Below are 52,957 nucleotides of genomic sequence, written 5' to 3'. Positions count from 1 at the left end.
GCGGCTGCAGCGTAATGGCATCCTCGGGGCAGATATTGGCACACAGCCCGCATTGCAGGCAGGCATCCTCGGTGAACAGAAGCTGGGGCTTGTCCGGGTTGTCCGACAGCGCCCCCGACGGACACAGCGGAACGCAAGCCAGGCACAGCGTGCAGGCGTCCTGGTCCACCAGGATCGCACCATAGGGCGCATGATCTGGCAACGGCGTCAGAACCTCGTCCGACAGTGATTTTGCTGCCATTCGCGCGATCTGGCGCCGCGATCCCATGGGTAGCATGGGCTCGGGCGCGGTGTCGGGCGACGGCCCCAGCGCATCGGGCAGCATGTCGGGATCGGTCACGTCCAGAAGGCGCAGTGCGGCGGGGGTGTCGATGGCGGCGGCCAGTTCGGCCTCTTGCGCCAAGGTCGCCCGGTCGGACCGGGGCGACAGCAGAACGGACACGTCGGCGAAACCGCTGGCCCGGGCGGCCAGCGCCTCGGCATGGCCGAAGGCGGCGACGGCGGGGATCGACAGGGGAATCACATCGGCGGGCAACCCGGCGCCATGGCGGGCCAGAAGGTTGATCAGTTCGCGCCCGTGATCCTCGTCGTGGACCAGCAGCCGGGGCAGGGTGCCCCCCGCATTGCGATAGGCCGAGGCCAGCACCGAGATACGGCGCATCGTGTCCTCGACCGGCGGCGCAGCATAGCTGATCGCACCGGACGGGCACAGCGCCGAACACGCCCCGCAGCCGGCGCAGACATGGGGATCGACGGCCACGTGATCGCCGTCGGGCACGATGGCCCCGGTCGGACAGGCGTCGAGGCAGCGCGTGCAGCCGGTCTGCATGGCGCGCGAATGGGCGCAAAGCTGCGGCGCAAGCGACACGTGAACGGGCTGTTCGAAGGTCCCGACCAGCTTCGACGCCTCCAGCGTCGCATCAAAGACGGCGGCCGGACGCGCGGGATCGGCGCGCAGATAGCCTTCCCGCTTTTCGGGGGCGGGAAACAGCGGCGTGCCGGCGGTCAGGTCCAGGATGATGTCGCAAGCGCTGGTCGCGCCGTCGCGGGGGGCGCTGAACTCGAACGCGCCGCGGCCTCCGGGGATCAGCTGGCGCAATCCGTCGATCATGACCTCGAACTGGCCGAGGGCCCCTTGTGCGCGCCGTATCCGGCCCCGCACGATGTCGAAGGCCCGGGTGTCGGGAAGGGGCGCGTCATCCGTCAGAAGGCAGGTCACGGCAAGCTGCCCGGCTAGACGTTCGGCCGTGGGCAGGGCGATTTCAGCCGCGCCGATGACAAGGCAGGTGCCGCGGCTTTCCACGTCGATCACGCGGGGCGCGGGGCGCGGCATGGCGGCCAGCGTCAGAAGGGCGGCCTGCTTGGGCGTGACGTCGCGGGTGTCTTCGGTCCATCCGGCACGGTCGCGCAGGTCGACGTAAGTCGGCGACTCGACGTCCAGATCCTCGGCCAAGGAGTCGAAGGCTGCGCGTTCCTGCTCGCAGGCGACCGTCACGGGGCCATTCTGCAACGCGTCGGAAACGATCCCTAACTCTCGTCCGCACAGGAAAGTGTGGACCCGGGAACAGGGGCGGTCGGTCGCGTCGCTCAACGCCTCGCGGCCGAGCCGCTGGGAACCGAGGCAATCGCACAGAAGAACGGTATTGGACATCGTTACTCTTTCGAACAGGCGGGGGGACGCTAAGGCCACCGGACCGGAACGACCAGACCCCTCCAAGCAAATTCGCGTGTGGGTTGCCTTTTCCTCGGCGAGGTCGCACCCATCATAGGACGAAAGGGAGGCCGTTCATGCCCGACAGACCCGATTTTTGGTCCCGGCGTCGCCGCGCCGTCGCCGCCGAGGAGGCGCGCGTCAGCGAAGCCGCGCCCGAACGTCTCGCCGAGGATCCCCATGCCGGGATGGACGACGAGTCCTTGTTGAAGATGCTGGGCTTGCCGGACCCCGAAACGCTGACGCCGCATGACGCTGCGGCCTTCATGGCGCGCGAAGTTTCCGGGCAGTTGCGCAAGCGGGCCATGCGGGCGCTGTTCTCGCGTCATCCCGGTCTGTCGCTTCCCGATGGGTTGCTGGACTATGACGACGATTATACGGACGCGGCCGTGAACATGCGCCCGCCGAAGACGGTCTGGACTTCGATTCAGAAGGTCGCCGAAGCGGTGATGGAGCCCGAATCACAGCCCGAGGTTACGGATACACCCGATCCTGAAATCGAGCGCCCGGCCTTCAAGGAGGAGGAGCCTGATCTTCCGACGCCGCGGCGCATGGCGTTCAGCTTCCCGGAGGACACGGTATGACTGAAGACATGACGGCCGTGGCCCCCGAGGATCTCGCGCGGGCTGAACTCTATGGTTTCCTCGCCGCGCTGTTGTCCGCGCCGCCGTCGGACGCGTTCCTGGCCAAGCTGAGGGCGCTTTCCCCGGATGCGGGAACCGCTCCGGGCCGCGCGATCGCACGGATCTCTGAGGCTGCCGCCGAAACGGACGCGGCAGCCTGGGAACGCGAGTTCACGCGGCTTTTCATCGGCCTCGGTCGGGGGGAGCTTCTGCCCTATGCCAGCTATTACACCACCGGCCAACTGAACGACCGCCCGCTGGCGAACCTTCGCCGCGACATGAAGCCCCTGGGCATCGGGCGCGCCCAGAACGTGTCCGAGCCCGAGGACAACATCGCCTCGATCCTCGAGATGATGGCGGGTCTCATCACCGGGGTCTATGGCCGGACCTTCACCCTGGAAGCACAGCGCGGCTTCTTTCAGGCCCATCTCGGGCCGTGGGCCGGCCGGTTCTTCGATGACCTGGAGGAGGCCGAGGAAGCGCATTTGTATGTCGGCGTCGGACAGCTTGGCGCGGCGTTCATGGGGATCGAGAAGGACGCGTTCGACCTGATGTAGAAGGCTCGCAAGCGCCCTACCGCTTCGCGGCCTCGATCTCGGCCCAGACGGGAAGGTGGTCAGAGGCCCGGGACGTGGCTTTGGTGCGGTGGACGCCCATTTTGCCGATCTGCCATTTGGACCCTAGCGCGATCCGGTCGAGATTGGCGACCGGGCGCGTGGTGTGGAAACTGGGGCCGGGGGAATACAGGGCCAGCCCACTCTGGACCAGCGGTTCGACGCCGGTCCGCAGCGACCACTCGTTCATGTCCGCCAAAATCGCGACCTCCGACATGTCGGGGCCAAGGTGCTCGATCAGAAGGTTCATCTGCTTGATCCGGCTTGCACGCGCGAGACCCAGATGTGTCGCGCACAGTGTCAGGTGACCTTCGGGCGTTTCAATCCGGGCGACGAGCGCGCCGCGCGGTTCAAGCCCGAGAAGGTCGAACTGCCGCACGTCGGAGACCGTCCAGCCGGGCCGGACAAGGATCGCGTTGCCGTGCCAGCCCAGATTGGGCCCCACATCCGTTTCCACGGGGACAAGGCCGGTATGTTCCACGGCCTCGCGGGTCAGGGCGGACGCGCGCGATCCGAAGCGGCGATCGGCTTCCTGCATGGCGATGATGTCGGGCGCCACCTCGGCGATGGCACGGGCGACGCGCATGGGCCGCCTGATCCAGTCCAGCCCGACGGCTTTGCGGATGTTGTAAGACGCCAGTCGGATCATAGCTGCGGTGCCATCAGGCGGCTGATCCGGGCCAGAATTCGGCGGCCCGCGGGCTGTTCGGACAGGTCCTTTTCCAGCCGGTAGCTGTTGGAGAAATCACGATTCATCATCTCTTCGACCTCGGTAGCGGCGCTTTCGCTTTCAACGAGGACCGTCAGTTCGAAGTTCAACAGGCCCGACCGGATGTCGAGGTTCACCGACCCAACCGAGACGATGTCGTCGTCAAGCAGCGCGACCTTCTGGTGCGTGAAGGCCGGGGTATAGCGGTAAATCTGTCCGCCCGCCGTGCGCAGATCGTCAAAGTAGGAAAAGGCCGCCCAGTAGGGCAGGTGGTGGTCGACCACGTCCGGGACGAGGATTCGCAGATCGACACCGCGCAGGGCGGCCAGTTGCAGCGCGCTCATCACGTCGGCATCGGGAACGAAGTAGGGTGTCGTGATCCACAGCCTGCGCCGGGCCTGCTGCGCCAGCGCGATGAAATAGAGGCTGCCGGTGTTCAGCTCATCCGTCGGTGCGATAGGCAGGGCCAACGCCTTCGCATCGCCCGCATTGCGCGGCGCGGGGCGGAACATCGGGCGGATGTCGTCGCCCGTTGCCCAGACCCAGTCGGCGGCGAAGCTGCGCTCCAGCTGATCCGCGACGGGCCCGTTGAACTCGGCGAAGGTATCGCGCCATGGACCGATCTTCGATTCGCCTACATACATCTTCGTACAGTTCAGGCCGCCGGTGAACGCCCGGTGTCCATCGACGATTACCAGTTTGCGGTGGTTGCGATAATTCCACTGGAATGGCCCCAGCGCCCGTTTCGGCCCTTTCGGACGGGCCGTCTGCGCGCCGGCTTCCTTCAGCTTGCGCCAATAGCTGAGCGGCAGGCCGAACAGCGGCGGCTCATCATGAAGGAAATAGACCGCGACCCCCGCCCGAGCGCGATCGACAAGCGCATCCTGAATGCGGCGACCGATCCGATCGTCATCCACCTGGTAGAACTGGACGAGCACATAATGCTCGGCACTGCGGATCGCGGCGTCGAGCGCGTCGAACGTGGCATCACCGTCGATCAGCAGCGACATCGAACAGCCCCGTTGCGGGGTGTTGCCCGACAGCTTGGCGAAAACCCCCAGTCGATCATCGGGATTGGCCAAGTCCGTCTGGTGGGTGCCGTCCTCACCGACCTTCGCATCCGAAGCGCGGCGGCGTCGCGCGAACTTGGCGTAGTTGGCATAGCCAAAGATCGCATAGGCCGGGACGCCCACGAAAGGATAGGCGAGGATCAGGACGATCCACCCCACAGACCCTTGCGGCGTGCGCGATGTCTTGATCGCCAGATAGGCCGCCACGATGGCGGGCATGAGGAAGATCAGGCGCAGGACCAAATCTTCCCATTCGAAGATCGCCCCTAGGTCGAGCCCGAATCCGAAATTGACCAAATGCAATGTCCTTTGCGTGTCCCTGTCGTGACCGGATAGTAGGGCATGCCAACGGCCGGTGCACCCGGGGTGACTTGAAACCGGGCGATATGTTCCGTATCTGCCGTTCCATCGACCCGGAGGACGCCCCATGGCCGCCAAGACCAACCCGTTCCAGTTCATCCAGCAGACCCGCGCTGAAATCGCGAAGGTCGTCTGGCCGACGCGGCGCGAGGTCGTTCTGACCACGGTGATGGTGTTCATCCTTGCCTCGTTGACAGCGGTGTTCTTCTTCTTCGTGGATTTCGTCATCCGCCAGGGGCTGGAGTTCCTGCTGACCGCGGTCGGCTGACGTACGAGGCGCCCCTTGATCTTCGGCTGACGGAGGCGTATGGGGCGGGTCCAGATGTGGCGTGCAGCGATGAGTTGCGCGCCCCTTTTTTATCCGGGCGCGCCCCGGTCCAGGACGCGGAGAGAGATTTCATGGCGAAGCGGTGGTATTCGGTCAGCGTGCTGTCGAACTTCGAGAAGAAGATCGCCGAGCAGATTCGCACCGAGGTCGCCGAAAAGGGCCTCGAGGATCAGATCGACGAGGTGCTGGTGCCCACCGAAGAGGTGATCGAGGTCCGGCGCGGCAAGAAGGTCTCGACCGAGCGGCGCTTCATGCCCGGCTACGTACTGGTGCACATGGAGATGTCGGACGAGGGCTATCACCTGATAACGCAGATCAACCGGGTGACCGGTTTCCTGGGGCAACAGGGCCGTCCCATGCCCATGCGCGACGCCGAGGTGGAAGCTATCCTGGGCCGTGTTCAGGAGGGCGAGGAGACGCCGCGGATCGAGATCAGCTTTGAGAGCGGCGAGAAGGTGAAGGTCACCGACGGCCCGTTCGAAGGTTTCGACGGCACCGTTGAGGACGTTGATGAGGCGAACCAGACCCTGAAGGTTTCGGTCTCGATCTTCGGCCGGGCGACGCCGGTCGAACTGGAATACACTCAGGTTTCCAAGGAAATCTGAGCGTTCGACGCGGGAGCTTCCGGCCACGGCCGGGGCGAACCGCGGCATCTGCCCCTTCGGGGGGCGACTGTAGGGGTGGCACAAGCCGCCCGCGAACCGAAAGGAGGCCATCATGGCCAAAAAGAAGATCGGCAGCATGAAGCTGCAAGTGAAGGCGGGGCAGGCCAATCCCTCTCCGCCCGTCGGTCCTGCGCTGGGTCAGCGCGGTATCAACATCATGGAATTCTGCAAGGCGTTCAACGCCCGCACGCAGGAAATGGAGCAGGGCGCGCCCTGTCCCACCGTGATCACCTATTACCAGGACAAATCCTTCACGATGGAAATCAAGACGCCCCCCGCGTCTTATTACCTCAAGAAGGCTGCCAAGGTGACATCCGGTGCCAAGATGCCGTCGCGCGAGACCGTTGGCCAGGTGACCGCCAAGCAGGTCCGTGAGATCGCCGAGGCGAAAATGAAGGATCTGAATGCGAACTCGGTCGAGGACGCGATGCAGATCATCCTGGGCTCCGCCCGCTCCATGGGCATCGAGGTGAAGTAATGGCCAAGCTGACCAAACGCCAGAAAGAGCAGCGCGCCGCCGTCGAGGGTAAGGAAAACCTGACGGTTGAGGATGCGGTTGCGCTGATCAAGTCGAACGCCACGTCGAAATTCGACGAGACGGTCGAGATCGCGATGAACCTCGGGATCGACCCACGTCACGCCGACCAGATGGTGCGCGGCACCGTCACATTGCCTTCGGGCACCGGCAAGACCGTGCGCGTGGCCGTTTTTGCCCGTGGTGGCAAGGCCGATGAAGCTCAGGCCGCCGGGGCCGACATCGTCGGCGCCGAGGACCTGATGGAGCAGGTGCAGAACGGCGAGATCAACTTCGACCGCTGCATCGCGACGCCCGACATGATGCCGATCGTCGGCCGTCTGGGCAAGATCCTGGGCCCCCGCAACCTGATGCCGAACCCCAAGGTCGGCACGGTGACGATGGACGTGAAAGAAGCCGTCGAAGCCGCCAAGGGTGGCCAGGTCCAGTTCCGGGCCGAGAAGGCGGGCGTCGTCCACGCCGGCGTCGGCAAGGCGTCCTTCGATCAGGCCGCGCTTGTCCAGAACATCCGCGCTTTTGTCGAGGCTGTATCGAAAGCGAAACCGGCAGGCGCCAAGGGCACCTACATGAAGTCGGTTGCCCTGTCCTCGACCATGGGTCCGGGCGTCACGGTCGATGTCGTCTCGGCCACCGGCAACGAGTGATCTCGATCCAATTCTGACAACAGGGGCGGGCCTTCGGGACCGCCCCTTTTTCGTGGTGCTTTTGTGACTCTGCGGTCTGGGGCAATTGGCCTATCAGGCAATTGTTCTTGCGACATGGATCTGAATGCTCCGGTCCGTGCACCGAACTGCCGGCCGAACCGCATTGCAGTCACGAAGGCCGGGGCAGAACCGGCCGGTCCCCTTATCCGCCTCAATGAGCGCCGATTGCAGAAACAGCCGGACATCCACCTGGGTGGTCGACAACACGTCAGATCTGGGGGCCATCGCCGAAGCGGTACAAGCCGACCAATATGCAGTGACCTCTACGCGGCGCAGGCATATTTCTGCAACGTCAGTCGTCTTCAGCACTTTGACCGGGATGTAATTACCGGAAATGACGAGGTCCCCTTCGAAGCCCAGACCGCGCACAAAACCGAATGGGAATGCGAAACGATTGCTGATCCTGCGCGAAATTTTGGATGCCGAACGGTCTGAGGGTGCCCGGCAGGGGGGCGCAGTCCCCCCCCCCACCGCCGCCCGGCGGAAAAGGGAGAGCCCGCGGAGCCGACACGCGCCATGAAGCTGACGTGTTCATAGAGGATAATTGATGCCGCCCCCGGCATCCTTATCGGGCCTTAGAAAGCGGGTCGAACGGTACTCCCCCCGCTTTGCGGAGGAAGTGCTGACCGATCAGTCCTGTGCCCAGTCCCACGGGCGGGTGAAGTCGCCCAGAACCCGTGCGACAGCGTCATCTCCGACGTCTCCGGTCTTTCGGATATGCGCGACAAGCCCGCGTTTCTTGTCTTCGGTTACGGCGACGACTTCGGCGGGAATACCGGCTGACGATAGCGCGTCGTTATAGACGCGAGTGATGGCGCGTCGACGCAGATCGGGCTTGAAGACTTTGCCTACGGCGGTCTTGGGAAGCTCGTCCAGGATCTCGATCCGCTTGGGATGCGCCGCGCGTTCGTGGATGCGGGCGTTTGCATATTCCTTCAGCTCGTCCTCGGTGACGGTCGCGCCCTCACACAATTCCACATAGGCGCAAGGCAACTCGCCCGAATGGGCGTCGGGCTGGCCGATGGCACCGGCCATGGCGACGGCGTCGTGACCGGCCAACGCCTCCTCGATCTCGGCTGGATCGATGTTGTGCCCACCCCGGATGATCAGGTCCTTCGCGCGGCCCGTGATCCAGACATACCCGTCCGCGTCGATCCGGCCCAGATCGCCGGTTCGTAGATACTCACCGTGGTAGAGGTCACGGTTCTTCGTCTGGTCGGAATAGGTGTTGCCCACGTAGACGCCCGGGCTGGCGACGCAAATCTCGCCCACCACATCCGTGGGGCATTCCTTCGCGCCGTCCTCGGTGTCGTGATAGATTTTCACGTCCGTATAGGGGAACGGCAACCCGATGGAGCCGATCTTCTTCGTCCCGTCAGGCGGGTTGATCGACACCAGGCAGGTCGCTTCGGTCAGGCCGTAGCCCTCGCAGATGGTCACGCCGGCCGCCTCCTCGAACCGCTTGTAGAGCTCGACCGGCAAAGGAGAGGACCCGCAGAACGCGATCTGCAACTTCGAGATGTCGGCATCCACCTTGCGCTGCATCAGGGCCGATACGGCGGTCGGCACGGTGATCATGAAGGTGATCTTGTGGCGTTCGCACAGCTTCCAGAAATTGTCGAAGACGCCATCGCCGCGATACCCGGCAGGCGTGGGGAAGACGACATGCGCGCCGGATGCGATCGACGCGCCCATGACAACCACGGCGGCGAAAACGTGGAACATCGGCAAGGGGCAGATCAGGTTGTCCTTCTCGGTGAACAGAAGTTCACTGCCCAGCCAGCCGTTGTAGATGATGCCCGAATTCTTGTGCTGCGCGACCTTCGGCATGCCGGTTGTGCCGCCGGTATGAAAGTTGGTACATATCCGATCGACCGCGGGGTCGGCGAATTGCAGGGTGGTCGGCTGGGCTGCGACGGCCTTGGTGAAGTTCTGCACGCGGGCCTTGTGCTCGACCTTCACCTTGGGGCGGATCAGCGGAACGATCAGTTTCTTCGCCCCGGTCAGGTAGCGGTGCAGATCGACCTCGAGCACATGCTTGACGTTCGGGGCGTGGGCCGCGGCCTCGTGCGCCTTTTGCGCCACGTCGGTCTTGGGGAAGGCCCGCAGGGTCACAAGGACCTTGGCGTCGGTCTCCCGCAGGATCGACGCGATCTGCTGGGCGTCCAGCAGCGGATTGATCGGGTTCACGATGCCCGCGACCATTCCGCCAAGATACGTGACAATGGTTTCGTTCGCGTTGGGAAGGACATAGGCGATCTTGTCCTCCGGGCCGACGCCCAGCTCGCGGAAAAGGTTCGCCGCCTGCGCGACCTGGTCCTTCAACTGCTGCCATGTCAGGGTCTCGGCATGGTCCTTGGGACCGGACAGAAGTTGATAGGTCACGGCAGGGCGGTTGGCATGGGCGGCCGCCGTGCGTTCGATCTGCTGCCAGACGGTGGTAGGCAGGTCGCGGTCGTGCCAGGGGCCCTCGGCCTCGATCTGGCGACGGTCTTCGGGCGTGGCATAGCCCATGATGTGTCCTCCCTTTTCGTTGCCTGCTTTTTTGGCGCAGGTTGACTATATGGGAAAGACTGACGCTGCGGCGGGTTTGTGCAAGGCTATTCCGCAGCCAGCCCGGCGGTGAACTGCAACCGGGCCAGACGCGCGTAAAGGCCGCCCTCAGCCACCAGTTCGTCATGGGTGCCCTGCGCGACGATCCTGCCCTGGTCGAACACGAGGATCCGGTCAGCTTTCTTCACGGTCGCAAGTCGGTGTGCGACGACCAGCGTGGTGCGGCCATGGGCCAGGCGATCCACGGCCTCCTGCACCAGATGTTCGGATTCCGCGTCCAGGGCGCTTGTGGCCTCGTCCAGCAGCAGGACGGGGGCGTCGCGCAGGATGGCGCGGGCGATGGCGATACGCTGTTTCTGCCCGCCAGACAGCATCACGCCGCGTTCGCCGACATAAGTGTCGTACCCTTCGGGCAGGCGCATCAGGAATTCATGTGCAGCCGCGGCTTTTGCCGCGGCCTCGACCTCGTCATCGGTCGCGTCGGGGCGGCCGAACCGTATGTTTTCGCGGGCCGAAGCTGCGAATATAACCGGATCCTGTGGGACCAGTGCGATATGGCGGCGGAAATCGGGGCGGGCGGCCTCGGTCAGGTCGCGCCCGTCGATCTCGATGGTGCCCGATTGCGGGTCGAAGAATCGCAGCAGCAACTGGATCACCGTGGTCTTGCCTGCACCAGACGGTCCGACAAGGGCGACCGTCTCGCCCGGGCTGACGGCAAAGCTGACGCCGTCCAGCGCGGGCGTCTGGGGGCGGGCGGGATAGGCGAAGCGCACGTTCCGAAACGCAAGCGCACCGGTGGGTTGCGGCATCGGGGTGGCATCGTTGCGGTCGGAGACGGTGTCGGTTGCGGTCAGAAGCTCGACCAGGCGTTCCGTCGCACCGGCTGCGCGCTGCAGCTCGCCCCAGATTTCGGACAAGGCACCGACCGATCCCGCCACCATTACCGCGTAGATGACGAACTGGACCAGCTCACCGACGGTCATGGTGCCCGCACGTACATCGCGCGCGCCGATCCACAAGACGCCGACGATGCCGACGAAGACCAGCAGGATCACGAGGACCGTCATGACCGCGCGCACCCCGACCCGCTTCTTGGCTGCCTGGAAGCTGCGTTCGGTCACGTCTGAGAACGCGTTGCGGGACAGACGTTCGTGGGTGAAGGCCTGCACCGTCTGGACCGAGCTCAACGCCTCGGAGGCGTTGCCGGAACTGGCCGCGATCCAGTCTTGGTTCTCGCGGCTGAGGATCCGCAGGCGACGGCCCAGAATGACGATGGGCACGATCACGACGGGGACCAGCAGAAGCACCAGAAGCGACAGCTTGGGGCTGGTGAAGATCAGAAGGACCAGCCCCCCGATCAGGATGAGAACGTTCCTGAGCGCGACCGAAACCGACGACCCGATGACCGACAGAATCAGCGTTGTGTCGGTGGTGATCCGGCTGAGCACCTCGCCAGTCATGATCCGCTCGTAGAAGGCGGGGCTAAGGCCGATGACCCTGTCGAACACGGCCTTGCGGATATCGGCCACGACGCGTTCGCCCAACCGGGTCACAAGGTAGTAACGCAGGCCCGTTCCGATCGCCATCAGGGCGGCAATGGCGATGAAGGCGGTGAAATATTCGTCCAGCAGCTGTTCGGCCGACGTCTCGAACGCATCGACCACGCGACGCACCGCGATCGGCAGGATGAGGGCCACGCACGCCGTCAGGACGAGAGCGGCCAGCGCCGCCGTCAGCATGACGCGGTATCGCGCAAGGAATGGCCAGAGGGCAGCCAGAGCGCCGATTCGCCTGGATTTGTCGCGGTCTTCGGTCTGGCTTGGTGGTGGCACGGGCGCTCCTTCGATCTCCACCCGGTTTTTCATCGCCGCGCCGGACGATGCAACCCGTCAGGAGGTCGCGTATGTCGGAAGGATTGGAGCGGGCGACGGGAATCGAACCCGTATCATCAGCTTGGAAGGCTGAGGTCTTACCATTACACAACGCCCGCGTGCGATCCCGTGGATAGACCGTCGGGCCGCTGGGTGCAAGCAGTCCCTATGCCTCAAGCGCGATGGTCACGGGGCCGTCGTTGATCAGCGCGACCTGCATGTCAGCCCCGAAGCGCCCCGTCTCGACCGGAACGCCGGTATCTGCCAACGCCTTGGCATACTGCTCGTACAACGCACGGCCGTCTTCGGGCGGGGCGGCGTGCGAGAATCCCGGTCGGTTGCCACGGCTCGTGTCGGCCGCCAGCGTGAACTGGCTGACAACCAGGGCCGATCCGCCCAGATCGAGCACTGACTTGTTCATCCGGCCGTCTTCGTCGCGGAAAATTCGAAGCTTCGACGTGCGCGCAGCCAGCGCGTCGGCATTGGCGGCGGTATCGCCCTGCATGGCGCAGACCAGGATCATCAGGCCGGGGCCGGTGCGACCCAGGATCTCTCCCTCGACGCTGACCGTGGCTTCGGTGACTCGCTGCAGAAGGGCCTTCATCCGCTTATCCTTTCGTGTGTAACAGGGCGAACGTAGTGTCGGCCGCGGACGGAGGACAGGCCAGGGTTTCCGGCGCATTCCTGGTGGGGTAGGTCGAGTGCAAGGGAGGGCCGAAATGCGCGATCTGATCGACGAGGGGGCTGTAGCGGCCTGGCTGGCAAAGCAGGGCGTCACGGTGGAAGAAGACCTGACGGCCACGCGATTGACGGGTGGTCAGTCCAATCCAACCTTCCTGCTGCAAACGGGCGGGCATCGATACGTCCTTCGGCGAAAGCCGCCTGGCCAACTCTTGAAATCGGCTCATGCGGTCGACCGCGAGTTCCGGGTCATGCGGGCGCTGCGCGACACCGATGTCCCGGTGCCGGACATGATCGCGCTGTGCGAGGACGAGACGGTCACCGGTGCGATGTTCTACGTGATGGCCCATGTAGAAGGGCGCACTTTCGACGACCCCCGCGTGCCCGAAGTCGAACGGGCGGAGCGAGCGTCGATCTATACCGCCCTCAGCCGGGTCCTTGCCGCGATCCATTCGGTCGACGTCGCTTCGGTGGGGCTATCGGATTTCGGACCCGAGGGCGACTATTTCGCCCGGCAGATCGGTCGGTGGACGAAGCAGTACCGCGCGTCCGAGACCGACCCGATCCCCGAGATGGATGCGCTGATCGACTGGCTTCACGACAACACGCCGGAGGACGACGGTCGGCGCACGCTGGTCCACGGCGACTATCGGATCGACAACCTGCTGTTCGCCCCGACCGGTCCGACGCCCGTGGCGGTCCTCGATTGGGAGCTTTCGACGCTGGGCCATCCTTTCGCCGACCTTGCCGCCCTTCTGATGCAGTGGCGCATGCCGACCGGGGACGAGGGGCGCGGTCTGGCGGGCGTGGACCGCGCCGCGCTGGGTATTCCTTCGGATGCCCAGTTCGTCGCGCAATACGCTGACCGCATGGGTATTGCCGATATGCCGGCGATGAACTTCTATCTCGCCTTCGCCTTCTTCCGCATGGGGGCGATCCTGCAAGGCGTCAAGAAACGCGCGCTGGACGGCAATGCCAGCGACCCCGAACGGGGTCTGAAGCTGGGCGCCTACGTGCCGGAATTCGCCAGGCAGGGACTGGCAGCGGCGAAAGACGGGTGATCCGTCAGTTTTTCCGGATGAAGCCATCCACCGGGTAAACGCCGCCGAAGGCACCCGGAACGCTTTCGACCCGGACCCGGGACCAGTCACCCGCGTCCGACACATCGATCACCCCCATGTCGAGCGAAACCTTGTTCCGCTCCCAATTGGCGTGATGGATTCGGATTTCGCGGTCCGAAACGACCTGAGACACGACCGCAAGATGCCCGCGGCGCAGTTTGGCGGAATCACTGAACGTCATGACCGCCCCGACTGACGGGGTCTGCCCGGTGGCAAGCTGGCCTTGCGCCTGGTCCCACCACGTGTGCGCGTCGCCCCGCAAATATATCCCACTGGCGTTGCGGGCGAAGGGCACGCACCAGACGCGTTTGCCTGACAGGTCCATGTCGGTGGCCGTGTGGACGGCACGCGTGACCAGATCGTTGTTCAGCCCGGAGGGCATCGCGATTTGCGGTGCGCGGGTCCCGCAGGCCGACAGTGACAAGACTGCTCCCAGAAGCGCGACGATGGGCAGGAGACGTGACCGCATTCGGTTCCTCGACAGGGTGTTTTACAACGCGATCGTGAGAAGGCCGTGACGGTGGTGTGAAATCAAGCGATGGCGTTGGCGGGTGGCGAAAACCTGCCGGTTCCAGCCCGTCGCCGGCAGGAGTGCGCCGTCGGTCCGAACCCGCCGAAAGCCCACGTATATTGGGCGAAACGCCGCTGTCGCCGGGAACCGGCTATCGTGATTGGCTGTTGCGTGGACAAGGTCGATCGGACGGCAAACGTGCCCGCCGACACCGCCGAGAGGAGTTTACGATGTTCAGGAATTCCACCGCTATCATTCTGGCGACCACTTTGATGGCCGCCCCGCTGTCGATTTCCGCTCAGGAGGCCGAGGACGCCACCGAAGAGCAACAGATGGAGCAAACCGACGACACCGCCCAGACCGGTGAAGAGGCGGCAACCGTCGAAGGCGACGACGTGTCCTCCGACACCGAAATGACCGAAGAGCCCGCCGAAGGGGCGGCCGGCAGCAGTCAGGAAATGGCCGAGGACGCCCAGACCGCGGAAGAGAACGCCCAGCCCGTCGAGGGGCAGATCGTCATGCAAGGCGAGAACAGCATGCTCGCAGGCGACATGATGGGGGCGACGGTGTTTTCCGCAGACGGCGAGTCCGTGGGAGATATCGCGGACCTGATCATCACCATGGACGGCACTGTCGAAGGTGTCGTCATCGGGGTTGGTGGCTTCCTTGGGATCGGTCAGAAGTCCGTCGCGATCGAGATGAGCCAGCTTCAGGTCATGGAGAACGAGGACGGCACGCCGCGTCTGACCACCGATGCGACTCGCGAAGACCTCGAAGCCGCGCCGGAGTTCGTGACCGCCCAGGAGCAGCGCCAGCAGCAGGAAATGCAGGAGAGCGCCGACGCGATGCAGGAAGGCGGCGGCAATGCCACCGGCTCCGACGCTGGCCAGATGGACGGCACCGCCACCGAGGGTGCCATGGAGCCCGCCGAGGGCGAGATGGAAGCCGAGGAAAGCTCGACCGCGAACTGATCCACCGGTGTTCGACCTGGGGCCGTCCGCAGCGATGCGGGCGGCCTTCTGGTTTTGAAGGTGCCGTATTCCTGTTCGCAGTCGGCCGTTCGTTCGAACTGACCTGAATTCGGGTCTCCGGACAGCATGACGGTAAGGGCGATCTGGGACAGTCCGTGCCCCGATGGCCTATCCAATTATTCGTGAATCTGGGGCCGTGGCGGTTGGTTCTTCCCAATGCGGTCATCTCCTACTATTGTCGTCGGGAATGCCAGAGGGATTCTTCGCGATGACTCAGACCGTTCGCCGTCATGACACCGGTCCCGCCGCGGTGCCCGACACCGCGCCTCAACCTCCGCTGATCGCGTTTCTGCGCCTTGCCTCACTGGCCTGTCGCGCCGGTCCGCGTGGCTCGATTGGCGCATGTGCCTTGTTGGAACCTTCGTCCGGCCCCGAGGATTTCGCGATGGCACTTGCCCGAGCTCTGCCCGAGATGCTGTTCCGCCGCCCTGTCCTGTGGCGTCCCGGTGCGGCGGGCCAATCTTTCGACGAAGCGTGGCTGCTGGCCTTGTCCTTGGCGCGAGCCCGCAACGATCTTGGGTCCACACGCTTTCTGACTCGTCGTCGCGTCCGGCCCGAGGCAACGCCCTACCTTCTTCTTTTACTGAACGGTCTGGCCGAAAGGTTGGAATCTACCGCCGCATAGATTAGAATAGTTCTAAGGGCAGCCAGCCGACGCCAGCGACCCAAGTGTCAAACGCTATGAAAAGCAGGAGAGTCCCATGGCAGAAACCGCATCCGATCTATCGACCGACGCAAGTGCCGAAATCGCCACCGCTCTGAACCAGGCCTTGGCTGAAACCGTGGTCACCACGATGTTGGCGCAAAACTACCATTGGAACGTGACGGGCATGGCCTTTGGCCCGCTGCACGCATTGTTTCAGGAGATCTATGAGGATCATTTCACCGGTCAGGACGACCTGGCCGAGCGCGTCCGCGCCATCGGCGAGACCGCGGAAGGCAAGCTTGCCACGCATCTGGACCGTTCGAAAGTAAAGGAAGGCGACGAGCATGCCGAGGACAAGGAGATGATTCGTCACCTTGCCGAGGCGCAGGAAACCATCGGCGCCACGCTCGCCGGCCTGTCCGAGATTGCCGCCGGTCATGGTGACGTCCGGACCGAGGATCTGGCCATCGAGCGTGGTCGCATCCACGACAAGTTCGCCTGGATGCTGCGCGCCCATCTGCGCTGATCCCTCAGGACGCGTCGCGTACCATGCCGGGCACGGCGCGCCCCTTCTTCAAGCACCGCTTCAGATAGGCCGGACGCCAATGGGCGTACCGGCCCATCGCGTGTTGCTGCGCGATGACCAAGGCCAGCATCGCCTCGGCCGCCTCGGGTTTCTTCTGTTTCTTGGCGATTTTCTTTTGCGGCTTCGTCATCGAACACCCGATGCAATGATCGCCTGCGGGACCGGGGCGTTTGAACTTGCAGACGCCGATGCAGGCGGACTGGGTCTTGCTCTTGCTCATAGGGGTGGCTGGTCCTTTCACTTCGTCAGGATGAGCTTGCCGGAACGGGTCAGCCTCAGGATATAAACCGCTTCGTCGTCTAGGACGATCTCTGCCGTCCTGCCGCCCTTCAGAAGGGCGCGGGCATCGTGGACGGGGCGACGATCTCCGTCGGTGGCGTCCGTCGTATCCGAGGTCATCTTTCATCCTTCGGGCGAAGCGCCAGCCAATCCATCAAAAGCTCGACGCCCGCTTCGTCCGGGGCCCCGCCCATCAGGCACCGATGAAGCGAGGGCGGCGGTGGACTCGTGCGAAGCGCGTCCTGAGTGCGCGCGGCTGGGCCGGAAAGGCGGTCGAAGTCGGACATGGCGGACCCGGGCATTCTGTTTCCCGCCAAATCCTGATGGCTTTTGTCGGAAACGTCAAGCGACGCAATCGCCGCTTTCCCCTTGCCTCACCGCCCCGCGATGCTGTAAGTCACGCGCGTCGAAGGGGCGGGCACAGCCTCGGACGTGGGCAGGGTCGGTTCGTACACCGGCCCTTTTTCGCATCCCGGTCCCCTGACCAATCCACCCGAGACCCGCGGAGACAACCGCGCGGCCAGAATAGATGACGTAAAGGATATCAGAGACCTTATGGCTCAAAACGCATCCATGGAAGAATTCGAAGCGCTTCTGAACGAAAGCTTCGACATCGACACGCCGGACGAGGGTTCGGTGGTCAAAGGCAAGGTTCTGGCGATCGAAGCCGGCCAAGCCATCATCGACGTCGGCTACAAGATGGAAGGCCGCGTCGATCTGAAAGAATTCGCCCAGCCCGGCGAAGCCCCCGAAATCAATGTGGGCGACGAGGTCGAAGTCTACCTCCGCCAGGTCGAGAACGCCCGTGGCGAAGCCGTGATCAGCCACGAGATGGCCCGTCGCGAAGCCGCCTGGGATCGTCTTGAAAAGGCCTATGCCGACGAGAACCGCGTCGAGGGCGCGATCTTCGGCCGCGTCAAGGGCGGCTTCACCGTCGATCTCGGCGGCGCCGTTGCGTTCCTGCCCGGTTCGCAAGTTGACGTTCGCCCCGTGCGCGATGCCGGCCCGCTGATGGGTCTCAAGCAGCCGTTCCAGATCCTGAAGATGGACCGTCGCCGCGGTAACATCGTGGTTTCGCGTCGTGCGATCCTGGAAGAAAGCCGTGCCGAGCAGCGCGCCGAGGTCATCTCGAACCTGGCCGAAGGTCAGGCCGTGGACGGCGTGGTCAAGAACATCACCGAATACGGGGCCTTCGTGGACCTGGGCGGGGTCGATGGCCTGCTGCACGTCACCGACATGGCGTGGCGTCGGGTCAACCACCCGTCCGAGATCGTCAACATCGGCGAGACGATCAAGGTGCAGGTCATCAAGATCAACAAGGAAACCCACCGTATCAGCCTGGGCATGAAGCAGCTGCAGGACGATCCGTGGGATACCGTCGAAGCCAAGTTCCCGTTGGGTTCGGTCCATCAGGGCCGCGTGACGAACATCACCGACTACGGTGCTTTCGTCGAGCTGGAGCCGGGCGTCGAAGGTCTGGTCCACGTCAGCGAAATGTCCTGGACCAAGAAGAACGTCCATCCCGGAAAGATCGTGTCCACCTCGCAAGAGGTCGAGGTCATGGTGCTCGAGATCGACAGCCAGAAGCGTCGCGTGTCGCTTGGTCTCAAGCAGACGCAGCGCAACCCGTGGGAAGTCTTCGCCGAGACGCATCCCGAGGGCACGCATGTCGAGGGCGAGATCAAGAACATCACCGAATTCGGTCTGTTCGTGGGACTCGACAACGACATCGACGGTATGGTCCACCTCTCGGACATCTCGTGGGACGAACGTGGCGAAGAAGCCATCCAGCGCTTCCACAAAGGTGACACGGTGCAGGCCGTCGTGACCGAAACGGATGTCGAGAAAGAGCGTATCTCGCTGTCGATGAAGGCGATGGACGACAGCTTCTCGGACGTGGTCGGCGGGGTGTCGCGCGGCTCGATCATCACCGTGGCCGTCACGGCGATCGAGGATGGCGGCATCGAGGTCGAGTACGAGGGCATGAAATCCTTCATCCGTCGCTCGGACCTGTCGCGCGACCGCTCCGAACAGCGCCCCGAGCGTTTCGGTGTGGGCGACAAGGTGGACGTCCGCGTCACCAATGTCGATCAGAAGTCGCGCCGCCTTGGCCTGTCGATCAAGGCCCGCGAGATTGCGGAAGAGAAAGAAGCCGTGGCGCAGTACGGATCGTCCGATTCGGGCGCGTCGCTTGGCGACATTCTCGGCGCAGCACTGAACCGCGACGACGAGTGATTTCACACTCTACTTGAGTAAATTTGAGCCCCCGCAGTTCTCTGCGGGGGTTTTTTGTTGCCCCCGAAAGTGCGACAGTCTTAGTGTTCCGAGTTGCGTCCTGTTCAATCTTTCGTGTCGAAAAAGCATCGGGCGCCGGCATTGCCCGGGCCAGACAGAAGGAAGGAAGTTGATGATTCGCTCCGAACTCATCCAGAAGGTCGCCGAGGAGAACCCGCATCTTACCCAGCGCGATGTGGAGCGGATCGTGAACACGATCTTCGAGGAAATCATCTCGGCCATGTGCAGCGGCAACAGGGTCGAACTGCGCGGCTTCGGTGCGTTCTCGGTCAAGAAACGCGATGCACGAATGGGGCGGAACCCCCGAACGGGGGAAACCGTTCCCGTCGAGGAAAAGCACGTTCCGTTCTTCAAGGCGGGAAAGTTGCTGCGGGACAGGTTGAACGGGGGCTGATCGATGCGTGTGGTTAAATTCGTGGTGCTGGCCATCGTGGCGGTGCTTCTCGTCGCGGTTGCGCTGGCCAATTCGCAACCGGTGACACTGCTGCTTCTGCCAGAGACCATGGCAGCCTTCCTGGGACTGACGTGGTCGGTGACCTTGCCCATGTTCGTCGTCATCCTCGGCGCGGTCGTTATCGGCCTGCTGATTGGCTTCCTTTGGGAATTCGCGCGCGAGCATAAGCATCGTGCGGCGGCCCGAACCGAACGGCGAGAGCGTGAATCGCTTCAGCGCGAGGTGAAGAAGATGCGCGCCGAGAAGCCGGGGCAGGGGGACGAGATCCTCGCACTGCTTGAAGATGGGTCGGTGCCGCAGAAGCGGGCTTCGTGACCGATACGCGATTCAAGATCTGCGGTCTAACCGATCCCGCCGACATTCCGGCGGCGATCTTGGCTGGTGCGTCCTACCTGGGCTTCGTCTTCTTCCCGAAATCCCCCCGGCATCTGGATATCCCGTCCGCGGCAGCGATGGCGGCCACCGCTCCGCCTGGCATCATGAAGGTTGCGCTGACGGTGGATGCTGACGACGCGGCCCTCGATGCACTGACGGAGGCCGTTGCGTTGGACATGATCCAGCTTCACGGTCACGAGACGCCCGAGCGGGTGCGCGAGGTCAGGGCTCGCAGCGGTCTGCCGGTGATGAAAGCGGTGGGGGTGGCCGGTCCCGAAGATATCGCTGATATCGACCGCTATGCGGCAGCGGCCGACCAGCTTCTGATCGACGCCAAGCCCCCGCGAGAGGCCGAACTTCCTGGCGGTAACGGCTTGCCCTTCGACTGGCGTCTGATTGCGGACCGGCGCTGGAACGTGCCGTGGATGCTGGCCGGGGGCCTCACCCCCGATAATGTGGCCGAGGCCGTTCGCATGACCGGCACGCGGCAGGTCGATGTCTCCTCCGGGGTCGAAAGCGCGGCAGGGGTGAAAGACGCTGACAGGATCGCGGCTTTCGGGGCCGCGTTGCGTGCCTGACGGCTATTTGTAGTCATGCCGATTGAACAGCAGCGCGTTCATGTGCATTTGCCGGGTATGCCCGTGCGCTCCCGCTCCAAAGATCACATGGTCCGTCGCCTCGACCGCCAGTTCGAGGCCCTCGGTCGCCTTGCGCCCCCCGCGCGTTGGGCCGTGACCGGGTTGCGGCGCCGGCGGGTCGCCGTGTTCCGCATCCCCTTGGCATTGACGCTGATCGCGGGCGGGTTCCTTGCGATCCTGCCAGTGTTCGGCCTCTGGATGATCCCGGTCGGCCTGATGCTGCTGGCGGTCGATGTGCCGCTTCTGCGCCCCACCGTGACGACCTTCATCATCCGCGCCCGCCGCCGGGCCGAGCTTTGGCGGCGGCGCTTGCGGCGGCGCGGCTAGGCGGATCGCCGCAGCGGCCCGGACGTCAGGTTGCCGCCGCCCGCGCGGCGGTCTATCGCTGGTCCAGCCATAGCGAGGGGGGCGATTCCATGCCGGACGATCTGAAGAACTCCTACCGCACGGGGCCCGACGACAAGGGCCGGTTCGGCAAGTTTGGCGGGCGTTTCGTCAGCGAAACGCTGATGCCGCTTATCCTCGAGCTTGAGCAGCAGTACGAGTTCGCCAAGACCGATCAGTCCTTCTGGGACGAGATGCATGACCTCTGGACGCACTATGTCGGTCGTCCCTCGCCCCTATACTATGCGGCACGCCTGACCGAACATCTGGGCGGCGCCAAGGTGTACCTGAAGCGGGACGAGCTGAACCACACCGGCGCACACAAGATCAACAACGTGCTGGGACAGATCATTCTGGCCCGGCGCATGGGCAAGTCCCGCATCATCGCCGAGACCGGGGCCGGCCAGCACGGTGTCGCGACCGCCACGGTCTGCGCGAAGTTCGGTCTGAAATGCATCGTTTACATGGGTGCCCACGACGTCGAACGGCAACAGCCCAACGTGTTCCGCATGCGTCTTCTGGGGGCCGAGGTCATCCCGGTCACGTCGGGACGCGGCACCCTGAAGGACGCGATGAACGACGCGCTGCGCGATTGGGTGACCAACGTCCGCGACACGTTCTACTGCATCGGCACGGTTGCGGGGCCGCATCCCTATCCGGCGATGGTGCGCGACTTCCAGTCGATCATCGGGACCGAGGCCAAGGAACAGATGCACGCGGCCGAGGGGCGGCTGCCCGATACGCTGGTCGCGGCCATCGGAGGTGGATCGAATGCGATGGGCCTGTTCTACCCCTTCCTCGACGATCCATCCGTGAACATCATCGGCGTCGAAGCGGGCGGCAAGGGCGTCTCGGACGAGATGCAGCATTGCGCGTCGCTGACCGGCGGACGGCCGGGCGTGCTCCATGGCAACCGCACCTACCTGCTGCAGGACGACGACGGGCAGATCCTGGAAGGTTTCTCGATCAGCGCCGGCCTCGACTATCCCGGAATCGGCCCCGAGCATTCCTGGCTGCATGATATCGGCCGGGCCAAGTACGTCTCGATCACCGACCGCGAGGCGCTGGATGCGTTCCAGCTGTGTTGCGAGACCGAGGGCATCATCCCCGCGCTCGAGCCGTCGCATGCGCTGGCCCACGTGATGAAGATCGCGCCCGACCTGCCGAAGGATCACCTGATCTGCATGAACATGTGCGGGCGGGGCGACAAGGACATCTTCACCGTCGCCAAGGCTTTGGGCGTCGACATTTCGAAATCCAGCTGAGGGACAAATCATGAGAGTTCTGACCGCAGCCCTGATCCTGATGCCGAGCGCACTTCTGGCGCAAGACCTTGAACAGACCGTTACCGCATTCCTGGCCGAGCATGGCTTTTCCGACATCGAACTGGTCCGCCACAGCGGAACATTGACCGCCTCTGCCGAGGGCGAAGGCCGCGTGATCGAGATCGTGTATAACGCCGCCACGGGCGAGATCATCTCGCAAGAGCTTTCGATGCTAGACCCGGACGCGGTCCAGTAGGGCTTACGTCTCCGCGTGGGCTTCCAGCACCTCGAGGGGGACGACATCCAGTGCGCGGCGATGCGTCGAGGCGAGGTGGACTTTCGGGCCGGCGCCTTCTTCGACCGCCTGCAGGAACCGGGCGGCACACAGGCACCATCTGTCGCCAGCCTTCAACCCCGGAAATCCGTATTGCGGACGGGGCGTCGAAAGGTCGTTCCCAAGGTATTTCGACAGGGCCAAGAATTCTTCGGTCATGACGGCGCAGACGGTGTGACTTCCCGTATCCTCGTCACAGGTGTTACAATGCCCGTCGCGGAAGAATCCGGTGCGTGGCTCGCTCGAACACAGGTCCAATGCGCCACCCAGAACGTTTACGGGATCGTCGATATTCATGGTTCACCTCCACTGCGCTGACCTAGGGCGCGCCATGGGTCAACCAAGGGAGGTGGGGCCGAACCAGTCCAACCACCGGCCGTGAAAATCCACGCGGGCCAGGGCATGCTTGCGCCCATTCGGCCAGGTCGTCAGCGTAAGGCCGGCCCCGCGGCCGCTGTCTGCTTCCATCCCGATCCGGGCCAGGGGGCGGTCGGCCCCCACCCGGGCCATCGCCTCTTCGGCGCGCTTTTGTGAGGCGGCCGGAAAATATTGCCATGCGACCGTGTGATAGATGACGGGCAGGACATCGTCGGAACACGCGTTCAAGGCGTCATCAAGCCAGTCGCCCGCATCGCCTTCCTCGACCTCGATATCCGACAGATCAACGGCCGCCTCGGTTCGTTGGCGACGCTCCGGCTGATCTGGCCAGAGATAGGCGAATAGCCGCAGCCGATCCGCGTCGTTCGTCACGCTCAAGGGCGCAAGGTCGACCCCGCGGCGGGAGGCCACGGTCAGGGAAGCAGGCTCCGGTCTCGGGCCCTCCCAGACCGGGGCCAGGGCCACGGTCGAGTCCCCGGGGCCGAACCGGGTCGCCCCCGCCGCAAGATCGAAGCGGTCCATGGACAGGTTCAGCCCCGCACTCGCCCCAAGCTCGAACAGGGCCAGGGGCCGATCGTATTGCCGCGCCAGCATGTGTAGAACTGGGATTAGCGCTGCGGCCCGGCGAACTTCGTTCGTCTGCGGCGCGTGGGACAGCGTTTGTAAAACCTCGTCCCGGCGCCGGTCGAACGCCTCCTCCACCGCGGACCAAAGGGCGTCGTCCCCGGTCTCGTGCGGGGGCCAGTGGGGAACCAGCCCCTCGTCCTCCAGAAGAACAAGCCGGTGCAGCGCCCCGGCCAGCCGCAACGGGACGGACTGGCCATCGGACGTAACGTCGCCGTCCCACGCCAGAAGGGTCGCGCCAACATCGCTGGCATCCGTCAGGCGTCCTGCGGCGAGGTTCAGAAGGCGTGCGGTGAAAGGTGAGCCAAGGGACCGGCAATTCAGGGCCTGGTGTCGGCAGGCGTCGCGCAGGCTCATTTGAAGCGATCTACCAGCTTTTGCAGGGGGGAGCGCGCATCGCTGTCCTTGGTGGGTGCGGACGGCGCGTCGGCCCCGGGGCGGGGCATCGGCTCTGCCGGTTTGGGGCGCTGACTGCCGGTCGAGGGGCGCGGTGGATTGAGGTGCTGCGCCACGGCATTCATGAAGCGTCCCGTGTCGCCATCCGCAAGGTCCGGCGCCCCATCGGCGCACCCGCGCAGCATATCGTCCAGCCACGTGTCGTCGGCCTTGGGAAAGTCGTGCAGGACATATCCCGGCACGCGATCCTTGTGGCCCGGGTGTCCCACGCCCATCCGGACGCGCGCATATTCCGGCCCCAGATGCTGATGGATCGAGCGCAGGCCATTGTGCCCCGCATGCCCACCGCCGGTCTTGCATTTCAGCTTGCCCGGGGCGAGGTCGATCTCGTCGTGGAACACCACCACGTCCGCGGGCTCCAGCTTGAAGAAGCGGGCCGCCTCGCCCACGGACTGGCCGGAATTGTTCATGAAGGTGGTCGGCATCAGCAGGGCGACACGATCGCCGCCCAGTCGCCCTTCGCTCAGCATGCCTTGGAACTTTGCGCGGAACGGGGGGAAGCCGTGGTCCGCTGCGATAGCCTCGATCGCCATGAAGCCGATGTTATGGCGGTGGCGGGCGTATTTGGCCCCCGGATTGCCCAATCCCACGAACAGCCGCATGTCTTCCCTCCGTGCGTTCGGCACCGGACCGATTAGTTGGTGGCACGGCTCCGTGCCAATGCCAGTGCACGATCCGCGACCGTGTCGCTCGAGGCGGGCTTGGCGATGACCTCGGCCCCGATGCGGGCGATCAACTCGCCCTGCCGGATCAGGTCGCCCGAGTGCAGGATGAAGGGAATGCCGGCCTCCTGCAACGACTTCGCCACGCTTTCGCAGGTCGTGCCACGCCCGAGATTGACGTCCAGGATCGCCGCGTGCGGGGGCGTGCTCGAAATGGCCTCCATGGCCTGCTCGACCGAGTGCGTGGAAATCGGCTGTCCCCCACGGTCTTCGACTGCGAAGGCCAGTTCCATCAGGATCATAGGCTCGTCCTCAAGCACGAGAACGCGCGTCGGTTCGTTTGAACTCATGTCATACATTTTCTTTGCTCGCGCGCGGGATCCGAAGTTGAACCCGAAGTCCATTGGGATCCCAGTTCGGGGTGATCTGTCCCCCGATGGTGCCAAGAAGCGTTTCGGTGATTCCCAGGCCGGACCCCAAGCTATCGGGTTTCGTAACGCTCGGTCCGCCTCTTTCGATCCAGTCGATATCCAGATCGTGTTGCCGGGTCTTTTCCCATGTGATGGTCACCTTACCACCGTCCGGCCCCAGGGCCCCGTATTTCGTGGCGTTTACCGCAAGCTCGTGCAGGGTCAGGCCCATGGTCGAAATCAGGTTGGGATCCACCCGCAGGTCTTCCCCTTCGAACGCGATCCGATTGCCCTCGGGGTCGTAGGGGGCCAGAACCGCACGGATTGCATCCGTCAGGTTGACCGAGCCGACGGCAACGTCGTCCAACGTCGTCTCGAACGCGCGACCCAAGGCGCGAATGCGGTCATTGATTTCGGCGGCCTCGTTCTGGATGCCGCGGGTCCGCCCGGCGACCGTCACCAGCCCCCCGATGACCGAGAACATGTTCTTCATCCGATGGCTCAGCTCACGCGCCATGATGCGGGCATGCTTCTCATCGGCGCGCGCGGCGTGGACGTCGCTGACATTCCACTGGCTGCCGAAATAGTAGATGAGGTCGCCGGCCTCGTTATAGATCGGCCCCAGGTGCAGCGCGTTCCAGAACGTGCTGCCGTCCTTGCGATAGTTCAGCAGCTCGACGACGATAACGTCCTCGCGGGCCAAGGCCTCGCGCACCTTGCGCACGACGCGCATGTCTGTTTCCGGCCCCTGCAGGAACCGGCAATTCCGCCCCAGAAGTTCTTCCTCGCGGTAGCCGGTCAGATTGACGAACGCGTTGTTCACGAAGACCAGCGGCATGTCCTCGACATTGGGATCGGCGAGGGAAATGGCCATGCGGGTCTGCGCCATGGCCTGCTCAAACAGCACGCCGGACGACCCCTGAAAATGCGTGGTCGGATTGGTTTCGCGAAAGCGTTGGGGGCTGTCGTCGTACCACGACGCCTGATCCTCATCCTGAGCGTGTTCAGAGCCGTCTGACATTGGATCCTGCAATTGTTTTGATCGTCCGGAACGACGTTCCGCGGGCACGGTACGATAGCACGATGATCGGAAAGTAAAACGGCGCAGGAATGGTTCCTGCGCCGCATGTGGCTTTCGGTCGCTTCCGCGGGCGAACCCACCGGTCGTCAGGATCAGCTGTCGGCGTCGTCGTCCGGGCCGGCTTCCATCTCGATCGCGGGGACCTCGTCCGCCGCGACATCCTCGTCATCGTCTTCTTGCTGGCTGGCAAGACCCGACGGCGCCTGGATGTTGGCGATCACGAAATCGCGGTCGATGGTCGGGCGCGTGCCCTCGGGCAGGTCGACTTCGGAGATGTGGATCGTGTCCCCAATCTCCTTCCCGGCGATCGAAACGGTGATCTTCTCGGGGATGTCGCCGGCGGTGCAGCGAAGTTCGACTTCCGAGCGGACCATGGTCAGCACACCGCCCGAACGCAGGCCGGGGCAGTCTTCTTCGCCCACCACTTCCACGGGGATGTACAGCGACACGCGGCTGTTGCGGCGCAGGCGCATGAAGTCGACATGGACCGGAAGGTCCTTGACCACGTCGCGCTGGACGCTGCGGCAGATGACGCGGACGTCGTCGTGACCTTCGACCTTCAGATTGAAGAGGGTCGCAAGGAAGCGGCCCGCCTTCAGCTTCTTGATCAGCGCGTTGTAGGGCAGATTGATGGGGAGCGGATCGGATCCGCCGCCATAGACGATGCCGGGCACGAGGTTCTCGCGCCGGGCTTGACGGGCGGCCCCCTTGCCGGTCCCCGTGCGTTCCATGGCGATGATGTCGGGCGTTTCGCCAGCCATATCGGTAACTCCTGAGATTGCAGATGCCCCGCCGCCTCCAAGGGTGTCGACACGGGGATGCGGGCGTATAGGACAGGGCCGGGCGGCCTGTAAAGACCCAGCGTCACAGCCCTCAGATACGGAATTCGGCGATGACGGGGCAGTGGTCGGACGCCTTCGGACGGTCCCACCCGATCCGGGGCCATCGCGCCAGATCGTCGGTATTGGGCACACGGTAGGGCATGCCGCCCCGAATGATGCGGGGCGAACCCACCATTTTTCGGGCCAGGGCAGGCGATGCGATGAGGTAATCCAGCTGTGTCTTTTGCCGATCCCACGCGTAGTAATGCGTCCAGCGGTCCGTCTCGGGCAACGTTTCCAGCAAGTTGATCCCGAAACCGTCCTCCAGCAAGGGATCGACGCCCGACTCGTCCTGCGGGCGCACCTCTTCCGTGCCATCGGCGAAGACCTTGATCAGCTGGGTGTAATCGTTGAGGTCCCCGGCCACGCACCACAACGCCGTGGCCGGATCGTCGAATTTACGGGTGATGATCTCGCGCACGGTCGCGGCTTCGAGCTGACGCATCCCCATGGTCTTTTCACGACCCCCGCCCATCGACTTGAAATGGCAGTTGAACACCGTCACGGGGCCGCGGTCGAACTGCACTTCCAGACAGTCGCGGCGAAAGATCCGCTGGTTTCGCAACTGGCTCGCCCGGTCCCTTGCCCGCGGGTAACGTTCCAGCAGGTCGCGGCCGCTTTCGGTATCATCCAGCCACGCCGGGGTCAGGTCCTGATGGCTGCGGCTGTAGAACGGCCAGTCGTCGCGCGCGATCATCGCCACGTCGATCCCGCGCGGATCGTTCGCTTCGTGCAGCACCTGGTGGCGATAGGCGGGCTCGCCCAGCTTGGCATAATAGGCCTGCAGGAAGCGCGACAGCGCGTGGACGCCGTCGACCTCCTGCAGCGCGACCGCATGGGCGTCCGTGGCCGCAAGGCTCAGCGCGGTATGCTGGCGCTTGTCGTCGTCCTGCGCGACCGAGGCGCTTTCGACCAGCCTGCGGAACGTGTCGAACCGGCTGAGGTCACCGTCACCGTATTGCCCGAGGAACTGTACGATCGGCGGCAGATACCGCGCCTCGCGACTGTCCGGCCCGGCGAGGAAGGCGTCGAAATCGAACCGGGTGAACAGGTTCTCGATATTGAACGTGGCAAGTCGCAGGGTGAACGGCATGGCGGGACCTCCTCGATGCTATCCAACCAGGCTATCACGGATTTCACATCAGGGATGTAACAGCTACCAAAGCGCCTCGTGCAGCCATAGCGCGCCGTAGGGCGGCACGACGATCCGGTCGGCTACGCGCTCGGGCAGAAGCCCGGTCAGCATGTCTAGGGGCAGGGCATCGATGTCGAGGCCAAGACGATCCGCCTCGATCTGTTGATCCTCACCGGTGAAGTTGTAGACCCCCGTCAGCGTCCCTTCCGTACCCGGACGGCGGACGCAGAACAGCTTGTCGTGCCCGGTTTGCATGACCTTCGTCGGGACATCGCCCCGCAGCGCCTCGATCTCGGTCCGGACGGCCAGGATGTGCTTCGTGCCGCGCCAGATCCGGCCCGCGGGGGTGTCGGCCTCGGGCGCTGCCTCGGCCAGCGACCAGTCCATCTCGGGGCGCTGCATCCAGCGCCCGTCGCCCGCGCGGTCGGGATCGTCGAGGAAGCTCCAGTCGTTCAGCAGCCCCACTTCGTCGCCCATGTACAGAAGCGGCAGACCCCCGTAGCCCGCCATCAACGCGTGGCCCAGAAGGATGCGCTGTTCGGCCATGCGGATCGCTGCGGGGTCGCCGTCCAGCATCGCCGCCTCAAGCCCCGCCAGCGACGCGGTTGTCCCGTTCGTCCGCGCATCGCCCGTCTTCTCGTTTACCTGGAAATCGGCACCGCGGGCGAAGCTGCCCCCGAACCGGCCGGCATAGAAATCGCCCAGGAACTTGCGGTGCCCGGGGCCGGTGATACCCGCCGCCTCGGCGTCGTCTTCGGTGATGGCCCAACCGATATCGTCGTGGCAGCGGATATAGGTCGCCCATTCGGCGCCCTTGAAGCTGTCGGGGAAATGCGCGGTCAGGGTGTGGGTCATCAGATCCGTCTGCCCGCTGGCCAATGCCGACCAGTACTGCACCATCAGCGAGTTGTGGTAGGCAAGGTTCGACACCTTGCCCGAATGCCGCCCCTCGCCCAGATAGGGGACCAACTGATGCGGGCCGACGATCGCCTCGGCCTTGAAGATCACTGCAGGCGCCGCGACCGATGCGGCCTGGTTGATCGCCTGAAGGATGTCATGCACCTCGGGCTCGTTCTGGCAGATCGTACCCATGCGTTTCCACATGAAGGCCACCGCATCCAGCCGCAGCACCTCGGCCCCGGCATTGGCCAGATCGAGGATGATGCCGAGGATCGCCAGGAAGACCTCGGGGTTTTCCCAGTTCAGGTCCCACTGGAAGGTGTTGAACGTGGTCCAGACCCATTTGCCCAGATCGTCGTCCCAGGTGAAGTTGCCCGGCGCTTGGTTCGGGAACACCTCCAGCAACGTCTTCTCGTATTGCAGCGGGATGGTGGCGTCGTCGTAGAGGCGATAGAGCTTTTGGTAGAACGCATCGCCCTTGCGGGCGCGCGCGGCCCAATCGTGTTCCCGCGCGGTGTGGTTCAGCACCATGTCGATGCAGGGGCTGATCCCGGCCTTGCGCAGCTTCTTCGCTAGCTTCTTGAAATCGCCCATTGTACCCAGCTTCGGGTCGATCTTGCCGTAATCCATGACCGCATACCCACCATCCGAGTCGCCGGGGCGGGGCTTCAGGCAGGGCATGAAATGCGCGTATTTGATCCCCAGCGACTGCAGGTAAGGAATACGGTCCGCGACGCCCTTCATGTCACCCGCGAAGCGGTCGACATAGAAGACGTACCCTGCCATCTCCTGGCTCTGGAACCAGTCGGGTGTGATGTCGCGCGCCATGTCTAGGCTGCGCAAATCGGCCGGGCGCGCCGACCATTTCTCGGCCAGAAGCTCACGCACCCGGCGGCGCAGGGTGGTGGGCTTCATCGCCCCGCCATAGAGCCGGGTCAGCGAGGTCATCAGGTCACGCTCGGCCCTCTGCCAGCGCATGTCGAACAACGACTGATCGGTTACGGATGCGGCCGGCGCGGATTTGGCCATGGAAAACCTCCGGGGGGGATGACGGGTGGCCCCGGACCCTAGTCGGGTTCCATGCGGGTGCAAGCGCGATCACCCAACAGCATCGCTGTGCAGCCGTTCGGGGCAAAGACGGCCCGGCGGGTCAGGCTTCGGCCGGGCGGCGACGTCGCCATCACCCGGTCGCGGGGCTGACCTCGGACCGGGTGCGATATCGGTCGAACTCCGGCCCCGTCAGAAGCGCGGTTCGGTCCAGGTCCTTCACGTCCCGGTATCCGCACAGCGCCATCGAAATATCCAGTTCGCGGTGGATGATCTCCAGCGCGCGGGTCACGCCAGACTTTCCCATCGCGCCCAGCCCGTAGATATAGGCGCGACCGACATGGACACCGCGCGCCCCCATGGCGAGGGCCTTCAGGACGTCCTGTCCCGACCGGATCCCGCTGTCGAGGTGGATTTCCACGCGGTCGCCCACCGCTTCCACGATGTCGGGCAGAACCCGGATCGAGCTCAGTGCGCCGTCCAGTTGCCGTCCGCCATGGTTCGACACGATGATCGCGTCGCACCCCACATCGGCTGCACGGCGCGCATCCTCGGCGTCGAGGATGCCCTTCAGGATCAGATTGCCGCCCCACATTTCCTTGATTTTGCGAACTTTCTCCCAATCGAGGCGGGGGTCGAACTGCTCGGCCGTCCAGGCCATCAGGGATCCGGCGTTCTCGACCCCTTTCACGTGCCCGACGATGTTTCCGAAGGCGCGCCGCTTGGTGCGCAGCATGCCCATCCCCCAGGCCCACCGCCATGACAGGTCGGCCACGGTGCCCATCGTCAGTTTCGGCGGGGCTGACAGGCCGTTCTTCAGGTCCTTGTGCCGCTGACCCAGGATCTGAAGGTCCAGCGTCAGCACCAGGGCCGAGCAGCCGGCGTCCTTCGCGCGCTGGATTACCCGTTCAAGGTAGTCCTGGTCGCGCATCACGTAGAGTTGGAACCAGAACGGCCGGCTGGTGTGTTCGGCCACGTCCTCGATCGAACAGATCGACATGGTCGACAGGGTGTAGGGCACGCCGAACGCTTCGGCGGCCTGCGCGGCCAGGATCTCGCCATCGGCATGCTGCATCCCCGTCATGCCCACGGGGGCCAGCGCCACCGGCATCGACACGTCATGGCCCGCCATGGTCGAGGCGGTCGTCCGCCCGTCCATGTCCACGGCCACGCGCTGACGCAGGCGGATCAGGTCGAAATCGCTGCTGTTCTCGCGGAAGGTCTGCTCGGTCCACGATCCGCTTTCGGTATAATCGTAGAACATCTTCGGGACCCGCCGCTTGTAGAGCCGCTTCAGATCCTCGATTTCGGTAATGACTGGCATGGTATTCCTCCGGTCCCGGTGGTGTAGCAGCGCGGATCTATGCCGTCCATTCCGGTTGCCGCGTCGCACGGGCGGGCTAGGCCTTGGCCGACGCGGCTGGCAGAGGAACGCCCATGAACATCGTCCTACTCGGCATTCTCGGCAGCCTTGCCGCGGGGCTCATGACCGGGGCCGGCGCGCTTCCGGTTCTTCTGGGCCGCAACGTCTCGCCCCGCCTGTCCGACATCTTCCTGGGCTTCGCGGCGGGGGTCATGCTGTCGGCCTCGTTCTTCTCGCTGATCCTGCCGGGGATCGAGGCGGCCGGCCCACTTTACGGGGACACGGCGGCCGCCTTCGTCGCGGGCGGCGGGGTGGCGATGGGGGCGGGGTTCGTGGCGGTCCTCAACAGCGCCTTGCCCCATCAGCATTTCGAAACCGGGCGCGAAGGCGGGCCAAGTGCGGCCAAGCTGGCCAAGATCTGGCTGTTCATCATCGCGATCACGATCCACAACCTTCCTGAAGGACTGGCCGTCGGCGTGGGGTTCGGGGGTGAAGAGGTGTCGAACGGCGTCACTTTGGCCATCGGCATCGGCCTTCAGAACGCGCCCGAGGGGCTGGCCGTCGCGGTGGCGCTTCTGTCGAATGGCTACGGACGGGGGACATCGTTCCTGATCGCGCTGGCCACCGGCTTGGTCGAGCCTGTGGGCGGCGCCATCGGCGTCTTGGCCGCCACCGCGTCGGAGATCGCGTTGCCCTGGGCACTGACCTTCGCGGCGGGCGCGATGCTGTACGTCATCAGCCACGAGATCATCCCCGAGACGCATACCCGCGGCAACCAGAACTCGGCCACCACGGGCCTGCTGTTCGGGCTGATCCTGATGATGATCCTCGACGTGACGCTGGGCTAGTGCAGCTTCAGCGCTGGCCGGGTCACGCGGTTGATGGCGTTCACCGCGATCCGCACGGTGCCGCGCCACGGGCCGTGCACCGCCAGAAGATGCAGCCGGTACAGCGATTGATAGGCCAACCGCGCGACGCGCCCCTCGATCTGCATCTTGCCGCCGATCAGGTTGCCCATCAGCGATCCATGCGTGGCAAACCGCGACAAGGATACCAACGCCCCGCGGTCGCGATAGACGAAATCGCGCAGGGGCTGCCCCTTCTGCGCGCGATCCAGCTGGCCAACCATGTGATCGGCCATCTGCCCGGCGGATTGCGCGCGGGGCGGGACCGGCCGCTCCTCTCCCGGCAGGACGCAATGTGCGCAATCGCCGATGGCGAAGATGCGGGGATCGTTCTTGGAGCGCAGCGTCGGTTCCACCACGATCTGGCCACGCTTCGACAGCTCGAGGTCGGTGATCTTCGACAGCGCGTGATCGCCGCGCACGCCGGTCGCCCACAGGATCAGATCCGCCTCGATCGTGGGGCCGTCCTTCACCTCGACCGCGCGCGGCCCGACCCGCGTCACCATCGCGCCGGTGCGCACGTCCACGCCCAGCTCGGCAAGGCGTCCTTTCACCTTGTCCGAGACATCCTCGGGCAGGGCGGGCAGTAGCTTCGGTCCGGCCTCCAGCAGCGTAATCTGAAGCGTGTCCTCGTCGAACCGTTCCAGCCCGTAGGACCGCAGCGCCTTCGCGGCGTTCACCAGTTCGGCCGACAGCTCGACCCCCGTGGCCCCGCCGCCAACGATGCAGACCGAGACGCGCGCCTCTGCGCCCTCGGGCTTGCGGTCGTTGGCCCGCAGGCAGGCGTTCAGCATCTTGCGGCGGAACAGATCCGCCTGCTGCCGCGATTCCAGGAACATCGCGTGATCGCGCACTCCGGGGATGCCGAAATCGTCCGACACGCCGCCCATCGCCAAGACCAGCCAGTCATAGCGGATCTCGTGACGGTCCACGACGACCTCGCCCGCCTCGTCCAGAAGCGGCGCCGTCACGATCACCCGCCGGTCGCGGTCGATCCGTTCCAGTGCGGCGTTGAAGAACCGGTAGCCCCAGCGCGCCGCGTGACCGCCATAGCCGACCTCGTCGGAATTCGCGTCCATGGACCCCGCCGCAACCTCGTGCAGCAGGGGCTTCCAGACATGGGTGCGGTTCTTTTCGACCAATATGATGTCATGCGTGGCGCGATCGTGCTTCGCCGCCAGCTTGCGCACCAGCGCAAGCCCTGCCGCGCCGCCGCCGACCACCACGATCTGGGTTTTCCGATCTGTCATGTCGCGCCACATAGACGGCCGGGCCGCCCTGTCACGCGGACCGTCACACCTTCCCGCTGGTCGACAGCATCACCGCCAGCGGCCGGGTGCTGTTGATCTCGGCCAGGACCAGCACCAGGCTGGCGGTCATCGGTACTGCCAGGATGGCCCCCGCCAGCCCCCACAACGTGCTCCAGAACGACAGGGCCAGAAGCACCACGAAGGGCGACAGGTTGAAGGCCCGGCCCATCAGCCGCGGCTCCAGCCAGGCGCCGATGACGATCTGCGCGGCGCTCAAGGCCAGCATCACGCCGCCGGCGATCACGAAGGACCCGAATTGCGCAAGGCTCAGCAGGACCGGGAAAATCACCCCGATGATCGAGCCGAAATAGGGGATGTAGTTGAAGAACCCGATCAGCACCGCCCAGAACAGCGCGAACTCGATCCCGATAAGCAGCATCAGGATATAGGACAGCGCCCCCAGCACGATGTTCAGCACCGTCTTGACGAACAGGTATCCGCCGATCCGCTCGTTGATGCGTTGCAGCAACAACAAAGCCCGCTCGCTGTTTTCCTCGCCCCCCGTCGCAATCACCAGCTTGCGCGACAGCGTGCCCCGCTCGGCCATGAAGAACGCGGCGTATAGCACAACGACGAACAACCCCGCCCCGAACCCCTGGAGCGAGAACAGAAGCGGCGTGATCCAGGACCGCATGTCGATCTGGTCGAAGGTCGCGAGACGCACCGTCTCCCATGTCGGCTCGTCCTCGATCCCCAGGATCGCGGCGCCCCGTGTCACCAGGGCGTCCAGGTTCGATTCGTAGCGGGGCAGGGCGGTCACGACGTCCGTCAGGTTGCCGATGATCAGGACGAACAGGCCCACGACCCCTACGGTGAAGGCCAGCAGGACCAGCCCGCGCCGCGCCATGGCCGGAAAGTGACGCAACAGCGGCACCCGGGTCATGCCTTCCGCTGCGGCGGACAGGACATAGACCGAGATCAAGGCGGCGATCACGGGCACCAGGATCGGCTGGCCGATCCACAGAAGCCAACCGATCATCAGGGTCAGCGCGATGCCGTAGGTCAGGCTGCGAAGGCTCACTTCACGGGTCCGTTTGGGCTGGGATCGGGCGCCTGTCGGTTCTAGCCGCAAGAGGGCCAGGGTGCCAAGCGGTCCGGGGCCCGCGGGGCCGTCTGGTTTCACGGTCCGCTCACAGGATAGGCACCCCGGCGTCGGCTCAGGCGCGATGCGCGCCGTCGGCCAGCGATTGCACGAATTTCAGCACTTCGTCGACGGGCCGCCCACTGGCGTTTTCCGCCACGATGGCCGATCCGACGACGCAACCATCCGCGACCGACGCGATCTGCTCGGCGGCCTCGGGGGTGCGGATGCCGAAGCCCACGACGACCGGCAGGCCGCCCGCGTCGCGGATGCGCTTGACCTCGGGGCCGACATCGCCCGCCACGGCCGCCGCGGCGCCGGTGATACCGGTGACGCTGACGTAGTAGACGAAGCCGCTGGTGTTCTTCAGCACGGTCGGCAGGCGGGCGTCGTCGGTGGTCGGCGTGGCCAGGCGGATGAAGTCGACCCCCTTGCGCCCGGCGGGGACGCAAAGCTCGTCATCTTCCTCGGGTGGCAGGTCCACGACGATCAGCCCGTCGATCCCGGCCTCGACGGCGTCGTCCAGGAATCGCTCGACCCCGCGCGAATAGATCGGGTTGTAATAGCCCATCAGGACGATCGGGGTCTCTGCGTCGTCCTCGCGGAAGGCGCGGACCATATCCAGCGTCTTCTGAAGCGTCTGACCGCCTTCCAGCGACCGCTGCCCGGCCAGCTGGATCGTCGGGCCGTCCGCCATCGGGTCGGTGAAGGGCATTCCCAGTTCGACGATGTCCACGCCTGCACCCGGCAGGCCCTTCATCAGCTGAAGCGAGCGGTCATAATCCGGATCGCCCCCCATGATGTAGGCGACGAAGGCCTTGCGCCCCTCGGTGTCCAGTTTCGCGAACCGATCCGCTATCCGTCCCAATGCGCCGCTCCCTTACCCTGATGTCGGGGCTGTCCGCGTCCCCCGCCGCCTCCCGTTTCTGACGAACCGGACGGTCTTGTGCAATGCCCCTCGGGACACCACATTTCCGGCATGAACTACGTACTTGCCCTTTTCCTGCCGCCGCTGTCGATCCTTCTGATCGGCCGCGTCTTCCTGTCGATCATCGTCTTCCTGATCTGGGTCCCGGCGATCCTGATCTCAGGCGGTCTGACACACCCGATGTTCATCATATTGGCGTGGATCCTGATCTATCAGGCGCACGCGGATCGGCGCGGGGTCTAGAAGCCGCGCGTCAGCCGCAGCGACAGCATGTTCGCGCCGGGGTTGTTCTCTTCGATCCCCGCGTGCGATATGTGCGAGACCGCAAGCGACACCCGGCCGAACTGTCCGAATTCTCGTCCGATCCCCAGAAGGGAGCGGAACTCGACATCGCTGCCCAGATCGGTGCGGTCGCCATTGGCGCTGTAATAGCCCGCCATCAGGCTGCCCTCGATGAACCAGAACGTGCTCAGCCAGTTGGTTGCGGCGGCGCCGACGCCGACATAGGCCGCCCCGGCCGTGTCCACCGTCAGCCCCACCTGAGGGGCGATGTCGCTGCCCAGAACGAAGGCCACGGGCTCGCTGCGCGCCTCGATCGAGATCTGGATGTCGCCGATATCGTCGCGGTATTCCACGGCCCCCACGCCCAAGGTGAATTCGGCGGCCCCTGCCGTGCCACAGGAAAGGCCGATCGCGGCCACCACGGATAGAACGACGTGCTTCATTGACATCACCAGCGTTGTCTCAACTCTTTTCGCCCATATCCCGGTCGCCGTTCGCGAAACAGGGGCAGCGCCTATCAGGACTGCGCCTTGTTTCCTGCGTGCCACAGACTTAAGACGCGCCGGACCGGACCCCCAACCAGACGGATATGACGATATGGGCTTCAAGATGGGCATCGTGGGCCTGCCGAACGTGGGCAAGTCCACCCTCTTCAACGCGCTGACCCGCACCGCCGCCGCGCAGGCCGCCAACTTCCCCTTCTGTACGATCGAACCCAATGTGGGCGAGGTCGCCGTGCCCGACACGCGCCTTGACGCGCTGGCGGGGATCGCGAAATCCAAGGCGATCGTGCCGACGCGTATGACCTTCGTGGACATCGCGGGCCTGGTGAAGGGCGCGAGCCAGGGCGAGGGGCTGGGCAACCAGTTTCTGGCCAACATCCGCGAATGCGACGCCATCGCCCACGTGCTGCGCTGTTTCGAGGATCCGGACGTCACCCATGTCGACGGCCGCGTCGATCCCGTGGCCGACGCCCAGACCATCGAGACCGAGCTGATGCTGTCGGACCTCGACTCCATCGAACGCCGCTTGCAGAACCTGACCCGCAAAGTTCGCGGCGGCGACAAGGAGGCCGTCCAGCAGGAGCGTCTTCTGAAAGAGGCGCAGGCCGTTCTGGAACAGGGCCTGCCCGCCCGCACCGTGGACGTGTCCGAGGACGACCAGAAGGCCTGGCGCATGCTTCAGCTTCTGACCACGAAGCCCATCCTCTATGTCTGCAACGTGGCCGAGGACGAGGCCGCCACCGGCAACGCCCAGTCCGAGCGTGTCCGCGAAATGGCGGCCGAGCAGAACGCGGGCATGGTCGTCATCTCCGCCCAGATCGAGGAGGAGATCGCCCAGCTCGACGCCGAGGAAGCCGCCGAGTTCCTGTCCGAGCTTGGGCTGGAAGAAGCCGGCCTCGACCGCCTGATCAAGGCGGGCTACGACCTGCTGGGCCTGATGACCTATTTCACCGTCGGCCCCAAGGAGGCCCGCGCCTGGACCGTCAAGCGCGGCACGCTGGCCCCCCAGGCCGCCGGTGTTATCCACGGCGATTTCGAACGCGGCTTCATCCGCGCCGAGACCACGGCCTTCGACGACTATGTCGCGCTGGGCGGCGAGGCGGGCGCGAAAGAAGCCGGCAAGATGCGCGTCGAGGGCAAGTCCTACGAGGTCAAGGACGGCGACGTGATGCATTTCCTGCACAGCGGCTGACACCTAACGTTCCCCGCCAGCGCGGGGCCGCGCCGATCCCCGATCGGCCCGTGGCGGTCGCCGCCAAAAAGCCTCGCGGCCGTTGCCTTCCCCGGGGCCGACCCCGACCGCTGCCTGCGCGCACGCGTAGCACCTGTGAGACCTGTTCGCGGCCCGCATCTGCCCTAGGGTCAGTCGGGACATAGAGGTAAAGCCATGACCGACGATACCAGCGACCGTGCCCGCATTCTCCAGATGGCAACCCATATGGGCAGCCCCGACACCCCGCCAGAGAAGACCGCCCGCAATCGCGGCTGGCTGGACGAGGACGGCCTGCCCACGGACGAGGGGCGCGAAATGCTGAAGGCGATGGGCGACCAACAGGGGACCCGGACGGTGTTCCGCTGAACTGGGCCACCGGCAGGATATGCCCGGTGGATTCATAATCATGGTGCGGTGCGGAACCGGCGCCCCCGACTGCCTTTCGCCAGGTAGTACCAGTGCCGCACCTCCCCGGAGTTTTTCCCATGTTCCCTACCCCTACCGAGGCGCCTGCGCTTCCCAAGCAGCGTGCCTGCACGGAATCTTTGCGCCAGGTCAGCGAGATGCAGCAAGGCATGGTGTCGACCACGCTCGATGCCGCCATGCGCGCGACCGACATCATGGCCGACAGCGCGCAAGTAATGTTCGGCAATCTGCGCGACCTCACCGCGTTCCACGACGACGCCACCGACTACAGCCGCGCCTATGGCGACTTCTACCAGCGCCAGATGGAGCTTGCGTCGCACACCGCGCAGGCGCTGATGGATGTCTCCCGCTCGGCCGGCGCCGAGGTTTCCCAGACCACCGCAGACACGGGGGAAGAGGTGGCCCGTGACACGCCCGAGGTCGCATCGTCCGCCATAGACCGCGCCCAGAGCACGGTCGCCAGCACAGCGACCGAGATGACGACCGTCGCGTCAATCCCCATCACGCCGCGTGAAACCGGCTTCGGCAGGCCCGCCGGATCGGGCGGCACCTCCAGCTTCCAGAAAGACGCGACCAACAAGGGCTGAACCGTTTCGGCCATCTCGACACTTGAAAACGGCGCCGCCGGGCGCCGTTTCGCGTTTGTCAGCGCCGGGGGGCACGGAAAGGCGGACCGCTCACACGATCGCTTGCCCATTCCGCACCCCGGGCCATCTTGCGCCTTGTGACCTGATTGGTCACCAGCGGCCATGGCCGCATCGTGCCATGGGCAAACGAAAGGAAGAGGGACATGGAAGGTTTTCTGGAAGGGGTCGGCGTGGTGATCCTTGTGTTTCTGGCCCTGGTCGGACTGGCGGCCGGATGGATCGCGGGCAAGATCGCCGGGCGCAACATGCCCCTCTATATTGTCATCGGCGTTGTCGCCGCCGTGGCCACGCCCTTCGTCCTGGCCGCGCTGGGCGTCGGCATCCTGGCCGCCGGGGGATTGCTGGTGGTCGTGGTCGCAGGGGCCATCGGCGCGGTCATCGTACTGGCCCTTGTCCGGGCGCTGACCGGGCGACGGGGCTGACGCGGAGGCTTGCCATGAAAATCGCTCTCGTCACCGGCGCATCCCGGGGCTTAGGTGCCGTCATCGCGCGCACCTTGGCGGGGGACGGGTGGGCCGTGGCGGTGAACTATCGCAGTGACGAGGAAAGCGCCGCCGAAGTCGTGAAAGCCATCCGATCCACAGGGGCACAGGCATGCGCCGCGCAATTCGACGTAACGGATCCGGACCAGATCGCGAGCGGCCTGACGCACATCGCCGACATGCTCGGCCCCGTCGATCTGGTGGTGAACAACGCGACCGGCCCCCAGCCGATCAAGCCCATTTCAGAGCAGGACTGGGGGGATTACGAACAGCAACTTGGCTTCTTCGTCCGCGCACCGCTTGCCCTGCTTCAGGCCTGTCTTCCGGACTGGCGGTCGCGCGGCAGCGGACGGATCATCAACATCGGGTCCGAGGCAGCGCATACTGGCCCCGAAGGATCCGGTCATTATGCGGCCGCGAAAAGCGCGATGGTCGGAATGACGCGATCCTGGGCCAATGAGTTGGGGCGGGACGGCATCACCGTGAACCTCGTGGAACCCGGTTTCACGCCGGTGGAACGCCATGCCGACGTGTCCGACGCCGATCTCGACCGCTATCGCGATGGTGTTCCGTTGGGACGCATGGCACGACCCGAGGATATCGCCGGAGCCGTGGCGTTTCTGGCCTCCCAAAGGGCGGACTTCATCACCGGCCAACGGATCCCGGTGGATGGCGGGCGACGCTTCATCTGACGCGACGGGTATCTGGCGGCGGCACCTCTCAATAAGGCGCCCGCGACCCTCCATCCCCTCGACAAGCGCCCGAAACCGCCGCATATCCCTGACATGACCGAGCTCAAATATATCCGCAACTTCTCCATCGTCGCCCATATCGACCACGGGAAGTCGACCCTCGCAGACCGGCTGATCCAGCTCACCGGTACCGTCGCCGAGCGCGACATGAAGGACCAGCTTCTCGACGCGATGGATATCGAGCGCGAGCGCGGCATCACCATCAAGGCCAACACGGTGCGGATCGACTATCCCGCCAAGGACGGCTACACCTATATCCTGAACCTCATCGACACGCCGGGCCATGTCGACTTCGCCTACGAGGTCAGCCGCTCGATGCAGGCGGTCGAAGGCTCTCTGCTGGTCGTCGACGCTTCCCAGGGGGTCGAGGCGCAGACGCTCGCCAATGTCTACACGGCGATGGAGGCCGACCACGAGATCGTGCCGGTCCTCAACAAGGTCGATCTTCCCGCCGCCGACGTGGACCGCGTGAAGACCCAGATCGAGGACGTCATCGGGATCGAAGCCCACGACGCCGTGCAGATCAGCGCCAAGACCGGCCTCGGCATCCCCGACGTGCTGGAAGCCATCGTCCAGCGCCTGCCCGCGCCCACCGAAGGGAACCGCGACGCGCCCCTCAAAGCGATGCTGGTCGATTCGAAATACGACCAGTACCTTGGCGTCATCGTCATCGTGCGCATAATCGACGGCGTCCTGAAGAAGGGCGACCGCATCCGCATGATGAAGACCGGCGGCACCTACGACGTGGACGACGTGGGCATCTACCGCCCCGCCATGACGGCCGTGGACGAGCTTGGCCCGGGCGAGATCGGCTATCTCAACGCCTCGATCAAGCAGGTCCGCGACACCCGCGTCGGCGACACGATCACCCACGAAAAGAAGCAATGCGCCCAGGCGCTGCCGGGTTTCAAGCCGTCCGTGCCGGTGGTCTTCTGCGGCCTCTTTCCCGTCGATACCAACGATTTCGACGACATGCGCGACGCCATCGAAAAGCTCGCCCTGAACGACGCCTCCTTCACATATGAGATGGAGACCTCGGCCGCCCTCGGCTTCGGCTTCCGCTGCGGGTTCCTGGGGCTGCTGCACCTCGAGGTGATCCGCGACCGGCTGGAGCGCGAGTATGACATCGACCTGATCACCACCGCGCCCTCGGTCATCTACAACGTCCACATGAAGGACGGCACGATGGAGGAACTGCACAACCCCGCCGACATGCCCGACATGACCCTTGTCAGCCATATCGAGGAACCGCGGATCAAGGCCACCATCCTGGTCCCCGACGACTATCTCGGCGACGTACTCAAGCTGTGCCAGGACCGGCGCGGCATCCAGATGGACCTGACCTATGCCGGCACCCGCGCGATGGTCGTCTATGACCTGCCCCTGAACGAGGTCGTATTCGACTTCTACGACCGGCTGAAATCGGTGACCAAGGGCTATGCCAGCTTCGACTACCAGATGATCGGCTACCGCGAGGATGCGCTGGTCAAGATGCAGGTGCTGGTCAATGACGAGCCTGTGGACGCCCTGTCGATGATGGTCCACCGCGACCGGGCCGAGGGGCGGGGCCGCGCGATGTGCGAAAAGCTGAAAGAGCTGATCCCGCGCCACATGTTCAAGATCCCGATCCAGGCCGCCATCGGCGGCCGCGTCATCGCGCGCGAGACCCTGTCGGCCATGCGCAAGGACGTGACGGCCAAATGCTACGGCGGCGACGCGACCCGGAAGAAGAAGCTTTTGGAGAAGCAGAAGGCCGGCAAGAAGAAGATGCGCCAGTTCGGCAAAGTGGAGATCCCGCAGGAAGCGTTCATCAACGCGCTGAAGATGGACTCGTAGGGTGGGTAAAACCCACCCTCACCACCACCCCTGATGCCCACCGTCTTCCGCCTCGACGGCTTTCGCTTCTTCTTCTACTCGAACGAGGGCGACCCGCGCGAACCGGTGCACATCCACGTCATGCAAGGCCGCGCCGAGGCAAAGTTCTGGCTCGGCCATCCTCCCGAACTCGCCCGATCCGCAGGATTCGACGCGAAAACCTTGCGCAGACTGGCCCGTCTGGTCGAAGATAACGCCACACGGATCGAGGAGGCATGGCATGAACATTTCGGTTGAAGGCGTCCGCTTCGACGACGACTCGATGTGGGTCGCCCTCTCGGACGGCCGCACGCTCGGCGTCCCCCTCGCATGGTTCCCCCGCCTGCTGTCGGCCTCCCCGGCGGAGCGCCAATCGGTTGAGATCGGCCCGTTCGGCCTGCACTGGGACGCGCTGGACGAGGATATCTCGGTCGAGGGGCTTCTGGCGGGGCAGGGTGACCGGACGGTCCCGCGCGGGATGGTGGCTTGATTGGGCTGGGGAAGTGGAACATGCGTTGTCGCGGAGAACTCAGGAATATATCGCCTTGAGTAGCTCGGAACCAGATATTCGATTTCCCCATAATTGTAGTTTCAGGGGCATCTCAGAATTTTCGAAGCGTCTTATAGAGTTTCCTAGCAAGGATCGGTTGGTAATTGACACCGGTCCGGAAAGGTTTTTCTCTCCCACTGCAATGCTAATGCTTGCTAAGGCGTGCAGAGCGCGTGGACGCAAAAATCCGGAAGAAACTCTAGTATATCGAGGTCTTGGGCGACATTCATACGCCAACAATCTCGGTTTTTCGGAGGCCTTGAATATCAAGGATAAGCCTTATCCTAGGGGTGCGTTCGGCGGGTATACATATATCCCAATAAGCGGAATGAGCAGGGCAGAGCTATCGGAATACAGCGCAGACAATTTCGTCGAGCTTGGCGAGGCCATCGAACATAGGTGCTCCGATATCGCTCGGATCGTTTCACGAGAGGGGGAAGGTCCGCTTCATTATTTTGTTACCCGAGCGTTTCGCGAGATATTTCGTAATTGTTTTGAGCACGCGGAGGTCGATAACGTTGCATTCTGTGCGCAGTATTGGCCGAGCAAGGGAAGAGTCGAGATCTGTATAGTAGATAGGGGGATCGGTATGCTGGAATCTTTAAATGAGAGTAAGCACCATAGGCCCTTAAGTGACCGTGAAGCTTTATATTTTAGTCTTATGCCTGGCGTCTCCTCCAAGGCTTGGCGAGCGAAAAAAAGAAGGCTAGTCAGCGGTCTGAATGGGATAATTCAGGATATGGATTGTTCTTTTCCCATCAATTATTTGGTGCTATGGGGCATTTCTTTGTTGCTTCTGGATCTAACGGCCTTCTTGTAAACCGAGGGGGCGTATCCGATTACGAGTGCGCTGTTGAAGGAACTGTCGTATCGGCCAGTTTGAACTTGAGTCAGAAGCACGAATTTGAAGGCGTAATGAACGCGGTTCGCGACAAAGCTGCCAAGGTTAAAGAGCGGCTGGGCGTCAAAAGTATTGATTTCGCTAGTATTCAGGCGTTTCTCAAAAACGATGAGCGCTTTGACTGGTGAGGTAAGGAAGGCCTACCGCGTGTATGAGAGTATTTAAGCTACGCTGCGTGGCTGTATAGGCGGTATCGGGGGGCGAATGCCCCCCTGATGGCGTTACAAATCATTTTGAACTTCTTGGGCCGAGCCCTCGATGAACTCGCCGGTGTTCTCGACGTCCTGGCCGAAGCCGCCGGCGGTTTCACAAGCTGTCAGGCCCAGAAGGGCGGCGAAGGCGATAAGGGTCATACGCATGGGGTTTCTCCGTTTACTGGTCACATCTTTGCGACCAACACCGGCAACGCCCCATGCGTTCCCCTCAATAGGCCGGCGGGTCGCTGGCGGGGAAGGTTTCGTCCATCGCCTCGTCCACGCGGTCCCAGCTTTTCTGGCGTTCGCGCATCGACGCAGGGCCAGCGCCGCGGAACTGGGCGGGGTCGGTGGCGGGGCCGCCTTCGCCGGGGGCATAGGCGGTGCGGTCGTCCTCGCGTTCGGACAGCCAGCGATACAGCATGATGCCGCCCAGGATCAGGACGGGTTTCGAGGTCAGCAAACGGAACATCTGATGTCTCCGGTGGATGGGTGAAGGGTCGGGGACCCAACGCCGCGACGGGCCGTCCCGTTTCCCCGCGCCGCTGCTATTCGTCCTCCGTGCCGGTCCTGTGATGCATGAACAGGCGCAGCACCGCGTTCAGCCGCGTCTGCCAGCCCTGTCCGGTTTCGCGAAAGTAATCCAGCACGTCCCGGTCCAGCCGCAGCGTGATCTTCTCCTTGGCGGGGCGGCGTTCCAGCGGCACCATCTCCCACCCGTCGGGGATCGCCGTGCGCCGTTTTTGCCGGGCGGCCATGTCGGCGACCAGCCCGTCGATCTCGGCCAGCAGTTTCTCCATGTGGTCGGTCGCCGCCTCGGCCTGCAGGTCGGGGGCAGGCGGGCGGGGCAGCATCTTTTTCAGGTCTTCAGGGGTCATCGGCGCGGGCCCTCGGGTCGGCTTCAAGGCCGGGGCAGAGTGCGGCGGACCCGTTAAGATCGGCTGACCCCGCCGCGCGGCCCCCTGTCCCGACAGATGCCCGACGCCTGTCCGGCGTGCGCCCGGCGCATGTCCGGCGCGTGCGCGACGCAAGGACGGCGGATGCGGGACGGATGTCCGGCGGATGCGGGACGGGTTTTCAGGTCCACCATTCGTCGATGGTCGCGATGTCCCGGTCCGACCAGCCGAAGTGATGGGCCAGTTCGTGCACATAGACATGCCCCACCAGATCCCCCAGCGAGACGTCCCCCCGCTCGATCCATTCGTCCAGGATCGGGCGCCGGAACAGCCAGATCGTGTCGAGCCTAAGCGGTTGATGAGCCGACGATTTCTCGATCAACGGGATCCCTTCGTACAACCCGGTGAGCGAGAACGGATCCTCGATCTCCATCTCGTCGAGCATGTCGTCGGGGGCGAAATCCTCGACCCGCAGCGCAACCTCCATGGCCGGGCGCTTGAAGTCTGGCGGAAGCCCCTCCCGCGCTGCCTTCGCCAAGGCCTCGATATCCCCCAGATCGGGTGCGGACATGTTCGAAAAATCCATTCGGGTCATATGGTTGCGGCCCGTCCCGCGGCAAGTGCGCAACGCGCAAACCATTGGCGGCATGGGGGAATTTCGAACCACTCGACAACTGCGCCCCGACATGCGACTTGATCCGCAATCCACGAAGGCCCGCATCATGACCGTCACCCGCTTCGCCCCCTCGCCCACCGGCTACCTCCACATCGGCAACCTGCGCACAGCCCTCTTCAACTGGCTGATCGCGCAGAAGTCCGGGGGGACCTTTATCCTCCGCCTCGACGACACCGACCCGCAACGGTCGAAGCAGGAATATGTCGATGCGATTCAAGAGGATCTGGAATGGCTGGGCCTGACCTGGGACCGGGTCGAGCGTCAGTCCGAGCGTCTGGATCGCTACGCCGAAGCGGCTGACACGCTGCGCGCCGAAGGGCGGTTCTACGAGGCGTTCGAGACCCCGACCGAGCTGGACCTCAAGCGCAAGAAGCAGCTCAACATGGGCCGCCCGCCTGTGTATGACCGCGCGGCCCTTGGCCTCGACGAGGCCGAGAAGGAGCGCCTGCGCGCCGAACGCGGCGATGGGGTCTGGCGCTTCAAGCTGGATCACGAGCGGATCGAATGGGAGGACGGCATCCTCGGCCCCGTCTCCATCGACGCGGCCAGCGTGTCCGACCCGGTGCTGATCCGCGGAGATGGGCAGGTCCTTTATACCCTTGCCTCTGTCGTCGACGATACCGAGATGGGCGTGACACATGTGGTGCGGGGATCCGACCACGTCACCAATACGGCCACGCAGATCCAGATCATGCGGGCACTGGGCCGGGGGCACCCAGATTTTGCGCATCATTCCCTTCTGACCGGCCCCCAGGGTGAGGCGCTGTCGAAGCGCCTGGGTACCCTGTCACTGCGCGATCTGCGGGCGCAAGGCATTGAACCGATGGCGCTTCTCAGCCTGATGGCTCGTCTTGGCTCATCCGACCCGGTGGAGCTTCGGGGGAGCCTTGATGAACTTGTTGAAGGGTTCGATATCTCGGCCTTCGGCTCGGCTCCCACGAAATTCGACGAACGCGACTTGCGCCCCCTGACCGCCCGGGTGCTGGCCGCCAAGCCGTACGAGGCCGTGTCGGACGAGATTCGCAGTGCCGGTGTTCCCGATGATATCGCCCCCCAGTTCTGGGAGGTCGTGCGTGAGAACATCGCAGGCATGGGCGACATCTCCGGATGGTGGGCATTGTTCCGCGACGGCCCGGGACCGGTCGAGGTCGCGGATGCCGACAAGGCCTTCATCGACGAGGCCATGCATCTTCTGCCGCCCCATCCCTACGATCACACCAGCTGGTCCGCTTGGACGGGGGCTGTGAAGGAGAAGACGGGACGCAAGGGCAAGGACCTGTTCATGCCGCTGCGGCTTGCCGTGACCGGGATGTCGCGCGGGCCCGAGATGGCGCAGGTCCTGCCGCTGTTCCAGCGCCCCCTGCGATAGATCGTCAGGGGGCGGCGTCCTGTCCCAACCCTGTTTCCGAGGCATGGATGATCCGGCAATCCAGCCGGGCCAGCCAGTCATCCGTCAGGCGCAGCTCTTCCGGCGATGTCTTCTGCGCGCGGGGGTACAGGGGCGCGGCCCGGTCGTCGGCGACGGGCAAATCCCAGTTGTCCGTCGTCTCGAAGAAGCGGTGCACCCCACTGGCCCCGAACTCGGTCAGAAAGCCTTGAACCACGACGTCCAGATAGCTCAGCAGGATCGGGCTGCCGTCGCCATCATCTGGGCGCGGCGGAATGGAATAGACCGCAATATCGTGCGGCCGTGTCAGTGGATGGCGCACCTGAGGAGCAGGCACCCGATCGTAACCCGCTTCGCGCTGGTCGAGCGCGGCCCAATCCCCGCCCGGAACGGGTGCAATCAGGCCGTCGATCTCGGAATCGGGGGAAGGCCGGGCCGTCAGGAAGGCCGCGGGGCGTAGCGCGGTGGCACGCCAGGTGCGCCGCCAACCCTGCAACGTCGCGGGGTGGGCCGGAGTATAGGCATGGGTGCGGCGGTTCACGAGGCTGCCGTAGCCGAAGAAGAAGGGATCGGACATGCTGGCCTAGGTCGGGCCAAACGCGGATTATTGCAAGGGCGTTGTCAAAGGCAACGTGCTGTGGCAGCTAGGAGAAGTGCGAAGGGAGAATCCGGCGGTTCGCCGTCGGTGCCGAAGGAGCAACCGCCCCGGTAAACTCTCAGGCCAAAGGACCTTCGCGCGACAGGAACTCTGGAGAGTCCCCGACCATGTCGGGGCGCCGAAGGGATAGCGATCTCAGGCGCAAGGGACAGAGGGGGCAGGATGCGGGCCATGGGGCGCCGCGAATGCCGGAGGGGCCGATGACCGATCTTGAGCGCACGCCGCTATACGACCTGCATGTCGAGCTGGGTGGCAAGATGGTGCCCTTCGCCGGCTATGAACTGCCGGTTCAGTACCCCTTGGGCGTCATGAAGGAACACGTCGCCTGCCGCACGACGGCCGGCTTGTTCGACGTGTCCCATATGGGACAGATCGTCGTCACGCACCCGGACGGTCCTGACGCGGCAGCCAGTGCGCTAGAGGCGCTGATGCCGCAGGACGTGATAGGATTGAAGCCCGGCCGCCAACGCTACGGACTTCTCTTGGCGGACAACGGCGGCATCCTGGACGATCTCATGATCTCCAGGCGCGCGGGGGACTTGTTCCTTGTGGTGAACGCGGCGTGCAAGCACGCCGATCTTGCCCACCTTCAGAAGGGCATGCCCGGGTGCAAGGTCGTGATGATCGACCGCGCGCTTCTGGCGATCCAAGGTCCCGCCGCCGAAGCCGCGCTGGAGGCTGTGGCCCCCGGGGTCGCGGACATGTCCTTCATGGATGTCGCCACGGTGGACAGCCCGCATGGGGACCTATGGGTCTCGCGTTCGGGCTATACCGGCGAGGACGGGTTCGAAGTCTCGGTTCCCGTTGCGATGGCCGAAGCTTTCGCTCGTGCGCTTCTGGCGGTCGAGGGGATGACCCCGGTGGGTCTGGGCGCACGGGATTCCCTTCGGCTAGAGGCGGGATTGTGCCTCTACGGTCAGGACATCGATGCCCATACCTCACCGGTGGAGGCGAACCTGCTTTGGTCCATTCAAAAAGCCCGCCGCTCGGGCGGGGCGCGTGAAGGCGGATTTCCCGGCGCAGACCGCATTCTACGCGAGATCGCCGAAGGCCCCACGCGATTGCGGGTCGGCCTGACGCCGGAAGGGCGGGCCCCGATGCGCGCCGGGGTCGAACTGTTCGATGACGAGCGTGCCTTGGGACGCATCACCAGCGGCGGTTTTGGCCCATCCGTCGAGCATCCGATCGCCATGGGATATGTCGATATTGACCACGCGGGGCCGGGCACCACACTGCAAGGCGCACTGCGCGGACGCAGGCTGCCGGTTCAGGTGGTCGGCCTTCCGTTCCGCCCGGCCACATACAAACGCTAGGAGCTTTCCGCCGATGAAATTCACTGAAGAACACGAATGGATTCGCCCCGAGGACGACGAGGACAACGTCGTCACCGTGGGCATCACCGACCACGCTGCCGAACAATTGGGAGATATCGTGTTTGTCGAGCTTCCCGAAGAGGGGAAGACCGTCGCCAAAGAAGACGAATGCGTCGTCATCGAGAGCGTCAAGGCAGCGTCCGAAATCCTGGCCCCCGTCGATGGCGAGATCCTCGAGGTCAATCCGGCGCTGGAAGAAAATCCAGGGCTCGTGAACGAGGATCCACTGGGGGCCGGCTGGTTCTTTAAGATGCGGGTCGAGGATATGTCCGCGCTCGACGAGTTCATGGACGAGGCCGCGTACAAGAAGTTCATCTGATCCCGGGCGGCCAGCCGTCACGCCCTGATGGTAGGCGTTCGGCATTGGATATTTTCACAAGGGTGAGGGGCATGACACCCTCGAAGGAGACGTTATGCCGTTTAAACCGACAGAGTACGACCCCTACGATTTCGCGAACCGTCGCCATATCGGCCCGTCGCCGGCCGAGATGGCCGAGATGCTTGCGACCCTCGATGTGTCGGACCTGGATGCCTTGATAGATCAGACGGTGCCACGCGGTATCCGACAGAACGCCCCCCTAGATCTAGGCGCGCCGCTGACCGAGCGCGAGCTTTTGTGGGAACTTCGGCAGATCGCAGGGCGGAACACTGTGATGTCTTCGATGATCGGCGCCGGCTATCATGGGACCGTCACGCCGCCGGCGATCCAGCGAAATATCTTGGAAAACCCTGCCTGGTACACGGCCTATACGCCGTACCAGCCAGAGATCAGCCAGGGCCGTCTGGAGGCGCTGCTGAACTTTCAAACCATGATCTGCGATCTGACGGGACTTGAGGTCGCCAATGCCTCCCTTCTGGACGAGGCGACGGCCGCGGCCGAAGCCGTGACCATGGCGCAGCGAGTCTCGAAGTCGAAAAAGTCAGCCGTGTTCGTCGACGAGGGTTGCCATCCTCAGAACATCGACGTGATCCGCACGCGCTGCGCCCCGCTGGGGATCGACGTGATTGTGGGAGACCCTGACGATCTGGACTGCACGGAGGTTTTCGCCGCCGTCTTCCAGTATCCCGGCACATACGGCGCGGTACGCGATTTTGCCGACGCCATTGCCCATCTTCACGCAGAAAGCGCCTTGGGCATCGTGATCGCCGACCCGCTCGCCCTGACGCTTTTGAAAGAGCCCGGCGCCATGGGGGCGGATATTGCCGTCGGTTCAACCCAGCGGTTCGGCGTGCCCATGGGGTTTGGCGGTCCGCACGCGGCCTACATGGCCTGCCGGGATGCCATGAAACGCGCGATGCCCGGCCGGATCGTCGGTGTTTCGGTCGATGCGCGGGGCAACCAAGCCTACCGTTTATCGCTGCAGACCCGCGAGCAGCACATCAGGCGCGAGAAGGCGACCTCGAACGTTTGTACCGCGCAGGCGCTTCTGGCCGTCATGGCGGGCTTCTATGCTGTGTTCCACGGCCCCGAAGGGCTGAAGGCCATTGCCCAGCGTATTCATCAGAAGGCCGTACGGGTGGCGGATGCGCTGTCGCAGGCTGGTTATGACGTGGGTCCGGATCATTTCTTCGACACGATCACCGTGGAATGCGGCGCCCTGCGAGACGTGATCCTTCGCGCCGCCGCGGATCGACGGATCAACCTGCGCCCCGTAGGGAACACCCGGATCGGCATCGCACTGGACGAGACGACGCGGGACGAAACGCTGATCCGGCTTCTGGAGGCGTTCGGCGTTGCTTCGATACGTGATGACCAGGGGTTCCGGTTGCCCGATGCGCTCGCCCGGACGTCCGACTATCTTCAGCATCCCGTCTTCCACATGAACCGGGCCGAGACCGAGATGATGCGCTATATGCGCCGCCTTGCGGACCGGGATCTTGCGCTGGACCGTGCGATGATCCCGCTGGGGTCCTGCACTATGAAGCTGAACGCCGCGGCCGAGATGGCGGCGATCACGTGGCCCGATTTCGCCGATATCCATCCGTTCGCCCCGGACGAGCAGACCAAGGGGTATCGCGCGCTGATCGACGATCTGTCGGACCGTCTTTGCCGGATCACGGGATACGACGCGATGTCGATGCAGCCCAATTCCGGCGCGCAAGGTGAGTATGCGGGCCTTCTGACCATCCGTGCCTGGCACGCCGCCCAAGGGGAGACCGGGCGGGATGTCTGCCTGATCCCGGTGAACGCACACGGCACCAACCCCGCCTCAGCCCAGATGGCGGGGATGAAGGTCGTGGTTGTGAAGTGCACTGACCGCGGGGATATCGACGTCGACGATTTCCGCGCGAAGGCCGAGAAGGCGGGCGGAGCTTTGGCCGCCTGCATGATCACCTATCCGTCGACCCACGGTGTGTTCGAGGAAACGGTACGCGAGGTCTGCGAGATCACCCATGCCCATGGCGGGCAGGTCTATCTGGACGGGGCGAACCTCAATGCGATGGTGGGTCTGGTGAAGCCGGGTGAAATCGGCGCGGATGTCAGCCACCTGAACCTGCACAAGACCTTCTGCATCCCCCATGGCGGGGGCGGCCCCGGGATGGGGCCCATCGGGGTGAAGGCGCATCTTGCGCCGTATCTTCCGGGGGACGGGCAGGGGGCGGTTTCAGGCACGCGATTTGGATCGGCATCGATCCTGCCGATCTCGTGGGCCTATTGCCGCTTGATGGGGGGCGAGGGGCTGACGCAGGCCACCAAGGCCGCGATTCTGAACGCGAACTACATCGCCGCAAGGCTCGATGGCGCGTACAAGATCCTCTATCGCGGGACCGAGGGGCGCGTCGCGCATGAATGCATCATCGACGTACGCCCCTTCGACAAATCCGCGGGCGTCACGGTGGACGATATTGCCAAGCGCTTGGTCGATAACGGGTTTCACGCCCCAACGATGAGCTGGCCTGTCGCGGGGACATTGATGGTCGAACCGACGGAAAGCGAAACCAAGGCCGAGCTCGACCGGTTCTGTGACGCGATGCTGGCGATCCGCGAGGAGATCCGCGCCATCGAAGAGGGCCGATCGGACCGCGAGGCCAATCCCCTCAAGCGCGCGCCGCACACGGTCGAGGATCTGGTCGGCGATTGGGATCGACCCTACACGCGCGAAGCCGGGTGCTTTCCAGCCGGCGCCTTCCGGGTCGACAAGTACTGGCCGCCGGTCAACCGGGTCGACAATGCCTATGGCGACCGCAATCTAATCTGCACCTGCCCACCTGTTGAAGCGTATCAGGAGGCCGCCGAGTAGAACGCAGAACCATCGATCCGCAGTTGCCGTTCGGTCGGTCCCCGCCCTACGGCGCGGTGGGGGGTGTTGCTGCCTGCGTGGTCTGACGGCGGGTTCTCGAAGGGTCCGTTTGGCCAGCCACCGACTTTCTAATGATGACAGCCCTTCTGTTCGGGCTGGCCTTCGAGTGCGGTTCACTGATGCGGTTTCCCGAATCAACATTGTTGCGGATCGTTGGCGCAATCGTATTGGTGTTCGCGGGCGTCTGGGAATTTTGGCGCTCGATGATTAGACCGAAAGCGTTTCACCAAGTACCGAAGGGCCGTGTCAGACGCGGGTTGTCAGCCGGAAGGACAAAGCTTCGGAGATATGGGGCGCGCGCAGGTCGGGCGATCCGTCCAGGTCGGCGATCGTACGCGCGACGCGTAGAACGCGGTGATAGCCGCGCGCGGTCAGGCCGAACCGCTCGGCGGCTTTCAGCAGCAGTCCTTTGCCCTCGGCATCCGGCTTGCCGACCTCGTCCAGAAGGCTGCCATGCATGTCGGCGTTGACCGTGACTGCCTCGTGTCCCTCGAACCGAGCGGCTTGCGCGCGCCGCGCCTCGGCAACCCGTGCCGCGACGAGGGCCGTTGGTTCACCGGTGGGCGGCAAGTCCAGATCCGTGAAACTGACCGGGGGTACCTCGACCCGTAGGTCGAAGCGATCCATCAGCGGCCCCGAAATCCGGTTCATGTAGTCTTCCCCGCAGGTCGGGGCGCGGGGACAGGCACGGGCGGGGTCTGTCATGTACCCGCACCGGCACGGGTTTGCGGCCGCCACCAGAAGAAAACGACAGGGATAGCGGACATGCGCATTGGCGCGGGCGATCACGACTTCGCCGGTCTCGATCGGTTGGCGCAGGGTTTCCAGGACGGGGCGGGCGAATTCTGGAAACTCGTCCATGAACAGGACACCGTTGTGGGCCAGACTGATCTGGCCGGGTTTCGCGCCCTTGCCTCCGCCGACGATGGCGGGCATCGACGCGGTGTGGTGCGGTTCCTGGAAGGGACGCTCGCGAGTCAGGCCGCCTTCGTCGATCAGGCCGGCCAGCGAATGGATCATCGACGTATCCAGCGCCTCACGAGGGCTGAGCGGTGGAAGCAAACCCGGCAAGCGTCGGGCCAGCATTGACTTGCCCGCGCCGGGCGGGCCGACATAGATCAGGTGATGCCGCCCGGCCGCCGCAATCTCCAGCGCCCGTTTGGCCCGTTCCTGCCCCCGGACGTCTATCAGGTCCGGCGTCTCGCGCCGCGCTTCGATCTCGCCCGGTTCGGCCGGAGAGATTGGCCGTTGTCCGTTGAAATGCGCGATTGCCTGCCCCAAGGTCTCCGGGGCCAAGACCTCGGCCGCGCCGACCCAGGCAGCTTCCGGGCCACAGCCTCGGGGGCATAGAAGGGTC

Annotated in this window: 61 protein-coding genes, 1 tRNA gene and 1 riboswitch (2 of these 63 running past the window's edge); of the genes, 32 read left to right on the top strand and 30 right to left on the bottom strand. The window is 64.4% G+C overall.

Features of this window, described 5'->3' with window-relative positions:
* Positions 1 to 1,651, bottom strand: the 5' portion of a protein-coding gene (locus PAA8504_RS14735) for a 4Fe-4S binding protein (protein ID WP_108894954.1). It extends 326 nt beyond the left edge of the window; 1,651 of the gene's 1,977 nt are visible here — the first part of the coding sequence; it begins with the start codon at positions 1,649 to 1,651; the stop codon falls past the left edge of the window.
* A gap of 137 nt (positions 1,652 to 1,788) precedes the next feature.
* On the opposite strand from PAA8504_RS14735, the gene PAA8504_RS14730 reads away from it, so the two are divergent.
* Positions 1,789 to 2,295 carry a DUF3306 domain-containing protein gene (locus PAA8504_RS14730; protein WP_108894953.1) on the top strand — a complete coding sequence of 169 codons (507 nt, stop codon included), beginning with the start codon at positions 1,789 to 1,791 and terminating at the stop codon, positions 2,293 to 2,295.
* Positions 2,292 to 2,891, top strand: coding sequence for a TorD/DmsD family molecular chaperone (locus tag PAA8504_RS14725; RefSeq protein ID WP_245897649.1), 600 nt, complete (start codon positions 2,292 to 2,294; stop codon positions 2,889 to 2,891). Before PAA8504_RS14730 ends, PAA8504_RS14725 begins: the two co-directional genes overlap by 4 nt.
* A gap of 16 nt (positions 2,892 to 2,907) precedes the next feature.
* Here the strand turns inward: PAA8504_RS14725 and PAA8504_RS14720 are convergent, their stop codons facing one another.
* Together PAA8504_RS14720 and PAA8504_RS14715 are read right to left on the bottom strand one after the other, a co-directional pair.
* Complete coding sequence (locus PAA8504_RS14720; RefSeq protein ID WP_245897648.1) at positions 2,908 to 3,597, bottom strand: endonuclease/exonuclease/phosphatase family protein; 690 nt, start codon at positions 3,595 to 3,597, stop codon at positions 2,908 to 2,910.
* Positions 3,594 to 5,024, bottom strand: a complete 1,431-nt coding sequence (locus tag PAA8504_RS14715; protein ID WP_181375810.1) for a phospholipase D-like domain-containing protein — start codon at positions 5,022 to 5,024, stop codon at positions 3,594 to 3,596. Before PAA8504_RS14715 ends, PAA8504_RS14720 begins: the two co-directional genes overlap by 4 nt.
* Before the next feature lie 130 nt (positions 5,025 to 5,154).
* On the opposite strand from PAA8504_RS14715, the gene secE reads away from it, so the two are divergent.
* The 4 genes from secE (at position 5,155) to rplA (ending at position 7,259) form a co-directional block, all read left to right on the top strand.
* Positions 5,155 to 5,355, top strand: coding sequence for a preprotein translocase subunit SecE (secE, locus tag PAA8504_RS14710; RefSeq protein WP_108894951.1), 201 nt, complete (start codon positions 5,155 to 5,157; stop codon positions 5,353 to 5,355).
* Between the two features lie 131 nt (positions 5,356 to 5,486).
* The gene (gene nusG, locus PAA8504_RS14705; protein ID WP_108894950.1) at positions 5,487 to 6,020 is read left to right on the top strand and encodes a transcription termination/antitermination protein NusG; all 534 of its coding nucleotides are present in this window, start codon (positions 5,487 to 5,489) and stop codon (positions 6,018 to 6,020) included.
* 112 nt (positions 6,021 to 6,132) lie between these two features.
* Complete coding sequence (gene rplK, locus PAA8504_RS14700) at positions 6,133 to 6,558, top strand: 50S ribosomal protein L11 (RefSeq protein ID WP_108894949.1); 426 nt, start codon at positions 6,133 to 6,135, stop codon at positions 6,556 to 6,558.
* The gene (rplA, locus tag PAA8504_RS14695) at positions 6,558 to 7,259 is read left to right on the top strand and encodes a 50S ribosomal protein L1 (protein ID WP_108894948.1); all 702 of its coding nucleotides are present in this window, start codon (positions 6,558 to 6,560) and stop codon (positions 7,257 to 7,259) included. The genes rplK and rplA overlap by 1 nt, the downstream gene beginning before the upstream one ends.
* A 690-nt stretch (positions 7,260 to 7,949) precedes the next feature.
* On the opposite strand, the gene PAA8504_RS14685 is transcribed toward rplA, so the two are convergent.
* From PAA8504_RS14685 to dtd, 4 genes are all read right to left on the bottom strand, one after another.
* Positions 7,950 to 9,833 (bottom strand): acyl-CoA synthetase, encoded by a 1,884-nt coding sequence (locus PAA8504_RS14685; protein ID WP_108894946.1) that lies wholly within the window; start codon positions 9,831 to 9,833, stop codon positions 7,950 to 7,952.
* An 86-nt stretch (positions 9,834 to 9,919) separates the two neighbouring features.
* Positions 9,920 to 11,737, bottom strand: a complete 1,818-nt coding sequence (locus PAA8504_RS14680; protein ID WP_108894945.1) for an ABC transporter transmembrane domain-containing protein — start codon at positions 11,735 to 11,737, stop codon at positions 9,920 to 9,922.
* Positions 11,738 to 11,788: 51 nt separating this feature from the next.
* Positions 11,789 to 11,862: transfer RNA gene (locus PAA8504_RS14675), tRNA-Gly, on the bottom strand.
* Positions 11,863 to 11,909: 47 nt separating this feature from the next.
* Positions 11,910 to 12,347 (bottom strand): D-aminoacyl-tRNA deacylase, encoded by a 438-nt coding sequence (gene dtd, locus PAA8504_RS14670; RefSeq protein WP_108894944.1) that lies wholly within the window; start codon positions 12,345 to 12,347, stop codon positions 11,910 to 11,912.
* 115 nt (positions 12,348 to 12,462) lie between these two features.
* Here dtd and PAA8504_RS14665 point away from each other — a divergent pair, with 115 nt between their 5' ends.
* Complete coding sequence (locus PAA8504_RS14665; protein WP_108894943.1) at positions 12,463 to 13,485, top strand: phosphotransferase family protein; 1,023 nt, start codon at positions 12,463 to 12,465, stop codon at positions 13,483 to 13,485.
* A gap of 4 nt (positions 13,486 to 13,489) precedes the next feature.
* Here the strand turns inward: PAA8504_RS14665 and PAA8504_RS14660 are convergent, their stop codons facing one another.
* The gene (locus PAA8504_RS14660; protein WP_108894942.1) at positions 13,490 to 14,014 is read right to left on the bottom strand and encodes a CHAP domain-containing protein; all 525 of its coding nucleotides are present in this window, start codon (positions 14,012 to 14,014) and stop codon (positions 13,490 to 13,492) included.
* A gap of 272 nt (positions 14,015 to 14,286) precedes the next feature.
* Between PAA8504_RS14660 and PAA8504_RS14655 the strand changes: the two genes are divergently transcribed.
* From PAA8504_RS14655 to PAA8504_RS14645, 3 genes are all read left to right on the top strand, one after another.
* Entirely contained in the window at positions 14,287 to 15,027 is a 741-nt protein-coding gene (locus PAA8504_RS14655) for a PRC-barrel domain-containing protein (RefSeq protein ID WP_108894941.1), read from the top strand.
* Between the two features lie 268 nt (positions 15,028 to 15,295).
* A complete protein-coding gene (locus PAA8504_RS14650) occupies positions 15,296 to 15,712 on the top strand; it encodes a hypothetical protein (protein WP_108894940.1) in 417 nt (138 codons plus the stop codon).
* Positions 15,713 to 15,788: 76 nt separating this feature from the next.
* Complete coding sequence (locus PAA8504_RS14645; protein WP_108894939.1) at positions 15,789 to 16,259, top strand: Dps family protein; 471 nt, start codon at positions 15,789 to 15,791, stop codon at positions 16,257 to 16,259.
* A 4-nt stretch (positions 16,260 to 16,263) separates the two neighbouring features.
* Here the strand turns inward: PAA8504_RS14645 and PAA8504_RS14640 are convergent, their stop codons facing one another.
* Genes PAA8504_RS14640 through PAA8504_RS14630 form a run of 3 tightly spaced genes read right to left on the bottom strand, consistent with a single transcriptional unit; the run spans position 16,264 to position 16,900 of the window.
* A complete protein-coding gene (locus PAA8504_RS14640; RefSeq protein ID WP_108894938.1) occupies positions 16,264 to 16,539 on the bottom strand; it encodes a DUF1289 domain-containing protein in 276 nt (91 codons plus the stop codon).
* 17 nt (positions 16,540 to 16,556) lie between these two features.
* On the bottom strand, positions 16,557 to 16,718 hold the full coding sequence (gene hemP, locus PAA8504_RS14635; protein ID WP_108894937.1) for a hemin uptake protein HemP: 162 nt from the start codon (positions 16,716 to 16,718) through the stop codon (positions 16,557 to 16,559).
* Positions 16,715 to 16,900, bottom strand: a complete 186-nt coding sequence (locus PAA8504_RS14630) for a hypothetical protein (RefSeq protein ID WP_108894936.1) — start codon at positions 16,898 to 16,900, stop codon at positions 16,715 to 16,717. Before PAA8504_RS14630 ends, hemP begins: the two co-directional genes overlap by 4 nt.
* Positions 16,901 to 17,153: 253 nt before the next feature.
* Between PAA8504_RS14630 and rpsA the strand changes: the two genes are divergently transcribed.
* The 7 genes from rpsA (at position 17,154) to PAA8504_RS14595 (ending at position 22,265) form a co-directional block, all read left to right on the top strand.
* Positions 17,154 to 18,833: a 30S ribosomal protein S1 gene (rpsA, locus tag PAA8504_RS14625; RefSeq protein WP_108894935.1), complete on the top strand. Its 1,680-nt coding sequence runs from the start codon at positions 17,154 to 17,156 to the stop codon at positions 18,831 to 18,833.
* Positions 18,834 to 19,005: 172 nt separating this feature from the next.
* Positions 19,006 to 19,287: an integration host factor subunit beta gene (ihfB, locus tag PAA8504_RS14620; protein WP_108894934.1), complete on the top strand. Its 282-nt coding sequence runs from the start codon at positions 19,006 to 19,008 to the stop codon at positions 19,285 to 19,287.
* Positions 19,288 to 19,290: 3 nt separating this feature from the next.
* The gene (locus PAA8504_RS14615; RefSeq protein ID WP_108894933.1) at positions 19,291 to 19,662 is read left to right on the top strand and encodes a lipopolysaccharide assembly protein LapA domain-containing protein; all 372 of its coding nucleotides are present in this window, start codon (positions 19,291 to 19,293) and stop codon (positions 19,660 to 19,662) included.
* A complete protein-coding gene (locus PAA8504_RS14610) occupies positions 19,659 to 20,300 on the top strand; it encodes a phosphoribosylanthranilate isomerase (RefSeq protein WP_108894932.1) in 642 nt (213 codons plus the stop codon). The genes PAA8504_RS14615 and PAA8504_RS14610 overlap by 4 nt, the downstream gene beginning before the upstream one ends.
* 87 nt (positions 20,301 to 20,387) lie before the next feature.
* Complete coding sequence (locus PAA8504_RS14605) at positions 20,388 to 20,687, top strand: tryptophan synthase subunit beta (protein ID WP_245897647.1); 300 nt, start codon at positions 20,388 to 20,390, stop codon at positions 20,685 to 20,687.
* 89 nt (positions 20,688 to 20,776) lie between these two features.
* Positions 20,777 to 22,009, top strand: coding sequence for a tryptophan synthase subunit beta (gene trpB, locus PAA8504_RS14600; protein ID WP_108895030.1), 1,233 nt, complete (start codon positions 20,777 to 20,779; stop codon positions 22,007 to 22,009).
* Positions 22,010 to 22,019: 10 nt separating this feature from the next.
* Complete coding sequence (locus PAA8504_RS14595; protein WP_108894931.1) at positions 22,020 to 22,265, top strand: hypothetical protein; 246 nt, start codon at positions 22,020 to 22,022, stop codon at positions 22,263 to 22,265.
* Between the two features lie 3 nt (positions 22,266 to 22,268).
* Here the strand turns inward: PAA8504_RS14595 and PAA8504_RS14590 are convergent, their stop codons facing one another.
* The 9 genes from PAA8504_RS14590 to PAA8504_RS14550 form a co-directional block, all read right to left on the bottom strand.
* Positions 22,269 to 22,640, bottom strand: a complete 372-nt coding sequence (locus tag PAA8504_RS14590; RefSeq protein ID WP_108894930.1) for a DUF2237 family protein — start codon at positions 22,638 to 22,640, stop codon at positions 22,269 to 22,271.
* Positions 22,641 to 22,679: 39 nt separating this feature from the next.
* Positions 22,680 to 23,702, bottom strand: coding sequence for a DUF2332 domain-containing protein (locus PAA8504_RS14585; RefSeq protein WP_108894929.1), 1,023 nt, complete (start codon positions 23,700 to 23,702; stop codon positions 22,680 to 22,682).
* Positions 23,699 to 24,403 carry an aminoacyl-tRNA hydrolase gene (gene pth / locus PAA8504_RS14580; protein ID WP_108894928.1) on the bottom strand — a complete coding sequence of 235 codons (705 nt, stop codon included), beginning with the start codon at positions 24,401 to 24,403 and terminating at the stop codon, positions 23,699 to 23,701. The genes PAA8504_RS14585 and pth overlap by 4 nt, the downstream gene beginning before the upstream one ends.
* A 32-nt stretch (positions 24,404 to 24,435) precedes the next feature.
* Positions 24,436 to 24,813 (bottom strand): response regulator, encoded by a 378-nt coding sequence (locus tag PAA8504_RS14575; RefSeq protein WP_108894927.1) that lies wholly within the window; start codon positions 24,811 to 24,813, stop codon positions 24,436 to 24,438.
* A gap of 1 nt (position 24,814) precedes the next feature.
* Positions 24,815 to 25,894, bottom strand: coding sequence for a PAS domain-containing protein (locus PAA8504_RS14570; RefSeq protein ID WP_108894926.1), 1,080 nt, complete (start codon positions 25,892 to 25,894; stop codon positions 24,815 to 24,817).
* Positions 25,895 to 26,046: 152 nt separating this feature from the next.
* Complete coding sequence (locus tag PAA8504_RS14565; RefSeq protein ID WP_108894925.1) at positions 26,047 to 26,715, bottom strand: 50S ribosomal protein L25/general stress protein Ctc; 669 nt, start codon at positions 26,713 to 26,715, stop codon at positions 26,047 to 26,049.
* 112 nt (positions 26,716 to 26,827) lie between these two features.
* Positions 26,828 to 27,928, bottom strand: coding sequence for an endonuclease/exonuclease/phosphatase family protein (locus PAA8504_RS14560; RefSeq protein WP_108894924.1), 1,101 nt, complete (start codon positions 27,926 to 27,928; stop codon positions 26,828 to 26,830).
* Between the two features lie 63 nt (positions 27,929 to 27,991).
* Positions 27,992 to 29,899 (bottom strand): alpha-amylase family protein, encoded by a 1,908-nt coding sequence (locus PAA8504_RS14555; RefSeq protein ID WP_108894923.1) that lies wholly within the window; start codon positions 29,897 to 29,899, stop codon positions 27,992 to 27,994.
* Positions 29,900 to 30,050: 151 nt separating this feature from the next.
* The gene (locus PAA8504_RS14550; RefSeq protein ID WP_108894922.1) at positions 30,051 to 31,241 is read right to left on the bottom strand and encodes an alpha-hydroxy acid oxidase; all 1,191 of its coding nucleotides are present in this window, start codon (positions 31,239 to 31,241) and stop codon (positions 30,051 to 30,053) included.
* Positions 31,242 to 31,354: 113 nt separating this feature from the next.
* Between PAA8504_RS14550 and PAA8504_RS14545 the strand changes: the two genes are divergently transcribed.
* A complete protein-coding gene (locus PAA8504_RS14545; RefSeq protein ID WP_108894921.1) occupies positions 31,355 to 32,128 on the top strand; it encodes a ZIP family metal transporter in 774 nt (257 codons plus the stop codon).
* Here the strand turns inward: PAA8504_RS14545 and PAA8504_RS14540 are convergent.
* From PAA8504_RS14540 to trpA, 3 genes are all read right to left on the bottom strand, one after another.
* On the bottom strand, positions 32,125 to 33,435 hold the full coding sequence (locus PAA8504_RS14540) for an NAD(P)/FAD-dependent oxidoreductase (RefSeq protein ID WP_108895029.1): 1,311 nt from the start codon (positions 33,433 to 33,435) through the stop codon (positions 32,125 to 32,127). The genes PAA8504_RS14545 and PAA8504_RS14540 overlap by 4 nt on opposite strands.
* 43 nt (positions 33,436 to 33,478) lie before the next feature.
* The gene (locus tag PAA8504_RS14535) at positions 33,479 to 34,516 is read right to left on the bottom strand and encodes an AI-2E family transporter (RefSeq protein ID WP_245897646.1); all 1,038 of its coding nucleotides are present in this window, start codon (positions 34,514 to 34,516) and stop codon (positions 33,479 to 33,481) included.
* A gap of 136 nt (positions 34,517 to 34,652) precedes the next feature.
* Positions 34,653 to 35,444: a tryptophan synthase subunit alpha gene (trpA, locus tag PAA8504_RS14530; protein ID WP_108894920.1), complete on the bottom strand. Its 792-nt coding sequence runs from the start codon at positions 35,442 to 35,444 to the stop codon at positions 34,653 to 34,655.
* 111 nt (positions 35,445 to 35,555) lie between these two features.
* Here trpA and PAA8504_RS14525 point away from each other — a divergent pair, with 111 nt between their 5' ends.
* Positions 35,556 to 35,747 (top strand): hypothetical protein, encoded by a 192-nt coding sequence (locus tag PAA8504_RS14525; RefSeq protein ID WP_108894919.1) that lies wholly within the window; start codon positions 35,556 to 35,558, stop codon positions 35,745 to 35,747.
* On the opposite strand, the gene PAA8504_RS14520 is transcribed toward PAA8504_RS14525, so the two are convergent.
* Positions 35,744 to 36,229 (bottom strand): acyloxyacyl hydrolase, encoded by a 486-nt coding sequence (locus PAA8504_RS14520; protein WP_181375809.1) that lies wholly within the window; start codon positions 36,227 to 36,229, stop codon positions 35,744 to 35,746. The two genes, PAA8504_RS14525 and PAA8504_RS14520, sit on opposite strands and share 4 nt — an antisense overlap.
* A gap of 154 nt (positions 36,230 to 36,383) precedes the next feature.
* Here PAA8504_RS14520 and ychF point away from each other — a divergent pair, with 154 nt between their 5' ends.
* The 9 genes from ychF to PAA8504_RS21825 all read left to right on the top strand — a co-directional run bounded on the left by ychF (position 36,384) and on the right by PAA8504_RS21825 (position 43,242).
* Positions 36,384 to 37,481, top strand: a complete 1,098-nt coding sequence (gene ychF, locus PAA8504_RS14515; RefSeq protein ID WP_108894918.1) for a redox-regulated ATPase YchF — start codon at positions 36,384 to 36,386, stop codon at positions 37,479 to 37,481.
* A 195-nt stretch (positions 37,482 to 37,676) separates the two neighbouring features.
* On the top strand, positions 37,677 to 37,868 hold the full coding sequence (locus PAA8504_RS14510) for a hypothetical protein (protein WP_108894917.1): 192 nt from the start codon (positions 37,677 to 37,679) through the stop codon (positions 37,866 to 37,868).
* 119 nt (positions 37,869 to 37,987) lie between these two features.
* A complete protein-coding gene (locus PAA8504_RS14505) occupies positions 37,988 to 38,515 on the top strand; it encodes a hypothetical protein (RefSeq protein ID WP_108894916.1) in 528 nt (175 codons plus the stop codon).
* Positions 38,516 to 38,718: 203 nt separating this feature from the next.
* Positions 38,719 to 38,997 (top strand): GlsB/YeaQ/YmgE family stress response membrane protein, encoded by a 279-nt coding sequence (locus PAA8504_RS14500; RefSeq protein ID WP_108894915.1) that lies wholly within the window; start codon positions 38,719 to 38,721, stop codon positions 38,995 to 38,997.
* Positions 38,998 to 39,011: 14 nt separating this feature from the next.
* Complete coding sequence (locus PAA8504_RS14495; protein ID WP_108894914.1) at positions 39,012 to 39,749, top strand: SDR family oxidoreductase; 738 nt, start codon at positions 39,012 to 39,014, stop codon at positions 39,747 to 39,749.
* Positions 39,750 to 39,842: 93 nt separating this feature from the next.
* Entirely contained in the window at positions 39,843 to 41,645 is a 1,803-nt protein-coding gene (gene lepA / locus PAA8504_RS14490) for a translation elongation factor 4 (RefSeq protein WP_108894913.1), read from the top strand.
* A gap of 33 nt (positions 41,646 to 41,678) precedes the next feature.
* The gene (locus PAA8504_RS14485; RefSeq protein ID WP_108894912.1) at positions 41,679 to 41,921 is read left to right on the top strand and encodes a DUF4160 domain-containing protein; all 243 of its coding nucleotides are present in this window, start codon (positions 41,679 to 41,681) and stop codon (positions 41,919 to 41,921) included.
* Positions 41,905 to 42,153, top strand: coding sequence for a DUF2442 domain-containing protein (locus tag PAA8504_RS14480; protein WP_108894911.1), 249 nt, complete (start codon positions 41,905 to 41,907; stop codon positions 42,151 to 42,153). The genes PAA8504_RS14485 and PAA8504_RS14480 overlap by 17 nt, the downstream gene beginning before the upstream one ends.
* Before the next feature lie 804 nt (positions 42,154 to 42,957).
* Positions 42,958 to 43,242 carry a hypothetical protein gene (locus PAA8504_RS21825; RefSeq protein WP_146190502.1) on the top strand — a complete coding sequence of 95 codons (285 nt, stop codon included), beginning with the start codon at positions 42,958 to 42,960 and terminating at the stop codon, positions 43,240 to 43,242.
* A gap of 93 nt (positions 43,243 to 43,335) precedes the next feature.
* On the opposite strand, the gene PAA8504_RS14475 is transcribed toward PAA8504_RS21825, so the two are convergent.
* From PAA8504_RS14475 to PAA8504_RS14460, 4 genes are all read right to left on the bottom strand, one after another.
* Positions 43,336 to 43,473: an entericidin EcnAB gene (locus tag PAA8504_RS14475; RefSeq protein ID WP_108894910.1), complete on the bottom strand. Its 138-nt coding sequence runs from the start codon at positions 43,471 to 43,473 to the stop codon at positions 43,336 to 43,338.
* A gap of 64 nt (positions 43,474 to 43,537) precedes the next feature.
* Positions 43,538 to 43,780: a hypothetical protein gene (locus PAA8504_RS14470; RefSeq protein ID WP_219928932.1), complete on the bottom strand. Its 243-nt coding sequence runs from the start codon at positions 43,778 to 43,780 to the stop codon at positions 43,538 to 43,540.
* Between the two features lie 76 nt (positions 43,781 to 43,856).
* Positions 43,857 to 44,186 (bottom strand): BrnA antitoxin family protein, encoded by a 330-nt coding sequence (locus tag PAA8504_RS14465; protein ID WP_219928931.1) that lies wholly within the window; start codon positions 44,184 to 44,186, stop codon positions 43,857 to 43,859.
* 199 nt (positions 44,187 to 44,385) lie between these two features.
* A complete protein-coding gene (locus PAA8504_RS14460) occupies positions 44,386 to 44,775 on the bottom strand; it encodes a metallopeptidase family protein (RefSeq protein ID WP_370739694.1) in 390 nt (129 codons plus the stop codon).
* A gap of 151 nt (positions 44,776 to 44,926) precedes the next feature.
* On the opposite strand from PAA8504_RS14460, the gene gltX reads away from it, so the two are divergent.
* The gene (gltX, locus tag PAA8504_RS14455; RefSeq protein ID WP_108894908.1) at positions 44,927 to 46,249 is read left to right on the top strand and encodes a glutamate--tRNA ligase; all 1,323 of its coding nucleotides are present in this window, start codon (positions 44,927 to 44,929) and stop codon (positions 46,247 to 46,249) included.
* A 4-nt stretch (positions 46,250 to 46,253) separates the two neighbouring features.
* On the opposite strand, the gene PAA8504_RS14450 is transcribed toward gltX, so the two are convergent.
* Positions 46,254 to 46,844 (bottom strand): gamma-glutamylcyclotransferase family protein, encoded by a 591-nt coding sequence (locus PAA8504_RS14450; RefSeq protein ID WP_108894907.1) that lies wholly within the window; start codon positions 46,842 to 46,844, stop codon positions 46,254 to 46,256.
* 72 nt (positions 46,845 to 46,916) lie between these two features.
* A riboswitch (glycine riboswitch) is annotated at positions 46,917 to 47,009 on the top strand.
* A 116-nt stretch (positions 47,010 to 47,125) separates the two neighbouring features.
* On the opposite strand from PAA8504_RS14450, the gene gcvT reads away from it, so the two are divergent.
* From gcvT to gcvP, 3 genes are all read left to right on the top strand, one after another.
* Entirely contained in the window at positions 47,126 to 48,238 is a 1,113-nt protein-coding gene (gcvT, locus tag PAA8504_RS14445; protein ID WP_108895024.1) for a glycine cleavage system aminomethyltransferase GcvT, read from the top strand.
* Positions 48,239 to 48,251: 13 nt separating this feature from the next.
* Positions 48,252 to 48,617 (top strand): glycine cleavage system protein GcvH, encoded by a 366-nt coding sequence (gene gcvH, locus PAA8504_RS14440; RefSeq protein WP_108894906.1) that lies wholly within the window; start codon positions 48,252 to 48,254, stop codon positions 48,615 to 48,617.
* A 94-nt stretch (positions 48,618 to 48,711) separates the two neighbouring features.
* Positions 48,712 to 51,540, top strand: a complete 2,829-nt coding sequence (gcvP, locus tag PAA8504_RS14435; protein ID WP_108894905.1) for an aminomethyl-transferring glycine dehydrogenase — start codon at positions 48,712 to 48,714, stop codon at positions 51,538 to 51,540.
* Between the two features lie 306 nt (positions 51,541 to 51,846).
* Here the strand turns inward: gcvP and PAA8504_RS14430 are convergent, their stop codons facing one another.
* On the bottom strand, positions 51,847 to 52,957 hold the 3' portion of the coding sequence (locus PAA8504_RS14430) for a YifB family Mg chelatase-like AAA ATPase (protein ID WP_108894904.1). Its footprint extends 398 nt past the window's final position; 1,111 of the gene's 1,509 nt are visible here — the last part of the coding sequence; its start codon lies beyond the right edge, outside the window — the gene reads right to left on this strand; its stop codon occupies positions 51,847 to 51,849.

It is taken from the genome of Palleronia abyssalis, from assembly GCF_900302445.1.
Lineage (GTDB): Bacteria > Pseudomonadota > Alphaproteobacteria > Rhodobacterales > Rhodobacteraceae > Palleronia > Palleronia abyssalis.
The sequence above is the reverse complement of the archived record's forward strand: the minus strand, read 5'-3'. Positions and strand labels throughout refer to the sequence as shown.

What these genes read in the sequence shown, in the direction of transcription:
- PAA8504_RS14540 (WP_108895029.1), bottom strand. Translation starts at nt 33,435, where the DNA reads ATGACAGATCGGAAAACCCAGATCGTGGTGGTCGGCGGCGGCGCGGCA.
- PAA8504_RS14450 (WP_108894907.1), bottom strand. Translation starts at nt 46,844, where the DNA reads ATGTCCGATCCCTTCTTCTTCGGCTACGGCAGCCTCGTGAACCGCCGC.
- PAA8504_RS14545 (WP_108894921.1), top strand. Translation starts at nt 31,355, where the DNA reads ATGAACATCGTCCTACTCGGCATTCTCGGCAGCCTTGCCGCGGGGCTC.
- PAA8504_RS14605 (WP_245897647.1), top strand. Translation starts at nt 20,388, where the DNA reads ATGGTCCGTCGCCTCGACCGCCAGTTCGAGGCCCTCGGTCGCCTTGCG.
- PAA8504_RS14550 (WP_108894922.1), bottom strand. Translation starts at nt 31,241, where the DNA reads ATGCCAGTCATTACCGAAATCGAGGATCTGAAGCGGCTCTACAAGCGG.
- dtd (WP_108894944.1), bottom strand. Translation starts at nt 12,347, where the DNA reads ATGAAGGCCCTTCTGCAGCGAGTCACCGAAGCCACGGTCAGCGTCGAG.
- gcvP (WP_108894905.1), top strand. Translation starts at nt 48,712, where the DNA reads ATGCCGTTTAAACCGACAGAGTACGACCCCTACGATTTCGCGAACCGT.
- PAA8504_RS14665 (WP_108894943.1), top strand. Translation starts at nt 12,463, where the DNA reads ATGCGCGATCTGATCGACGAGGGGGCTGTAGCGGCCTGGCTGGCAAAG.
- secE (WP_108894951.1), top strand. Translation starts at nt 5,155, where the DNA reads ATGGCCGCCAAGACCAACCCGTTCCAGTTCATCCAGCAGACCCGCGCT.
- PAA8504_RS14680 (WP_108894945.1), bottom strand. Translation starts at nt 11,737, where the DNA reads ATGAAAAACCGGGTGGAGATCGAAGGAGCGCCCGTGCCACCACCAAGC.
- rplA (WP_108894948.1), top strand. Translation starts at nt 6,558, where the DNA reads ATGGCCAAGCTGACCAAACGCCAGAAAGAGCAGCGCGCCGCCGTCGAG.
- PAA8504_RS14560 (WP_108894924.1), bottom strand. Translation starts at nt 27,928, where the DNA reads ATGCCGTTCACCCTGCGACTTGCCACGTTCAATATCGAGAACCTGTTC.
- PAA8504_RS14630 (WP_108894936.1), bottom strand. Translation starts at nt 16,900, where the DNA reads ATGCCCGGGTCCGCCATGTCCGACTTCGACCGCCTTTCCGGCCCAGCC.
- PAA8504_RS14500 (WP_108894915.1), top strand. Translation starts at nt 38,719, where the DNA reads ATGGAAGGTTTTCTGGAAGGGGTCGGCGTGGTGATCCTTGTGTTTCTG.
- gcvH (WP_108894906.1), top strand. Translation starts at nt 48,252, where the DNA reads ATGAAATTCACTGAAGAACACGAATGGATTCGCCCCGAGGACGACGAG.
- PAA8504_RS14460 (WP_370739694.1), bottom strand. Translation starts at nt 44,775, where the DNA reads ATGTCCGCACCCGATCTGGGGGATATCGAGGCCTTGGCGAAGGCAGCG.
- PAA8504_RS14465 (WP_219928931.1), bottom strand. Translation starts at nt 44,186, where the DNA reads ATGACCCCTGAAGACCTGAAAAAGATGCTGCCCCGCCCGCCTGCCCCC.
- PAA8504_RS14615 (WP_108894933.1), top strand. Translation starts at nt 19,291, where the DNA reads ATGCGTGTGGTTAAATTCGTGGTGCTGGCCATCGTGGCGGTGCTTCTC.
- PAA8504_RS14470 (WP_219928932.1), bottom strand. Translation starts at nt 43,780, where the DNA reads ATGTTCCGTTTGCTGACCTCGAAACCCGTCCTGATCCTGGGCGGCATC.
- PAA8504_RS14585 (WP_108894929.1), bottom strand. Translation starts at nt 23,702, where the DNA reads ATGAGCCTGCGCGACGCCTGCCGACACCAGGCCCTGAATTGCCGGTCC.
- PAA8504_RS14655 (WP_108894941.1), top strand. Translation starts at nt 14,287, where the DNA reads ATGTTCAGGAATTCCACCGCTATCATTCTGGCGACCACTTTGATGGCC.
- gltX (WP_108894908.1), top strand. Translation starts at nt 44,927, where the DNA reads ATGACCGTCACCCGCTTCGCCCCCTCGCCCACCGGCTACCTCCACATC.
- PAA8504_RS14495 (WP_108894914.1), top strand. Translation starts at nt 39,012, where the DNA reads ATGAAAATCGCTCTCGTCACCGGCGCATCCCGGGGCTTAGGTGCCGTC.
- ychF (WP_108894918.1), top strand. Translation starts at nt 36,384, where the DNA reads ATGGGCTTCAAGATGGGCATCGTGGGCCTGCCGAACGTGGGCAAGTCC.
- PAA8504_RS14660 (WP_108894942.1), bottom strand. Translation starts at nt 14,014, where the DNA reads ATGCGGTCACGTCTCCTGCCCATCGTCGCGCTTCTGGGAGCAGTCTTG.
- PAA8504_RS14505 (WP_108894916.1), top strand. Translation starts at nt 37,988, where the DNA reads ATGTTCCCTACCCCTACCGAGGCGCCTGCGCTTCCCAAGCAGCGTGCC.
- PAA8504_RS14525 (WP_108894919.1), top strand. Translation starts at nt 35,556, where the DNA reads ATGAACTACGTACTTGCCCTTTTCCTGCCGCCGCTGTCGATCCTTCTG.
- PAA8504_RS14640 (WP_108894938.1), bottom strand. Translation starts at nt 16,539, where the DNA reads ATGAGCAAGAGCAAGACCCAGTCCGCCTGCATCGGCGTCTGCAAGTTC.
- PAA8504_RS14485 (WP_108894912.1), top strand. Translation starts at nt 41,679, where the DNA reads ATGCCCACCGTCTTCCGCCTCGACGGCTTTCGCTTCTTCTTCTACTCG.
- PAA8504_RS14725 (WP_245897649.1), top strand. Translation starts at nt 2,292, where the DNA reads ATGACTGAAGACATGACGGCCGTGGCCCCCGAGGATCTCGCGCGGGCT.
- ihfB (WP_108894934.1), top strand. Translation starts at nt 19,006, where the DNA reads ATGATTCGCTCCGAACTCATCCAGAAGGTCGCCGAGGAGAACCCGCAT.
- pth (WP_108894928.1), bottom strand. Translation starts at nt 24,403, where the DNA reads ATGCGGCTGTTCGTGGGATTGGGCAATCCGGGGGCCAAATACGCCCGC.
- nusG (WP_108894950.1), top strand. Translation starts at nt 5,487, where the DNA reads ATGGCGAAGCGGTGGTATTCGGTCAGCGTGCTGTCGAACTTCGAGAAG.
- PAA8504_RS14730 (WP_108894953.1), top strand. Translation starts at nt 1,789, where the DNA reads ATGCCCGACAGACCCGATTTTTGGTCCCGGCGTCGCCGCGCCGTCGCC.
- PAA8504_RS14575 (WP_108894927.1), bottom strand. Translation starts at nt 24,813, where the DNA reads ATGAGTTCAAACGAACCGACGCGCGTTCTCGTGCTTGAGGACGAGCCT.
- PAA8504_RS14480 (WP_108894911.1), top strand. Translation starts at nt 41,905, where the DNA reads ATGAACATTTCGGTTGAAGGCGTCCGCTTCGACGACGACTCGATGTGG.
- lepA (WP_108894913.1), top strand. Translation starts at nt 39,843, where the DNA reads ATGACCGAGCTCAAATATATCCGCAACTTCTCCATCGTCGCCCATATC.
- PAA8504_RS14565 (WP_108894925.1), bottom strand. Translation starts at nt 26,715, where the DNA reads ATGGCTGGCGAAACGCCCGACATCATCGCCATGGAACGCACGGGGACC.
- PAA8504_RS14570 (WP_108894926.1), bottom strand. Translation starts at nt 25,894, where the DNA reads ATGTCAGACGGCTCTGAACACGCTCAGGATGAGGATCAGGCGTCGTGG.
- PAA8504_RS14650 (WP_108894940.1), top strand. Translation starts at nt 15,296, where the DNA reads ATGACTCAGACCGTTCGCCGTCATGACACCGGTCCCGCCGCGGTGCCC.
- gcvT (WP_108895024.1), top strand. Translation starts at nt 47,126, where the DNA reads ATGACCGATCTTGAGCGCACGCCGCTATACGACCTGCATGTCGAGCTG.
- rpsA (WP_108894935.1), top strand. Translation starts at nt 17,154, where the DNA reads ATGGCTCAAAACGCATCCATGGAAGAATTCGAAGCGCTTCTGAACGAA.
- PAA8504_RS14510 (WP_108894917.1), top strand. Translation starts at nt 37,677, where the DNA reads ATGACCGACGATACCAGCGACCGTGCCCGCATTCTCCAGATGGCAACC.
- PAA8504_RS14720 (WP_245897648.1), bottom strand. Translation starts at nt 3,597, where the DNA reads ATGATCCGACTGGCGTCTTACAACATCCGCAAAGCCGTCGGGCTGGAC.
- PAA8504_RS14685 (WP_108894946.1), bottom strand. Translation starts at nt 9,833, where the DNA reads ATGGGCTATGCCACGCCCGAAGACCGTCGCCAGATCGAGGCCGAGGGC.
- PAA8504_RS14555 (WP_108894923.1), bottom strand. Translation starts at nt 29,899, where the DNA reads ATGGCCAAATCCGCGCCGGCCGCATCCGTAACCGATCAGTCGTTGTTC.
- PAA8504_RS14595 (WP_108894931.1), top strand. Translation starts at nt 22,020, where the DNA reads ATGAGAGTTCTGACCGCAGCCCTGATCCTGATGCCGAGCGCACTTCTG.
- PAA8504_RS14645 (WP_108894939.1), top strand. Translation starts at nt 15,789, where the DNA reads ATGGCAGAAACCGCATCCGATCTATCGACCGACGCAAGTGCCGAAATC.
- PAA8504_RS14520 (WP_181375809.1), bottom strand. Translation starts at nt 36,229, where the DNA reads ATGAAGCACGTCGTTCTATCCGTGGTGGCCGCGATCGGCCTTTCCTGT.
- PAA8504_RS14590 (WP_108894930.1), bottom strand. Translation starts at nt 22,640, where the DNA reads ATGAATATCGACGATCCCGTAAACGTTCTGGGTGGCGCATTGGACCTG.
- rplK (WP_108894949.1), top strand. Translation starts at nt 6,133, where the DNA reads ATGGCCAAAAAGAAGATCGGCAGCATGAAGCTGCAAGTGAAGGCGGGG.
- PAA8504_RS14475 (WP_108894910.1), bottom strand. Translation starts at nt 43,473, where the DNA reads ATGCGTATGACCCTTATCGCCTTCGCCGCCCTTCTGGGCCTGACAGCT.
- trpB (WP_108895030.1), top strand. Translation starts at nt 20,777, where the DNA reads ATGCCGGACGATCTGAAGAACTCCTACCGCACGGGGCCCGACGACAAG.
- hemP (WP_108894937.1), bottom strand. Translation starts at nt 16,718, where the DNA reads ATGACCTCGGATACGACGGACGCCACCGACGGAGATCGTCGCCCCGTC.